We start from the raw sequence: 53959 nt of genomic DNA on the forward strand, positions 1-53959 counted from the left end.
ACGCGAGGGGCCACGGCCGCCAAAGCCGCCGCCGCGCGCGCCGCCATCCTTGCCGCCGCCACGGCCGCCTGCGCCGCCGCCCTTGCGCGGACCACGGCTTTTCTGGTTGTTGTCGTCGCTCATGATCGCTCCGAAGCATGGTCCGTGAAAGTGGGGCACACTTTCGCTGGGGGCCGATGCTCACATAATTGGTGTCGCGCGCGTGCCCCGTCGGCGCATGAGCCGAGGGAACGCGGACTTATAGCCGGCGCTTGTAGCAGAGCGCCTTGCCGCTCGCGAGCGGTAAAGCAGGGTTTTAATGGTGCGCATGCAAGGCAATGCTGTGAATGCAATGGCGCTGGCGCTCGACGAGGCCCGCGCGGCGGCCGAGCGCGGCGAGGTTCCGGTCGGCGCGGTGGTGATGCGCGACGGCGTGGTGCTGGCCCGCGCCGGCAATCGCACTCTCGAACTCAAGGACCCGACCGCCCATGCCGAGATGCTGGCGCTGCGCCTCGCCTGCGAGGAGATCGGAAGCGAGCGGCTGATCGGCTGCGATCTCTATGTGACGCTCGAACCCTGCCCGATGTGCGCGGGCGCGATATCCTTCGCCCGCATCCGCCGCCTCTATTTCGGGGCGGGCGATCCCAAGGGGGGCGCGGTCGAGAACGGGGTGCGGCTTTATGGCAGTCCGACCTGTCATCACGCGCCGGAAATTTATGGCGGGCTGGGCGAGAGCGACGCGGCGACGATGTTGCGCGAGTTCTTCAAAGCGAAGAGATAACCTCGGAAAAGCTTGGTCCAGCGTAAAGCGCTAAAATAAATTACATGTATTCGGCATAGCGATAGACTTGATACAGATTCGAAGAGTTTCTTGAAAGGCATTCTCTGCTGCCGCGTGAGATCAGCGCAGCGAGGTGCTGCCACATTTTCGCCTCTGCATCGATTTATTCGGACGGAGAACTGCTCAACCAGACCATGAGATGGTGGTTAGAGCCTTCCATCCTCCCAAGTTGTGTCAGGTAGTAATGCGTAATATTGTGTTGGCCGTTAGTCTTGCGGCTTGTCTGCCCGTTGTCGCGAATGCCACCGTCCCACTCGAAAAGATTTCCTTCCAGCCACAGGTCAAAGGTCTTGGCTGCCTCAGGCCCGAAGCCGTCGCCATGATCAAGGAACTGATCGCCAAGATCGGCCCCATCCAGATCACCTCGACCTGTGGCGGCCGTCACGCTCGCCGCTCCCAGCATTACCATGGCAATGCGATCGACTTCCGGCCGCTCTCGACCTCGGCCCGCCGGGCGGTCGCAGCTGCAAAGACCCTCGACAATCGTGGCGGGGTCGGCTCCTACCCAAACGGCATCGTGCATGTCGATGTCGGAGCCCGCGAGGCCAGCTGGTACGGACACAAGCGCTCCACGCGCCGCTACGCCCGCGTCGCGCACAACAACTGATCCCCGGCGCTGCGGCGATCGTCAGATGGTCCGCAACACCAGATAGCCGCCGAGCAACAGGAGCCCGGCGAAGAAGCTAAGCTTGAATGTTGTGGCCGATATGCGCTGCCGGATCATGGTTCCGGCAGCCATGCCCGCGAGCGCGGGCGCCAGCGCCAGCAGTGAATGCCCGGCGACGGTCGCATCGAGCGCGCCGGCGCCGACCAGGCCAACCGACAGCGCCAGCGTCGAGACGATGAAGGATATGCCGAGTGCTTGGACGAGTTCATCCTTGTCGAGCCCGAGCGCCTGGAGATAGGGCACCGCCGGCAGCACGAAGACGCCGGTAGCAGCGGTCGCGATTCCCGTCGCGATCCCGATGGCCGGCCCGAGCCAGCGCTCGGCGTGGGGCGGTACGCGCAAGGTCGCGGCCTTGAGCCCGACGACTGCATAGGCGACCAGCGCAATGCCGAGCCAGAGCGTCGCCGAGCCGTCCTTCTGCTGCTGCAGCAGGCCTGCCCCAGCCCAGGTGCCCATGCAGATCCCGGCTAGCAGTGGCCAGAGCCGAGCGAGCGCGACCTTGATGCCGGGTCCGGTCGCGATCTGCCAGCCATTGGTGATCAGGTTCGGCACGACCAGCAGCGCTGCGGCCTGGGCCGGCGCCATCACGACGCCAAGGATCCCGACCGCGATGGTCGGCAGCCCCAGCCCGATGACGCCCTTGACGAAGCCGGCCAGCACGAATGTCCCGGCGATGAAGAGAATGAGCGAGGGCGTGTCCATGCCATGTTGTGACATCGGACCCGGCGGCTGTCGCGGGCCGATGCTACGGTCGGCGCCGTAGTGTTCATGCTTGCGTGGTCGGAGGATCGCGGTTGAGGATGTCGAACGCAGTCGCGGGCACTCACCCCGAGGAGCCGGGCGGAATAAATCCCGGATCTCCGCTTCGCTTCGTCCGGGATGACGACGCGAGGAGATGGGACGCTGTGAACGGCGATTACGGCAGGAGAACGATGTCATGAGCGCAAACGGCCCCTACCTCGCCGGGATCGCCAATCTGATGGGAGATCCCGCGCGCGCCAACATGCTGCATGCCCTGATGGACGGGCGCGCGCTCACCGCCAAGGAACTGGCCTACCTCGCCGGCGTCGCGCCGCAGACCGCCAGCGGCCACCTCGCCAAGCTCATGCAGGGCGGGCTGCTCGCCGTCGCAGTCCAGGGTCGCCATCGCTATTTTCGGCTCGCAGGACCGGAGGTCGCGGCAGCACTGGAAGGCTTGATGGTGCTCGCCGGGATCGAGCCGTCGCGGCGCCGGCTGCCGTCGCGCGTCGGTGCGGAACTCAGCGCGGCCCGCACCTGCTACGATCATTTCGCCGGGCGCCTGGGCATCGGCATCCATGACGCACTGGTCTCGGGTGGGCATCTCGCCGTGGCTGAGGGCGGCTATGGCCTGACCGATTCGGGCGAGGCGATCTTCGCGGCGCTGGGTATCGCGAAGGGCCAGGCCGGCAGGAGCAGACGCGCGAGCCTGCGTCCCTGTCTCGACTGGAGCGAACGCAAGCCGCATCTGGCAGGCTCGCTAGCCGCGGCGCTGGCGTGCCGCTGCTTCGAGACCGGCTGGGTCGAGCGCAGGAAGGACAGCCGTGCCGTGCGGCTGACCGAACAGGGCAGGGCGGCATTGCTGGGGGCGATGCCGGGCTTCCGCTGTGACGAGCCCGAGCCGGTCAGTCCCGCCCTTCGAGTGCCTGAGAAAGCCTTCGCTTGACCTCGTCCTTGACGCCTTCCGACGCGTCGAGGATCGCCTGGGCCTTGAAGAAATCGAGCCCGCCAATGCCGTCGATCCCGGCGCGGATCAGGATGTCGGGCGGCTGGCGTTCGATCATGCGCTGCACCAGCGTGCGCGTCAGGATCTGGCTGACGCCGACCATCGCTTCCAGGGGCTCGGGGATGCGGGTGTCGCTGACGGTCGCGGGCGCGCTGGTATCGACGGCCATGACGATGCTGCCGGGTGCCAGGAAGCGCTCATAGGGCAGGGGATTGATCGCGCCGCCGTCGATCAGCACGCGCCCGTCGATGACGACCGGTCGCACGAGCCCGGGTATCGCGAGCGAGGCTGCGACCGCCGGCGTCACCGGGCCGTGCGTCAGCAGCGCCTCGGCGTGCTGATGGTAGTCGGTCGCCAGTGCGGCGAACGGGATCTTCAGCTCCTCGAAACGATCGGGCACCGCGTCGGGCCAGAACAGGTCGAGCATGCGCTCGCCATCGATCAGGACCGGGTTGCCGAGGCCGCGCATCAGATCGGTGAACTTGCCGACGCGGGCGTCGAGCAATCGCGCGATCACCCGCGCCCGGTCCTTGAAGGTCTTGGCGACATGCTCGCGCAGATCCGCGCCCGAGAGACCGGCCGCATAGGCAGCACCGACGATCGCGCCCATCGAGCAGCCGACGATGCGCACCGGCCGGACGCCCAGCTCGTCGAGCGCCTCCAGCACGGGGATATGGCTGAGGCCGCGCGCCCCGCCCGCGCCGAGGACGAGAACGAGCCCCGGCTGCGCCTGTCCGGTTTGACGGGGCGCCATCGCGCGGCCTTGCTGCATGCTGTCAGGCATGGTCGTCTCGTCTCCGGCATCGGCCGAGGGACAGCCTCGGTCAGCCGCCGCTGGCTTCCTTTTCGACGGCAGCGGCCATCTCGCCCAGGCTATTGAAGCGGAAATCATAATGCGGCATCTCGCCGGGGTTCATCGTCGCGCCGAACCCCTCGTCGCCATGACGCCGATAGATCCAGCACGAGGCTAGCCCGACCGTGTTCGCCGGCTTGTGGTCGTGGAACATGCTTTCGGCGGTGTGCAGGATGTCGCCCTTGCCGATGCCGAGATCGGCGAGCGCCTCGAGCATGTAGTCGAAATTGCCGATCGCGGGCTTGTAGCTGCCGATGTCATGGGCGGTGTAGATGGCGTCGAAGTCGATATCGAGCCGGCGGTTGCTGTGGGCGAACGAGACGTTGTCGACATTGGACAGGATGACGAGCTTGTAGTGCTTCTTCAGCACCTTGAGCGCCGCGACAGTGTCGGGGAAGGCTGGCCAGTCGCCCACCGAGCGGCCATAGGCTTCGCATTCCTCCCAGCTCACGGGCACGGCCCATTCTTCCGCGAGGCGCCTGTAGACCACGGCCAGAACCTCGCTGTAGCGCTTGCCGGGGGTGTAGCGCTGCTGGCGCGATTCCTGCCGGGCATGAGCTTCCAGAACCTGATTGCGGCTCAGCGGGCGACCGACCTTTGCGACGAGCGGCGAGAGTGCGGCGACCATGCCGCTCTCCCAGTCGATCAGCGTGCCGTAGCAGTCGAAGGTCAGCGCCTTGAAGTCGGTCAGTTTCATCGAAAGCTCCGGCTCGTCATGAAGTGAATGGCAGATTGGTCGGTTCGAGGCGTGGTCAGGCGGGTGCCTTGAGGAAGGGAAGCAACGCGGCCAGCGTCGCCGCCGGATTTTCTTCAGGCAGGAAATGGCCGCTGTCTATGGCCATGCCCTCGGCCTGCGGTGCGAAGGTTTCGCGCCAGATCTCGAGCGGGCTTGCGCCCTTGGCCGGAATACCCGCCTCGCCCCACAGGACGAGCACCGGGCACAGGATCGTCTTGCCGGCGGCGCGGTCCGCCCTGTCGTGTTCGAGGTCGGTCGTTGCGCCGGCGCGATAATCCTCGCAGGCCGCGTGGATGCGCGCGGGATCGTTGAAGGACTCGCCATAGGACTTCATCGCGAGCGGATCGAACAGATCGAGGTTTTTTGCGCGGCTCCAACTCGCGATGGTGTGGTCGAGCCATCCGAGCGGATTGGCCTTGATCAGGTTTTCCGACACGGGTTCCGGCTGTGCCAGGAAGGTCCAGTGGTAGACCTGCATCGCCCGGGCGGCGTCCATGCCTTCCCACATCGACAGCGTCGGCATGATGTCGAGCAGGGCGAGCCGTTCGACGCGACCGGGATGGTCCAGTGCCAGGCGATAGGCGACGCGCGCCCCGCGATCATGCCCGATCACGGCAAAGCGCAGATGCCCCAGCGCCTGCATCACGGCGACGATGTCCTCGCCCATGCCGCGCTTGCTGTAGGTCTCGGCGCCACCGTCGCCATGGGGCGCGGCAGACCAGCCATAGCCCCGCAGATCCGGGCAGACGACCGTATGCGTCTTCGCCAGTTCGCCTGCGATCTTGTGCCATTCCGCATGCGTCTGCGGAAAGCCGTGGATCAGCACGACCGGCGGACCCTCGCCACCGACCCGGGCAAAGATCTTGCCGACGGGCCCATCGACCCAATGTGCCTGGAAACCGGGGAACAATGGGTCGAGATTTGCCATGTCAGCCTTCCAGTTCGCGCTTGACCGCCTGCCAGCCGATGTCGCGGCGGCAGAATCCGCCCGGCCAGTCGACGACATCGACCGCCGCATAGGCGCGCGCCTGCGCCTCGCTCACGGTCTTGCCCAAGCCCACCATGTTGAGCACGCGACCGCCATCGGCGACAAGCGCGTCGGCGCCGGACAGCCTTGTGCCGGCATGGAAGACGAGCACGTCGTCGAGCGCCTCGGCTTTGGCGATATCCCTGATCTCGCTGCCTTTCTCGGGGGCGGCGGGATAACCCTTCGCGGCGAGGACGACGGTGAGGGCGGCCTTGTCCGACCAGCGCAGATCGACCTGGTCGAGTACGCCGTCGCAGGCCGCCAGCAGAGCCGGCACGAGATCGCTCTTCAGGCGCGGCATCAGCACTTCGCATTCGGGATCGCCGAAGCGGACATTGTATTCGATCAGTTTTGGCCCCTGCGCGGTGATCATCAGACCGGCGAAGAGCACGCCCTTGAACGGGGTGCCGCGCTTGGCCATGCCGGCGAGCGTCGGGCGGATGATCTCGGCCATCACCTGCTCTTCGAGGGCCCGCGTCATCACCGGAGCCGGCGAATAGGCGCCCATGCCGCCGGTATTGGGGCCGGTGTCGCCATCGCCGACGCGCTTGTGGTCCTGCGCCGAGGCGAGCGCCAGCGCATGCGTGCCGTCGCAGAGCGCAAAGAAGCTCGCCTCCTCGCCGATCATCCACTCCTCGATCACGACCTCGGCGCCGGCAGCACCGAGCCCGCCGGAGAACATCATGTCGATGGCTTCATTCGCCTCCGCCAGCGTCTCGGCCATGATCACGCCCTTGCCGGCGGCAAGCCCGTCGGCCTTGATCACGATCGGCGCGCCCTGGGCCGCGACATAGGCCTTGGCCTCGGCAGCGTTGTCGAAGCGCCCGAAGCCTGCCGTGGGGATGTCGAACTCGGCGCAGAGCTCCTTCGTGAATGCCTTCGAGCCCTCGAGCTGTGCGGCTGCCTTGGAGGGCCCGAACACCTTGATGCCGGCTGCGGCCAGGCTGTCGGCGATGCCGTCGACGAGGGGACCCTCGGGGCCGACGACCACGAGGTCGATGCCGTGCAGCTTGCAGAAGGTCGCGACGGCGTCGTGGTTGGCGATGTCGAGCACGACATTCTCGCCGCACTGGGCGGTGCCGGGATTGCCCGGTGAGATATAGAGCCGGTCGCACAGCGCGGAGGCCGATATCGTCCATGCGAGGGCATGCTCGCGTCCGCCCGAGCCGATCAGTAGGAACTTCATCGTCGTCTCCTTACCTGCGACATCCGTCTACCGTGGTCATCCCGGGCGACCAGAGGGAGACCAGGGGGCCAGCCCGGGACGGTTCCGGCATGGCTCCCGGATCTGCGCTTCGCTTCGTCCGGGATGACCCGTACAGGTTCCTGCGCTGAAATCAGAAGGCGGCAATAGCCTTCGACAGTGCGTTGGGCAACGCTTCAGCTCTGCCGTTCCCACCGCTATGGTCCCGCCATGGACAGCGAATCGCCAGAAGCCCCGGTCTCCAACGCTCCCGAATGGTCGGTCTCCGACCTGTCGGGCGCGCTCAAGCGCACGCTGGAGGACAGCTTCGGCTTCGTGCGGGTGCGCGGCGAGATCTCAGGCTATCGCGGGCCGGTCGCGTCGGGGCACGTCTATTTCTCGTTGAAGGACCAGAACGCCAAGATCGACGCGGTGATCTGGAAGGGCGTGTTCGGTCGCCTGAAGACCCGGCCGCAGGACGGGCTGGAGGTCATCGCCACCGGCAAGATCACCACCTTCGCCGGCAAGTCGAGCTACCAGATCATCATCGATTCGCTGGAGCCGGCGGGCATCGGCGCGCTGATGGCGCTGCTGGAGGAACGTCGCAAGAAGCTCGCGGCGGAAGGCCTGTTCGCCGAGGAACGCAAGCAGCTCATCCCCTATCTGCCCAAGGTGATCGGCGTCGTGACCTCGCCGACCGGCGCCGTCATCCGCGATATCCTGCACCGGCTGGAGGATCGCTTCCCACGCCATGTCCTGGTCTGGCCGGTGCGCGTGCAGGGCGAAACCAGCGCAGCCGAGGTCGCCGCCGCCATCAACGGCTTCAATGCCTTGGCGGCAGGCGGCCGGATCCCGCGCCCCGACGTCATCATCGTGGCGCGCGGCGGCGGCTCGCTGGAAGATCTGATGGGCTTCAACGAGGAGGTCGTGGTCCGCGCCGCGGCGTCGTCGCTGATCCCGCTGGTCTCGGCGGTGGGCCATGAAACCGACTGGACCCTGATCGACCACGCCGCCGATCTGCGTGCGCCGACGCCAACGGGCGCCGCAGAAAAGGTCGTGCCCGTGCGCGCCGAACTGATGGCCTTCGTCGCGGACCTCTCGCGCAGGCAGGCCGGCGCGATGCGTCGCCTGTCGGATCGCCGCCGCAGCGATTTCCGGGCACTGAGCCGGGCCCTGCCGGCGCCCGAGGCGTTGCTCTCGGGCCCGCGCCAGCGGCTCGACCTCGCGGCGACGCGCCTCGCTCCGGCGCTAGCCCGAAATGCGCGGGTCCATGAGATGCAGCTTCAGGCGCTGGCCCAGCGCCTCGCCCGCCATTCCCCCTCGGCCCGGCTCGCTGGCTACAGCGCGCGGTTGGACGGGCTCTCCAGCCGCCTCCGGGCGGGACGAGATGCGCTGCTGCGGGCCGAAAAGCTGCGGGTCTCGCGCGCTGCCGAGCGCGTAGGCGATCTTGCATTGCGCGCCGACCGCGCATTTGCGCAGGGGCTTTCCCGGCGTCGCGATGGTCTCGCCTCGATCTGGGCCCTCATGCGTTCGCTCGGCCCACAGTCCGTGCTGGCGCGCGGCTATGCGCTCATTCGAGACGAGGCCGGCGCGCTGGTTCGAAGCACTGCACATGTCAGTGCCGGTCAGAGCCTGAACGTCCAGCTCGCCGACGGGCGCTTCGGCGTGGTCGTGTCGGGCGGAAGCGAGACATCGGCGCGGCCGTCGCGGCCGGCGCGCAAGGAGCCGCCGAAGTCGAGCCAGGGCGACCTGTTCTGAACCTCGCCTGGCGAGGTCAAAAACCCTTCAGGAAGGCCTTCACCCGCTTGATCGCATCGTCGCGCGCGGCCGGGTTGGTGCCGACCATGGCCTTGCCGGTGCCGGTCGCGGAATAGGCGATATCGGAGCGTTCCTTGATCTCGAGCCGTGGGTGGTCGAAATCGTGAAGGGCGCCGGGGTAGAGCACGAGTTCGACACTTTCGCCGCGCATGCGTGCCGCCCGCGCCAGGTAGTCGCAAGGCGCCGGCGGCGTCCAGTCGTCGGCATCCCCCATCAGGATCAGCGCCGGAAGCCGCGCCGAGAAGCTGCTGGATTCCGATTGCAGCCGGCAGCTCGGATAGAACGCGACGGCCCGCGTGAAGTCGGGGAGGCCATCTGCGGGGCGGCGGTCTCGCCTGATCGCGGCCAGAACGGCGGATCCGCCGCCGGACCAACCCATCACGGCGATCATGTCCTTGCGGACGTCGCCCTGCGTCTGGAGCCAGCGGCGCGCGGCTGCTGCATCAGCGACACGCTCGCGGCTCGGGCGGACGGCTGCCTCCTTGACGCCGCATTGCGAGCCCAGCTTGCGGGAGCCGTAGCTGTCGGGCATCAGCACGATCAGGCCGGCCTGCGCCAACTGCTCGCCCCAGTCCGAATGGCGCAGGGAGAGCTTGCCGTCGCTGCGCCAGAGGCCGTTGCAGCCATGCAGGGCGACCACGGCGCCGAATGGGCCGGGGCCGGTGGGACGGTACAGCACGGCGTCGAGTTGCCCGTCGTCGAAGGGAATGCGCACGCGTTCGTAGCCGTCAGCCCGAGCGGTCGAGGACAGGAGAAGCGCAACTCCCATCAGGGCTGCGACAAGGCGCATGAGGCTGGACATCATCGGCGGGCACGCTATCACAGGGCGCGGACTATTTCGATAATCCGTTTTCCGATCAACGGTTTCGATGCTGTGGTGATGAATATCAGCGAGCGCCCCCCGATCCCTGGACCCGAAGCTGCGGTCGACTACGGCCATGGCGAGTTCCGCGTCGTGCGGCCGGGTGCCTTTGTGCGCTGTGCGGTGACAGGCGCGCCGATCCGGCTCGACGATCTCCGCTATTGGTCGGTCGAGTTCCAGGAAGCCTATATCTCGCCGGAAGCCGTGCAATTGCGCCTGCGGCGGGCAGGGCGGGCCTGATTCAGCGCTCGCCGAGGGCGCGGTCCAGCAGCGCCCGCATTGCGCCGACTTCCGCGAACTGCAACGCGACCGGTACCACGACCAGCCGCCACAGCTCTGCCTCGGGCCAGAGCGGGCCGAGCTTGGTCATGTCCTTTTCCGTCGTCGCGATCAGGCAGTCTCGTTCCGTCGCCTGCGCGATGAGCTCCGAGACGTCCGTTGCCGTGTAGGCGTGGTGGTCTGCGAAGGGACGCTCCGCCACGATGCGCGCTTTCGCCGCGCTCAGGGTCGCCGTGAATTTTTCGGGCCTGCCGATGCCGGACACCGCGATCACATACTGGCCGGCCAGCTGCGCGGTGACGCCCGGCGCAGGCGACAGCCGCGCGCCCAGCACGGACAGCCCCCGTTCGGCGGCCTGGGTCGCGACTGCCGCGCCGGCCTCGCCATCGCCGATCACGACCACCGCATCCGCTGCCGACAACTGGCCGCTTAGCGGCGCGCGCAGCGGTCCGGCCGGGAGGCACAGGCCGTTGCCGACGCCGGTAGCGCCATCGACGACGGCCAGCCTCAGCTGTTTTGCCAGCGACGGGTTCTGCAACCCGTCATCCATGACGATGACGCTGGCGCCCAGCGATGTCGCCAGGGCAGCGCCTGCCGGGCGGTCCTGCGCCATGACGGTGCGCGCCTGGCGGGCTAGGAGCAGAGCCTCGTCGCCGACCTCGCTGGCGAGGTGACGCGCGGGATCGACCTCGACGGGGCCCTCCAGCGCCCCGCCATAGCCGCGCGTGAGCATGAAGGGCGTCTCGCCGCGCTGGCGCAGCAGGGCCGCGAGCGCGATGCTGGTGGGCGTCTTGCCGGCGCCGCCGGCGACGAAATTGCCGACGCAGATGATCGGGATGCCGGCTGACGCACCCGGCCGGCGCATGCGCCGCAGCGTGACCGCGCCGTAGAGCCAGCCCAAGGGTTGTAGCAATCGCGCCAGCGCTCCGGGGCGTGGCCGCCACCAGAAAGCCGGCGCGCGCATCAGGAGGCGGACTCGCGCTGGCCGATTGCGACCCGCATCAGCAGGGGCTCGATCGCCTGCATGGTCCGGTTCAGCGCTCCGCCGAGCTGCGCGCTGGTCTGCGCGGCTTTCCTGGCCGCCTGGCGCGCCGCGGCTGGGTCGCTCAGCCAGCGATGGGCGGCGCCGGCGAGAGCCTGGACGTCCGACACCTCGCGCGAGCCGCCATCCTGGTCGAATGCCGCGAAGACGTCGGCGAAATTTCGGATGTGAGGTCCATGGAGCAGGGCGCAGCCGAGCTTGGCGGGCTCGATCGGATTATGCCCACCGGTCGGAACCAGCGAGCCGCCGAGGAACGCGACCTGCGAGAGCCGGAAGAACAGGCCGAGTTCGCCAACGGTATCGGCGATGTAGAGTTCGTCCGCGCGTTCCGGCGCATGGCCGGCGGAGCGCCGCGACACCGCGACCGCGTTGGCCTGCGCGAGCGCTTCGATCTCGACGCCGCGATGCGGGTGGCGTGGGGCGATGATCGTCAGCAGCTTGGGCAGGTGCGCCTTGATGCCGAGATGGGCGGAGATGATCATCTCCTCTTCGCCGGGATGTGTGCTGGCTGCGATCCAGACTGGGCGACCGGTGGTCAGTCCATCGAGGATCGCCAGCGTATTGGCGTCGGCCGGCGGGGCAGGGACGTCGAATTTCAGGTTTCCGGCGATGCTGACGCGCGGGGCGCCCAGCTGCGCCAGCCGCTCGCCGTCGCCCTGCGACTGCGCCAGGCAGGATTCGAAGCAGGAGAGCAGGAAGTGCGAGGTCTTCGGCAGCTTGTACCAGCGCTTGAACGAGCGCTCCGACATGCGTGCATTGACCAGAGCGAGCGGAATGTCGCGCCGGCGCGCCTCGATCACGAGGTTGGGCCAGATCTCCGATTCGCAGATCAGTCCGATCTCGGGGTGCCAGTGGTCCAGGAAGCGGCGAACGTAGCGCGGCACGTCGAGCGGCAAATACTGGTGGATCACGCCTGCCGGCAGGCGCGCCGCGAGCAGTTTCGCCGAGGTCACGGTGCCCGACGTGACCAGCACGGCAAGCCCGCGCCGCTTCAGCATGTCGACCAGCGGCAGCAGCGTCACGGTTTCGCCGACGCTGGCGCCATGCAGCCAGACCAGCGTCTTGTCGGGGCGTCGCACGCTCGGATGTCCGCGCCGCTCGCTGACGCGCTCGGGATCCTCCTTGCCGCGCCGGCGCCGCCACAGCAGCAGTCCGGCGGCTGCCGGCTCCAACGCTGAGGTGAGCAGGCGATAGGCGTGCAGGATTGCGCCCTTGCCGCTCATGCCGCTTCTCCTGCGGCCGGGGCGGCAGGTATCTTTGCGACGCGCAGTCCTTCGCCGGGGTCGCGGGCACCGACCAGTGCATAGGCACGGGCATGGACGTCATCGAGCCCCGCCTCGAGCGCCAGCCGCGCGGCCTCCTGCGTCGCCTCGTCGGCATCGCGGGCGACCCGGATCGCGTCGCCGACGACGATTGCGCCACGGCCGAAGGGCAGACCGATCGAGGCGCGGTCCCAGCTCTTGAAATCGATGCGCCGGCTGGTGACGACGGCGATCGGATGGATCGGCCGGCCGGACGCGCGCGCCAGCGCGATGATGCCCGGCCCCGCGACGCGGGCGCGCTTGGGGATGTCGGCGGTCAGAACCATCGTGTCGCCGGCCGCCAGCCGCCTGACCATGGCGAGGAACGCGCTTGCGCCGCCCTTTTCGCGGATCTTCTTGCCCAGTGCGCCGGAGCCGCGGATCGCGCCGATGCCGAGTTCGCGCAGCGCCACGGCATTGAAGCCGCCATCGCCATGGCGCGAGACCAGCGAGCAGGCCGGCATCCACTCGGGCCGCGAGAACGGGATCATGATGTGCTGGCCGTGCCACATCGCGATGATCAGAGGCAGTTCGGGCCGGACCTTGTCATAGATGTCGGCGGGCTCGATCACGAAGCGGTTGGTGCGCTGGACGAGCTTGAGATAGCCGGCGAGCAGCCGGCCCAGCGTCTCCTGCGCCGCGCGCGTCTTGAGAATGGAGAAGCCCATCGCTGCTGGTCGACCAATCTATGGAATGTGACGTCCTGGTCGGCGCGCGCTATGCGTCTGCATCCGACCAGGGCTGGGGCATGGTGCCGAAATCCGGGAGCCGGTGCGGGCCTTCGCCGGCCGCGCCCGGTCCCGGCTTGCTGTTACGCGCCGGGCTCGAGCAGGCGGTGCAGGTGCACCACGAAATAGCGGGTCTGGGCCTGATCGACGGTCGCCTGCGCCTTGGCCTTCCAGGCGGCATGGGCGGTGGCGTAGTTCGGGTAGACGCCGACGATGTCGAGCTTGGACAGGTCCTTGAAGGTCACGCCGTCGAGCGAGCTCAACTCGCCGCCGATCACGAGATGCAGCAACTGCTTCTGTTCGGATTCCACGTCGATTCTCCGGCTGGGCCTGTCGTCTCAATTCGGGAGGCATGGCGCCGCCGGGAGGGCCCTGCGCCTGCCCGTTCGACATCATGCGGTTCATCAGTCACGGCACCAGATAAGCCATCCGGGCCTGCTGTGCGAGTGTTTTACGGCACGGATTTCGCGATTCCGCGCCCGCAATGGCGCGGCACTCAGACGCGCTGCCCCTGCCCGTCGCGCATCCGCTGCAGGCTCTGCTGCAATGGCAGGGCAAGACCATCTCCACTGGCGACCAGCATGCCGTGGATCGGCGTCTCGCGATTGTAGCTCGCGGCCTGGCCATCGGCTCCGTTCAGTTGCCCGCCTGCTTCCCTGAGGATCAGGTCGGCCGCCGCCAGGTCCCAGTCGCGGGCGTCGGGCGAGATCAGTCCGGCGTCGATGGTCGCATCGGCGATCCGCGCCAGCCTGAGTGCGAGGGAAGGGATCTTCTCGACCTGCTGGAAATCCTCCAGCCGCGCCAGTGCGTCGAGCATCGGCTTGGGGCCGGCGATGCGGGCATCGGTGATCCCCGTCAGCTTCGATGTCGCAATGGCTGCGTCGTTCCGGAACGCGCCCCTGCCGAGGGTGGCCGTATAGGTCGCCTTGCAGGCCGGCGCGTGCACCACGCCCAAGACCGGTACACCCTGGTCGAGCAGCGCGACGCAGACTGCCCAGTCCGGCGAGCCCCCCATATAGGCGCGCGTGCCGTCGATGGGGTCGACGACCCAGACGAAGCGCCGCGACAGCCGCAGCGCGTCGTCGACGGTCTCCTCCGAAAGCCAGGCGGCCTCGGGCATCAAGACCGAAAGCCTGATCCTCAGGAAGGTGTCGACGCCGATATCGGCTTCCGTGACAGGTGAGCCGCCGCTCTTGGACCAGGTCTTGGCCGCCGTCTGGGCGCCAGGCCGGAACAGGTCCAGCGCGATCTCGCCGGCCTCGACGCAGCTCTCGCGGATCGCCGGCAGGAAGTCCGGAACGATTGGCAGCGGTGGCGTGCTCATGATGTGTCCGTATCGGATGGGGTGTTGTGGGTACAAGCGAAAATGCCCGCTCGCCCTGAAAGACTCCGTCAAGCATCAAGCATGAAACAGGCCATTCTGGGACCGCCAAGGCCGGAAACACAGTCCTTTAACCCAACCGCTTAAGCGCTCGGATAGGGCTTGGACGCAAATCTCGGCCTGCAAGCACGAGAGCCCCGGACATCACAGAGGGCTCAGTCGCAGCAGGGTTTACAGAGAGGCGTTATACCGATGGCCAGCGTCACGCCGGCTGCCGGAGAGGTCGACTTCGCGTCAGATCTCTCCGGCCGCTCGACACACACGACCACCGTCCCCAAGAACCCGATGCCGGCGCAACTCGAAGCGCCGCGTATCGAGCGCATCGGGTCCGTCAGGATCTTGCGCGGCGCGCCAGGCTGGCGCGGCATCGCGATGCGCCTGGCCTGCTCGGGCCAGGATGAGGAGCGCCTGGAACTGGCGTTGACCGCCGGCGACGGCCGTTCGATCACGATTGCGGTTGTCCACCAGGACGACGCGGTGGCGCTGTGGCGCGACTGCGGACGCACCAGCGGCCTGCCGCTGCTGCTGGAGACCAGCGATGGTACGGTCTCAGAACCTTTTCCCCAGATCGGCCGCCTGGCGCTCGGGCCGATCAGGATCAGGCGGCGTCATTCCTTCCTCAACGGTCGCCGGCCGCGCTTCCTGGTGCGCCGCAAGACCGGCCGCCTGGCGGAGCGCCCGACGGTGATCGCGGGTGAGCGCCTGACGGACTGAAGAGCGGTCCGGCAGGTCACGACATTCATGCGTCCGGGCTGCCCAGAGGGCGTCCCGGAATGCTGCCGCGTTGGTGGAGCGGAAAGTTACAGGCCGAAGCGGACAAGCGCGTCGAGCGCAAAACCTGCCGCCAGCAGCAGGCCTGCGTCGCGGTTCGACCTGAACAGCTTCAGTGCCAGCGCCGGTTTTACGCCCTTGATCTGGGCGACCTGCCAGCCGAGATGGCCGGCGAAGGCCGCAACCCCGAGCCAGGCGAAGGCTCCGCCACCGACCTGCCTGGTCGCGGCGGCGGTCAGGAGCACGGCTAGACCGAAGCAGCCGCCGATAGCCTCGCGGTTGAGTTCCCCGAAATAGCGCGCGCTCGACTTGATGCCGGCGAGGATGTCGTCCTCGATGTCCTGCAGCGCGTAGATCGTGTCGTAGCCGATCGTCCAGACGACGGCGGCCGCATAGACGAGGTAGGCCGGCGCATCGAGGCGTCCGAACACAGCGCTCCATGCCATCAGGGCGCCCCAGGAGAAGGCCAGCCCGAGGACGAATTGCGGCATCTGGGTGATGCGCTTCATGAAGGGATAAACTGCGACGATCGCCAGCGAACCGATCCCGAGCAGGACGGTGAAGCGATTGAACTGCAGCAGGATCACGAGCCCGATCAGGGACAGCGCGACCATGAAGATCGCAGCCGCCTTGGCCGTGACCTGGCCGGAGGGCAACGGACGCCCGCGCGTTCGCGCCACCTGCGCATCCAGCTTGCGATCGACGATGTCGTTGAATGTCGAGCCCGCGGCACGCATCACCACGGCGCCGATCAGGAACAGCAGGCAGTGCCAGATATCGGGAAAGGCGAACTGCTTCTCGATCGCGGCCAGCCCGGCGCCCCACCAGCACGGCAGCAACAGCAACCACCAGCCGATCGGCCTCTCGATCCGAGCCAGCTTCAGATAGGGCCTGGTCGCAAGCGGCGCGCGCGTATCCACCCAATGGCCTGAGAGCGCATCGGGCAGCGGCGTGTCGTTGGCGGGTGTCGGGACGGCTCGGGCGGTCTCGGGCAGGCGGGCCACGATGGGCTCAGAGTGCGCCCGGAGGAACGCGCATGCCGCCGCCGGTCAGCGCATCGCCGCCGCCGAACGGGTTGCCGCCCTGCTGTTGCTGCTGCGCCCGCTGGGCACGCTGCATCATCTGGGCCTGCTGCTTCACGGCGTTGCAGGCCTGGTTGCGGATGCCGGAGGCCTTTTCGTTGTCGGCCTTCATGTTGCCGATGAACGCGTCGGGAATCTGGCACCAGTCCTTGTTCGCCGCAGCGAACTTCAGAGCCGAATTGCCGTTGCCCACGAGGCGGCCGAGCGTGCTGCAGGCCTGCGCAGGGGTCAGCTTGCGCTTTGTCTTCGAGGCGGAGTTCAGGCTGGCGACGATCGACTGCCGCTCTTGAAGCAGCTTCTGCATCTGCTCGCAGCCGGACGCCTGTGCGTTGGCCGGAGCGGAATCGAGGAGGGACACGATCGCGAGCCCAAAGGTCGCAATCACTCCTGAAGCCATCCTGCGCCGCATCTCGTCCCTCTCCATGATCGCCCTGCTGCGGGTCTTGCCGCGCAACAATGTTAATAGCAGTCCCGACGTGTTAGCGCCAAGCGCCACCGCGAGTCTATCTGCTCCATCGCCCGGGCCGGGCGAATGGTGCCGTTAGTCCATGATTGTGGCGGTTTTCGTGCCTGCTGGCATTTCTCGCGCCGGCCCTGAGATGGAAGCTTTGCGGATGTCCGTTCCCGATTTTGCCCGCTACCGGCTCTGGGTTGCAGCCGATCTGACTGTCGGCACCCGGCTGCCGCTCGAACGCGAGCAGGCCAACTACCTGCTCAACGTGCTGCGCCTGAAAACCGACGATACCGTCATGGTCTTCAACGGCCGAGACGGGGAGTGGCTCGCCGCGATCACGTCCGAGGGGCGCAAATCCGCCAGCCTCGGCCTCCTGCGCCAGGCACGCCCGCAGACGGCGGCGCCCGACATGCACTATCTGTTCGCGCCGTTGAAGCATGCGCGTCTCGACTACATCTCGCAGAAGGCGGTCGAGATGGGGGCCGGCGTGTTGCAGCCCGTACTGACCCGCCGCACCCAGGTCTCGCGGCTCAATCTCGACCGGCTTCAGGCCAATGCGGTCGAGGCTGCCGAACAATGCGGCATCCTCAGCCTCCCCGAGATCCGGCCGGAGTGCGCACTCGACGTGGCGCTCGACGCAATGGAACCAGAGCGGCTGCTGATCTTCTGCGACGAGGCGATGGCGCAGGAAAGCCCGATCACGACCTTGAGCAGGGCCAAGCCAGGTCCCTGCGCGGTGCTGATCGGGCCGGAGGGCGGCTTCGACGAAGCCGAGCGCGCTCGCATCATGGCGCGGCCCAACACGCTGCGGATTTCGTTGGGGCCGCGAATCCTGCGTGCCGATACCGCCGCAGTCGCGGCGCTGACCCTGGTGCAGGCAGTTCTCGGAGACTGGCCGCGCGGCTGAGCGCCGGCTCACATCGCGCCGCTTGCGACATCGCGTCCTGGAACGACTACCGCTTTGCGGCGTTTCCGGCGCTGTGCAGGGGGAAGCCGTATTCTCGACTCATTGGCCATCAGGCTGTGACGCGGGCCCGACAGGGTGTCGCGTCGCGTGCGGACGCCCTCTGCCGGCCTGCCTGAACTAGCCCGATGAGGAACACGCCATGAGCGAAGCCTGTCGCTTCGGTATCGAAGAAGAATATTTCCTGTCCGACGCCGAAAGTCGCGGCGTTGTGCGCAGGGTCCAGCCCAAATTCATCGCGGCGGTTCAGGAGCGTTTCCCTGACGAGGTGCAGCGCGAAATGCTGCAATCGCAGATCGAGGTTGCGACGCCTGTCTGCGAATCAATGGAGGAGGCGAGGGCGTCGCTGTCGGGCCTGCGCCGCAAGCTCGCCGGTCTTGCACTCGAATACGATATGCTCCTGCTGGCTTGCGGCACGCATCCCAGCGCCGTCTGGACGCGCCAGCGCGCCACCGACGCCTCGCGCTATGACCGCCTGATGCGCGATCTCCAGATGCTCGGCAGCCGCAATCAGCTCTGCGGGCTGCATGTCCATGTCGAGGTGCCAGACGAGGATGAGCGCATCAGCCTGATGGTGCGCATCCTGCCTTACCTGCCCGTGCTGCTGGCGCTCTCGACTTCCTCGCCGTTTTGGCAGGGCCAGCGCACCGGCCTGATGGGCTACCGGCTCTCGGCCTATGCCGAACTCCCGCGGACGGGACTGCCGGAGCTCTTCCTCGATCCCGCGGATTATCGCGCCTATGTCGAGACCATGACCGCGGCCGGCGCGATCAAGGACACCAGCTATATCTGGTGGGCGATTCGCCCCTCCGACAAGCATCCGACGCTGGAACTGCGGATCGCCGACAGCTGCACGCGGCTCGACGACACTCTGGCGATCGCGGCGCTGTATCGCTGCATCGTCCGCCATCTCCAGCGCAATCCGGCCGTCAATACCGACCTCACCGCGGCATCGCGGGCTATCGCGGCCGAAAACGTGTGGCGGGCCCAGCGCTATGGCAGCCATGGCGGTCTCATCTGCGCGAAAAGCCGCACGATGCGCACGGTGCCGAGCCTCGTCGATGAACTCGTCGACCAGTTGGCGGGGGACGCCGCAGCGCTGGGTTGCGCCCGCGACCTCGCCCATTGCCGGACCATCGCCACAGGCGGCAGCAGCGCCGACATGCAGCTCGCGGTCTTCGAGGAGGCGCGTGCACGGGCCGGTGGGCAGGCGGCCGGCCTCGCGGCCGTGGTCGACTGGCTGGCCTCGGAAACCCGCCTGGACGGCGCGGCTTTGGCCACGCCGGATGCCAGGCAGGACTGGCGCGGCGCGGCCTGAGCGGTGATTCGCGGCGGGCGACGCAGGGCCGGTCTGCGCTGCCGCAAGAAGTTCGTCCGAAAAACGCGGGTCGGAGGTCGTTGTCGAGCGATCCCGCCTCGCCTATGTCTGGCGCTCCCGGAAGCCTGATCCGTCGCTGCAGCCCGCAGGATGGAAGCCTGGCCTCGATTACTTGCGCCGGAGCGCCCATGGCTCGCGATGTGTCCGATTCGACCCCGGTCGGTTCCAAGGACGAACTGATTTCCTGGATCGCCGTTGGCGAAAAACCGGCCTCCGACTTCAGGATCGGCACGGAACACGAGAAGTTCCCGTTCTATCGCGAGGACAATGCGGCGGTCCCCTATGACGGGCGCGGCGACAAGGGCGGCATCCGCCATTTGCTCGAAGGCATGCAGGCCAAGCTCGGCTGGGAGCCTATCGTGGATGATGGCCACATCATCGGGCTGGCCGGTCCCGACGGCGGCGGCGCGATTTCGCTCGAGCCCGGCGGCCAGTTCGAACTGTCCGGCGCCCCGGTCGAGACGCTGCACGACACGGCCGAGGAACTCGCCGGGCATCTCGCCGACGTCAAGGCGGTGGCCGAGCCGCACGGCATCGGCTTCGTCTCGCTGGGCCATTCGCCGCTTTGGACACGCGAGCAGACGCCCGTGATGCCCAAGGGGCGCTACAAGATCATGGCGAACTACATGCCGAAGGTCGGCACACGCGGTCTCGACATGATGTTCCGCACCTGCACCGTGCAGGTGAACCTCGATTTTGCGACTGAAGCGGACATGGTCAGGAAACTCCGGGTCTCGCTGGCCCTGCAGCCGCTCGCGACCGCGCTGTTCGCGTCCTCGCCCTTTACCGAAGGCAAGCTGAACGGCTTCCAGTCCGTGCGCTCCGAGATCTGGCGCGACACCGACAAGGCCCGCTCGGGCATGATCCCCTTCGCCTTCGACGAGGCCATGTCCTACGAGGCCTATGTCGACTGGGCCCTCGACGTGCCGATGTATTTCGTCAAGCGCGGGGCGGTCTATCACGACGTCGCCGGCGCTTCCTTCCGCGACCTGCTGGCCGGAAAGCTCGCACAACTGCCGGGCGAGCGCGCGACCATCTCGGATTGGGCCAACCACCTCTCGACGCTGTTCCCGGAAGTCAGGCTGAAGCGCTTCCTCGAGATGCGCGGCGCCGATGCCGGCCCCGAAGAACTCCTGAACGCGCTGCCTGCCTTCTGGGTCGGACTGCTCTACGACCAGACCGCGCTCGACGGCGCGTGGGAGCTCGTCAAGGGCTGGAGCGACGACGAACGTCAGGCTCTGCGTGACGCGGTGCCGAAGCAGGGCCTCGACGCCGTGATCGCGGGGCGCAAGCTCCAGGATATCGCTGGCGAGGTGCTGGCGCTGTCGCGGGCGGGCCTGGCGCGCCGGGCGCGCAAGAACGCGGCCGGTCAGGACGAGACCGTCTTCCTCGATCCGCTGAACGAAATCGTCGCGAGCGGCCGGACACTGTCCCAGACGCTGAGCACGACCTTCGGGAGCAAGTGGAAGGGGCAGATCGCGCCAGTCTTCGACGAGTGCGCGATCTGAAGGCGGCGGATTCGCCTGAAAAGCGACAAATGGCCGGGATTGAAGTCTTGCGATTAACTGTTTGTCCGAGACTTTGCCGCTAGCTTAGCGGCATGAACAGGTTCGTACGCCATCTCCAGCGCTTCGCCGCAGACCAGCGCGGCGCGACGGCGATCGAGTACTGTTTCATCGCAGGTCTGATCTCGATCGTCATTGTCGCCAGCGCGACGCAGATCGGGCAGTCACTCATCCGCATGGTCGCCGGCGTCAACAGCGGCCTCCCGTAAGTCACGAGGCGACGGGGGCCCTATTCGGCCGCCGTCTTGAAGCTCTGCAGGTTGTCCAGGCTCTGGATGATGTGCTCCGCCAGCGCGTTCGAGAGCACGGACGGATCGAACCGCGTCCGCAGCAGGCCGATCTTGCAGGATGGCAGCGTCGAATAGCCATCCGTCGGGCCAAGGATGCGCATGCCGGGCCGGACAGCACTTTCGGGCAGCACCGAGACGGCAAGTCCCGCCACGACGGCCGCGCCCACAGCCGTCGAATTCCAGCTCGCATAGAGCACGCGGAACCGGCGGCCCTTGGTCTCAAGTGCCTCGACGGCCGCCTGCCGCCAGTTGCAGGTCGGCCGGCCCAGCGCCAGCGGCAGCGGGTCCTCCTCATGCACGCCGTGGCGCGCGGAGGTTACCCAGAGCAGCGGTTCGATGCGGATGATCTCGCCCTGGCCGCGGCTCTCGACATGGGTGATGATCGCGAGGTCGATGTCGCCGGTGGCGATCCTGTCCGCCAGCATCGGCGTCGGCTCGCAAACCACGGTGACTTCGGCGCGCGGGTTGGAGCGGGCGAAGCGCGCCAGGATCTCGGGCAGATAGCGGTCGGCATAGTCGTCGGGCACGCCGAGGCGGATGCGCCCCTTCAGGTCTGCGTCGGTGAAGCTCGCGACGCATTCCAGGTTGAGCCGGACGATGCGGCGGGCGTAGTCGAGCAGCCGCTCGCCATCCTCGGTCAGCTTGGCATGGCGCCCGTCACGACCAAACAGCGGCCGGCCGACGCGCTCCTCGAGCCGTTTCATCTGCATGGACACGGCCGATTGCGTTTTGAAGACCACCTCCGCGGCCCGCGTGAACGAGCCCGTATCGGCTATCGCGACAAAGGTTTTGAGCTGGTCTGCATCGAGCACATGCGCCATGGCGGTTCTCCGGGACGCTCATCAATATCCGTGTTGTCAAGCATCATAAGCATTCGTTTGGCTGATGGCTAGTCCGTAGCTATCCTTTGGTCAGTCTCGAAGCTTTGCCAGCGGCGCGTCCGGGCAAAGCAGGGGATGTCCCGTAGCTCAGGAGGCCGTCATGCTTATCATGACATTTGCCACGAAGTCGTTCGCATCGGTTTCGGCCGGCGTCACGCGTGTTGCTGCCCAAGGGATTGCCGGTGTCATCTCGTTCGCGAAAGCTGTCGTCAATCGCCGGGAAATCCTGCTCCTGACCGAGCTCGACGACCGAAGCCTCAAGGATATCGGGCTCATGCGCGCCGATGTCGAGGGTGCGCTGGCGTCGTCCTGGCTGAAGGATCCCTCAAGCGTACTCGCCTCCCGCTCCACCGCGTCCGCGCGTGCGGCAACGGCGCGGCGCGAGGCAGCCTCGGGAGACGCAAAGGTCCAGCTGAAGGTTGCCCCCGTCCAGGGGCGCACTCCGGCCCCGGCCAACGATCATGAGGTTGCGTGCTGCACCTGACCCCTTGGGGTGGCACGTTCCTGTGGGCGGGAGCTTAGCGCTTCCGCCCTTTTTCTTGAGCGGACCTCAGCGGCGCTTCTGGCCGCCGAACATGCCCTCGAATATCGACCTCAGCGCATCCTGATGGCTGTCCTGGACCTGCCGGCCGTGCTCGAACATCTGGTTCAGCGCATCGAGGCCGATCGAGCCCGGCCCGGTCTGGCCGGAAGCGGGAGCCTCGTCGGGCTCGTCCTGCGGTTCGGCCTGTCGCGGCGCGCGTGGCTGCTCCGCGCTGCGGGGCTCGGCCGGCTGCGCACCGCCCAGCATCCCGGTCAGGATCTGTCCGAGCAAGCCGCCGCCCATCTGGTCGGAGCCCATCTGTCCGCCGGGCATCTGGCCTCCGCCGAAGGGGCCGCCACCCTGCGTCTGCCCGGGCCCTGCGGTCTGGCCGCTGCCGAACAGCCCGCCGAGGATGGCTTCGAGCGGGTTGGCAGGGTTCGCCGAGGGCTGCGGCGCAGCCTGCCCCGGATTCTGGCCCGGCATCTGGCCGCGCATCATCTCGCCGATCTGGCCGAACATTCCGCTCATGCCCTGGCTGTTGGCGGATTTGAACAGCCCGCCCATCACCATGGAGGCGATCACCGGCAGCATCTGCTTGAGGATCGCCTGGCCCACGCCCGATGTCGCGGCGGCCTGGGCGGCGACCGCGTTGCTCACGTCCTTCGAGCCGAAAAGCTGGCTGAGCACGTCGTTGCCCATCGTCTTCGCATTATCGGGGATGCCGTCGCCATTGGCGTCGAACATTTTTGCAAAGGGGCTGGCAGTCATCATCTGCGCCAGATTTCCGAAGGCGTAAGGGTCCTGCGTCTGACGCTGGAGCCCCATCGAGAACGCAGGCAGCAGGGCTTCGACAGCGGCCTGCGTCTGCTGCTGGCTGAGCCCGTATTGCCGGGCGATGTTCTGCATAGCCTGCCCGTTCTGGGCCGCTTGCATCATCTCGAACAGGTTCATCATGGCTCAGCCTCCGGCTGGTTCGCGGTCTGCGGCCGCCTGAGCGGGAACGATAGCAGTGTCGGGATGCGAGGCAAGCGCGTCGCGCGCGGCAGCCCGTGCCGCCTTGCGCTCCAGTTTGTCGATGCCGCGATAGGCGAAGATCAACGCGATGACGCCAAAGGCCACCGCGCCCAGCGCCGAGCCCACCATGGCGCCTTTGGGTCCCGCGTAGTGGGCGCCGAGGAAGGCCAGCGGCATCGTGCCGAGCGTGGCCCTTCCCCAGCTGAACACGGTCGAGAAGATCGGCATGCCGAGATTGTTGAAGGCGGCGTTGGCCACGAACAGCAGGCCGACGAAAACCCACATCGGTCCGGCGATCAGGCAGAAGAACTGCACCAGCTCGGCCGTCATGCCGGTAGCCGAGAACGCCGTGACGATCGGGCCGCGCAGCACCAGCAGCAGCGCCCAGGAGAAGAGCACGCTCGCCACCGCGAATATGGCGGCGTCGCTGAGCCCCCGCCGCATCCGGTCGAACCGGCCCGCACCCCAGTTCTGGCCCAGGATCGGGCCGATAGAGCCCGAAAGCGCGAAGAGCACGCCGAACGCCACGGGTACCAGCCGGTCGACGATTGCGATCGCCGCGATCGCTCCATCGCCGAAGCGCGCGATCACGCTGGCAAAGACGGCGTTCGCGATCGGGTTCGATATGTTGGTGAGGATCGCCGGCCCGGCGATGGCAAAGACGCGCCCGGTATCCTGTCGCAGCCCTGCGAGAGAGGGCCGCGCCACCATGTCGTGGATCCCCACGGTGCTGTAGAAGCCGATGCCGATCATCAGGACGCGAGAGACCACCATGGCGAGCGCCGCGCCGTCGGGGCCAAGCTTGAGCCCGAAGATGAAGAGCGGGTCGATGATCGCCGTCGCCAGCCCGCCGCCGAGCGTCACGAACATCGCGCGGCGCGCATCGCCGACTGCGCGAAGAACGCCCGACAGCCCCATGCCGATCGCCATCAACGCGTTCGACGGCAGCACGATCCACAGGAACGAGCTTGCGACCTGATAGGCTTCGCCGCGCGCGCCGAGCGCGTTCAGCAGCCATGGCAGGATCGCCAGGGCGATCAGCGACAGGACCAGGCCGGCCATCCCCATCAGCGCCAGGCATGAGCCGGCAATGCGGCGTGCCGCCATGCGCTCGCCCGCGCCCAGGCTGCGCGCGGTCAGGGCGCCGATCGCGATCATCAGCCCGACATTGATCGAGATCATCAGATACAGGACGATCGTCGCGAACCCGACGCCCGCCGTCGCCTCCGGCCGACCGAGCCAGGACACGTAGAGCAGCGAGAGCAGGTCGACGACAAAGACCGCCATCAGCCCGACTGAGCCGGTCGCAGTCATCACCGCGACATGGCGCATCGTCGAGCCCGTGACGAAGACGGCCTGCGGCCGGGCGGGCGCGGCGCTCATCGATGTGGTCCGGTCAGCCCGGCTGCGGCAGGCGATCTAAACGTGGGCGAGACGAAATCTGTCATGATGGTCCCGTTCTGGAGAAGATGCTTCTACTGCGAGCTACTGCGGCCGCAAGGTCGTTCTCGGGATGGCGGTCCTGCATGGCCGGGCCTTCCAAGGGCCGAGCCGAGCGGCGATATGCCCCCCTGTGGCCCGGTGCGAGCTTCCTTGACATCGCCCGCCCCACGCCGAAAGAAGGCGGGGCATTTCCCCAGGAGCGTATTCCCGCGTGACCAAGCCGCCGCTCGACATCCTGCTCTGTGCGCCGCGTGGCTTCTGCGCGGGCGTCGTGCGCGCCATCGATGCCGTCGAGAAGGCGCTCGCCCTGCATGGCGCGCCGGTCTATGTCCGGCACGAGATCGTACACAACAAATACGTCGTCGAATCGCTGAAACGGAAGGGCGCCGTCTTCGTCTCGGAGCTGTCGCAGGTTCCCGATGCGACCCGTCCGGTGATCTTCTCGGCCCATGGCGTCGCCAAGTCCGTGCCGGCCGAGGCCGACCAGCGCGGCCTGTTCGCCATCGACGCCACCTGTCCGCTGGTCACCAAGGTGCATCGCGAGGCCGAGGTGCATCACAAGCGCGGCCGCCACATCCTGCTGGTGGGCCATGCCGGCCATCCCGAAGTGATCGGCACCATGGGCCAGCTGCCTCTCGGCGCGATCACGCTGATCGAAACGCTGGACGACGTCGCCTCGCTGACGCCGCCGACCGACCAGCCGCTCGCCTACGTCACCCAGACGACGCTCTCCGTCGACGACACCCGCGAGATCGTGCTGGCGCTGCAGGCGCGCTTCCCGGACCTGATCGCGCCGCACAAGGAAGACATCTGCTACGCCACGACCAACCGCCAGGAGGCGGTCAAGCGCGTCGCGCCTTTGGTCGAGGGGCTGATTGTGGTCGGCTCGCCCAATTCGTCGAACTCGCAGCGCCTGCGCGAGGTCGCCGAGCGTGCCGGTTGCCCGGTGGCGCGGCTGGTCCTGCGCACCGACGAGATCGACTGGTCGGTCTTCGGCTCCATCCGCAGCCTCGGAATCACCGCCGGCGCGAGCGCGCCGGAGGTTCTGGTCGAGGAAATCATCGACGCCTTCGCTGCCCGCTACGACGTTCGCGTCGAGACGGTCTCGACGGCCGACGAGAACGTATTCTTCCCGCTTCCGCGCGAATTGCGGGCTGAAGCCTCGCCCAACGCGGCCGAGTAAGCGCGAGCAAGAGAGAGCGAGCCTTGGCCGTTTATACCGAAGTACCCGACGACGAGATGGCCGCCTTCGTGGCGCGTTACGGCATTGGCGACCTGCTGGCCGTGAAGGGCATTGCCGAGGGCGTCTCCAACTCGAACTTTCTGCTGCACACCTCGCAGGGCTTCTACATCCTGACCCTCTATGAGGAGCGCACCGAGACGCGCGATCTGCCCTTCTTCATCGGGCTGATGGAGCATCTGGCGAAGCAGGGCCTCAACTGCCCGCAGCCTGTGAAGACCCTTGCCGGAGAAGCTGTTGGGCATCTCGCCGGCCGGCCGGCCGCGATCGTGACCTTCCTGGACGGCATTTCCGTGCGGCGGCCCAACGCCATGCATTGCGCCGAAGTCGGCCGGGGCCTGGCCTTGCTGCATCAGGCCGGCGCCGATTTTGCCATGGAGCGGGTCAACTCTCTGTCGGTTCCGTCCTGGCGGCCCTTCGCCGAGCAGGCCGGCGCTGCCGCCGATACGGTGTCGCCCGGGCTTCAGCAGCGGGTCATGGCCGAGGTCGAGGTGCATGAGCGCAGCTGGCCGCGCGATCTGCCGCGCGGCGTGATCCATGCGGACCTCTTCCCCAACAACGTCTTCTTCATCAAGAACAAGCTCTCGGGCCTGATCGACTTCTATTTCGCCTGCACGGATGCCTTTGCCTTCGACATCGCGACCTGCCTGAACGCCTGGTGCTTCGAGGCCGACTCCTCCTTCAACCTGACCAAGGGCCAGGCGCTGCTGGCGGGTTATGAGAGCGTGCGTCGGCTCGAGCCTGCCGAGGTCGAGGCGTTGCCGCAGCTATGTCGCGGCGCGGCCCTGCGCTTCCTGCTGACGCGCCTCGTCGACTGGCTGAACGTGCCGCCCGGCGCGCTGGTCAAGCCGCACGACCCGCTCGAATACGACCGCAAGCTTGTGTTTCACCAGCGCGCCACAGATGCGCGCGACTACGGATTGCGGCGATGAACGAGACTGTGAACGAGGCCGTCGAGGTCTGGACCGACGGCGCCTGCTCCGGAAATCCCGGTCCCGGAGGCTGGGGTGCGATCCTGTCCTTCAAGGGCAAGGAACGCGAGCTCTCCGGCGGGGAGGAGATGACCACCAACAACCGCATGGAGCTGATGGGGGCGATCTCGGCGCTTGAGACGCTGACGCGGCCCTGCACCGTCGCGCTCCACACCGACAGCCAGTACCTGCGCCAGGGCATCACCAGCTGGATTCATGGCTGGAAGCGCAATGGCTGGAAGACCGCGGACAAGAAGCCCGTCAAGAACGAGGAGCTCTGGAAGCGCCTCGATGCCGCGCTCGGCCGCCACAAGATCGAGTGGAAATGGGTCAAGGGCCACGCCGGCGACGTCATGAACGAGCGTGCCGACGTGCTTGCCCGCGCCGGCATGGCGCCGTTCAAGCGCGGGCGCTGACGCCGCTCAGCCCAGCGCCTGCCGGTAGACGATGAAGCCCGACTTGTCGGCGACCTTGTCGTAGAGCGCCTGGCCCTGCAGGTTCGTCTCATGCGTCTGCCAGTAGACGCGGAAGGCGCCCTTGTCCTGCGCCATCTGCCGCACGGCCTCGATCAGCTTGCGCCCGACGCCGCTGCCGCGCGCCGCCTCGACGGTGAAGAGGTCCTGCAGGTAGCAGATGTCTTTCGGGCTCCAGGTGGTGCGGTGCAGAACCCAGTTGACGATGCCCAGCGCCTCGCCGTCGCGCTCGGCGATGAAGCCTCCCATCGGCTCGGCCCCGCCGGTCAGGCGCGCGAAGGTGACATCGGTCGTCTCGGCCGGAAGGCTCGCCTTGTAGAAGGTCAGATAGCCCTGCCAGAGCGGCTCCCAGGCCGCACGGTCGGAGGCCTTGAGCGGGCGGATCGTAATCTCTGACATGGACGGGTTGCCTTCTGCGACGATAGGTCAAGCTAGCCGGGCGCCAGTCTGCTGTCTCATCACAAGCGGGCATCGCATCGATTAGAGTCGCTGAATGCAGGCAGCCGCTCCGGAATGGATTCCGGATCTTCGCTTTGCTACGTCCGGGATGACCGCGCGCCATCTGGCCATGTCCGATCCCTGGGGCCAGGGCGTCCAGATCCAGGCCCAGCCGTCAAAAAGCCCGCGCAGCGGGGCTGCGCGGGCTCGTCACTTGCGAAAGATCTCAGAGCTGGCCGAGCAGGGCGTCCGCGCCGGAGACGTCGGCCTTGCCGGGAGCGTCCTCGACGTTCAGGGCGATCACGGTGCCGTCCTCGACGACCATCGAATAGCGCTGCGAGCGCGTGCCCATCCCGAAGCCCGAGCCGTCCATCGAGAGCCCGATCTCCTTGGCGAAGTCGGCATTGCCGTCGGCGAGGAACTCGATCACGCCGGCGCCACCGGTAGCCTTGGACCACGCGTCCAGGACGAAGACGTCGTTGGCGCTCGTGACCATGATGGCGTCGATGCCCTTGGCCTTGATCTCGCTGGCCTTGCTCAGGAAGCCCGGCAGGTGGTTCTTGTGGCAGGTCGGCGTGAAGGCGCCGGGAACAGCGAAGAGCACGACCTTCTTGCCGCTGAACAGCTCGTCCGTGGTCTTGGCCGCCGGGCCTTCCGAGGTCATGACCCGGAACGTAGCCTGCGGAAGCTTGTCACCCACCTTGATCGTCATCGCGCCTGTTCTCCGTAAAACTCGCGGCTGCGCGCCGCGTGTCAGGACTTAGGGCTTGGCGGCGGGGATGTCGAGTTCGAGCCGGGTCTCAGACGGGCCAGGGAGACCGCGCAGCGTGACGATGAACGGCGTCGGCCCCGCGGCTCCCTTGGGCCGGTCGCGGACCTTGATCCGTGCCAGCGTCGTGCCGTCCGGCTGCAGCGTCATCATCGGCTTGCCGAAGGACCACATGCCCGGCCCCTCGACGAAGACGTCCTCGACCTTGCCGTCGCTTGGCACGCGGATCGCGAAGCTGAGTTCCGGGCGCGGACCGGCATCGTCGACCTGCGCCTCGGCGAGCGACAATTGCTGCTTCTGCTGGCCAAGCTTGGCCGGGACCGGCACTCGCGCCTCGAACTGTTCGAGCCGCGCCGAGGTCACGCTGGTGACGCCCGGCTCGAGCCAGAGGCGCGACTCGGCACTGACGGGTGTGCAGATCTTTTCACAGATCGCATAATCGAGCTTGAGCGTGAGCATGACCGGTTGTGCGGGATCCAGCGGCTGGACCGAGATCGGGATCACGACCTCGCCGACATAACCGATCGAGAATCCGGCATTGTCGACAAAGCGCTCGGGCACGGGCCAACGCACGTCCAGGCCCGCGACATTGGTCGATCCGGTCCAGTCGAACACCGGGGGAATGCCGAAATCGCCGGGATTGCGCCAATAGGTCTTGTACCCCGGCGCCAGCACGATCTCGACGCCGACGCGCTGCTTGCCCGACGGGGCGGTGGGGCCGGCGATCAGGCGCAACGAGGATTTCCCCGCTTGCGACCAAGCCGACATGGCGCCCTCCTGCGCGAAGGCGGGAGAACTGAACGCCATGACGGCGAGGCCGATGAGTGTACCAGCGATCTTCACAGAGTTCACATATGGGCTTGCGACGGAAATAGCGAACGAACCTCGTATCAGATCACCAAGACGTGCGCGGAAAGGCCGCCCAATGATGGTGGGCGATGAATGGGGCGCAATCGCGATGCTCGATTCCGACGCCCAAACCTGTTTCCAGCAAAGCGCGAGTGATCTAGCATGGCCTCATGAAGATCGGCTCCAATCAACGCGTGAGCGGCCGCAGCTACCTCGACGGGCAGTGCCTGATCGCAATGCCTGGCATGAGCGATACACGCTTCAGCCGCAGCGTCGTCTATGTCTGCGCGCATTCGGAAGATGGCGCGATGGGCATCATCGTCAATAAGCCGGCTGGCGACACCAAGTTCCCCGATCTCCTGGTCCAGCTTGACGTCATTCCCTCCGAGGAACTGATCCGCCTGCCCAGCCAGGCCGAGAGGATGCAGGTTCTGCGCGGCGGCCCGGTCGAGACCAAGCGCGGCTTCGTGCTGCATACCGCCGACTTCTTCCTGGAATCGGCGACCCTGCCGATCGACGACGGCATCTGCCTGACTGCGACGCTCGACATCCTGCGCGCCATCGCCATCGGCAGCGGCCCCGAGAGCGCGATCCTGGCCCTGGGCTATGCCGGTTGGGGCGCGGGGCAGCTCGAATCCGAGATCCAGTCGAATGGCTGGCTGCATTGCGCCGCCGATGCCCAACTGCTCTTCGATGATGGCATCGACACGAAATACAGCCGTGCGCTCGGCAAGATCGGCATCGATCCGGCCTTCCTGTCGCGCGAAGCCGGGCACGCCTGAGCGCTAGCCGCTATCCCACTCGGGGCGGGGTCTGCCAGGCGGACGCCGTGTCGTAGAAGAAGCGCTCCTCGACGATGCGATCGCCGACCCAGCGCTGCAGTGCGAGCTCTTCCAGCCGCCGCACCGATCCGTCATGGCCGACGGCGTCGAAAACCCAGTTAACCACGACATTGTCGCCGTCGACCAGGACGACGCGAGGCGGATGCGTATCCATGCGCGCGAGCCGCGCCAGCGCCTGCCGTTCATGCTCCATCAGGATGTCGCGGCCGTGGCGCGGTGCCTTGCCGGGCTCCTGCATGGAGGCGTCCTCATGGTAGAACTCGGCGATGGCGCCGACATGGTCGCCGCTGACGACGGCGGCGATGAAGGCCTCGACACGCTCGCGGCTGGGCATTGTCCCGACCTCCGTGGTGAGGGGCCTCAGGCCGCCTCGCTCGAACTCGCAGCCGCTGCGCCGACGAGCCGACGGGCTTCGGCCGCGCTCATAGGCTGGCCGAAAATGTAGCCCTGCGCGTATTGGCAGCCGAGTTGGTAAAGCTCGATCGCATCGGATTCGCTCTCGGCGCCTTCGGCCACGACATCCATGCGCAGGTCGGCGGCGAGCTGGACGATCGAGCGCAGGATAACCGGCGGCTTGCCGTTGCCCATCTGGCGCACGAAGCTCTGGTCGACCTTGATCGTGTCGAAGGGGAAGCGCTGCAAGTATGACAGCGAGGAATAGCCCGTGCCGAAATCGTCGAGCGAGAGTCCGGCACCGAGATCGCGGATGCGGTTCAGCATCTGCGCGGCATATTCCGGGTTCTCCATCACCAGGCTCTCGGTGATTTCGAGCTTGAGCGTGCCGGGCAGGACGCGCCGGCGGCCGAGCACGGTCTTCACGTCGTGCAGCAGGTCGTGGCGCAGGAGCTGTCGGCTCGAGACATTGACGCTGGCGAAGATCGGCGGATCGACTTCGAGCGCCGCCTGCCAGGCCTCGAGCTCGCGCGCGGTGCGATCCATGACGTACACGCCGAGATCGACGATCAGTCCGGTTTCCTCGGCAATATCCAGGAAATCCTGGGGCATCAACCGGCCTTCGCGCGGATGATCCCAGCGCACCAGCGCCTCGAAACCAGCGATGGTGCGGTCTTCCAGCCGCACGATCGGCTGGTACATCACCTGGATCTCGCCACGCTCGATGGCGCGGCGCAGGTCGCTTTCGAGCGCCAGCCGGTCGTTGCGGTCGGTCCGCATCGCCGGCACGAAAACCTCGATCTTGTTGCCGCCCTGGCGCTTGGCATGGGCCATGGCGAGTTCGGCGTTCTTCAGCGCGTCGTCCTTGCGGGCGGCGGGCGCGGGGTCGAACAGCGCGAGGCCGATCGACGGCGTCAGGAAGATCTCGCGCTCCGCGAAGGTAACCGGGGTCGAGACGGCGCGGCGGACCAGTTCTGCCAGCGCCAGGATGCGCTCGGGGTCGCGCTCGGACACCAGGATCATGGCGAAGGTGTCGCCGCCGATGCGGGCGAGCGTGTCCTGTGCGCGCAACAGGCGACCAAGGCGGCGCGCCAGCGTCAGCAGGATCGAATCGCCGGCCGAGAAACCGACGGATTCGTTGACCTGCTTGAAGCGGTCGATGTCGATCACGAGCACTGTCGGGCGGATGTTGTCATCGGCTCGGGTGAAGCCGAACACCGCGCCCAGCCGGTCCTGGAACAGCTTGCGATTGGGCAGGCCGGTCAGATTGTCGTGGACGGCATCGTGCAGCAGGCGCTCTTGCGCCGTGCGCTGCTCGGTGACGTCCGAGAGCGTGCCGATGACGCGGACGACCTCGCCATCGGAGCCGATGACCGGGCGCGATTTCAGGTTGCACCAGTGGTACGCGCCGCTCGCCGAACGCAGGCGAAAATCAAGGTTCAGCTTGCCGCGGCGCTGCTCCAGCACGGCATCGAGCGTTACTCGGTAACGGTCGCGATCGGCGACATGCATGAATTCGAGCCAGCGCGAGGCCGAGCCTTCGAGCGCGCCACGCGGCAGGCCCAGGATCGTTTCCATCTGCGGGGACACGAAGATCTTGTCTGCGGTGACGTCCCAGTCGAAGACGAGATCGCCCGAGCCCGAAAGGGCGAGCGCGCGGCGCTCGGTCTCGGAGACGAGCCCCTGCGAAACGGCGCCGCCGGCGAAGGCATGCTGGATCACCGTGAAGCCGATCAGGAGCACGATCAGCACGAGGCCGCCGAGCAGGGCAGGGGCGACGAGATCACGCTGGAACTGGCCGGTGACGGTGAAGCCGGCTGCCGTCACCCACACTGCAAGCAGGAACCAGGTCGGGATCAGCATCACGGCACGCTCGTAGCCATGCGTCGCCAGATGCAGGATCAGCACGAAGCCCACCGCCGCCACGGCGGCAATCGAGATGCGCGCGATGCCGGATGCCATCGGCGCATCGAAGACCGCAAGTCCGACCAGGCCCGCAAGACCCAGGATCCAGACGGCTGTGACGTGGCTGTAGCGCACATGCCAGCGTCCGAGATTGAGGTAGGCGAAGAGGAAGACGAGCAGCGTTGCCGCCAGCACGACCTCGGCGCCGGCGCGGTAGATGCGCTCTATCGCCGGCGTCAGCGGGAAAATGCGCTGGAAGAAGCCGAAATCGAGGCCGGCATAGGCGAGAACCGCCCAGGCCAGCGCCGCGGCTGCCGGAAAGATCACCGCGCCCTTGACGACGAAGATGATCGTCAGGAACAGCGCCAGCAGGCCGGCGATGCCGATAATGATGCCCTTGTAGAGCGTCAGCCCGTTGGTTTTCTGGCGATAGGCCTCCTGCTCGAACAGATACAGCTGCGGCAGGTTGGGCGATTTCAGCTCGGCGACGAAGGTCACGGTGGTGCCGGGGTCGAGCGTGATCAGGAAGACATCGGCGTCGGGGCTGATCTCTCGGTCGGGGCTCAGGCCCTGGCTCGCCGTCACGGCCTCGATGCGCCGGTCACCGAGATCGGGCCAGATCACGCCCGAGCCGATGAGCCTGTGGAAAGGCGCGACCAACAGGCGGTCGATCTGCTCGTCTGAATCATTGGTGAGCGCGAACACGATCCAGTCCGGCCGCGCGCCCGATTCGCGCGCCCGCACGGCAATGCGCCGGACGATGCCGTCGGGGCCCGGAGCGGTCGAAATCTGGATGACATCGCCATCGGATTTGTTGCGCTCGACGACAGTGGTCAGGTCGATCACGGGAGCGTCGACCGGTACCCGGACGGCCTCGACAGCAAGGGCTGGCGCCATCGAGCCGGCAAGCCAGAGCGCAAGGCCGGCAACGGCCAGGCCAATCCGGAACAGTCTATCGGGGATGGACAAACGCGGCTCGGTTCTAATGCGGGAAACGATCAAGGGTGATCAGGCGATCAGTCGTACCGACGCCTCATGGCAAGGGCAAGGCATAGGCCGGTTTGTCGTCGAATTGTGGACGGGATGGAGGAGGGGCGGCGCCGGCTCAGCCGCCGTCGGGGAGGCGATCGCTGGAGAGGGCGGCATAGAGAAGATGGTCGCACCAGGCGCCGTTAATCCTGAGATAGGCGCGCGCCATGCCTTCGCGTTGGAACCCGACGCGTTCCAACAGCCGGCGCGACGGCTCGTTATTGGTAAGGCACGCAGCCTCGACCCTGTGCAGGGCGAGGTCGGAGAACGCAAAGCGCAGGGCGCCGCGCACGGCCTCGGTCATGTGACCCTGGCCGGAATGGCGCTGGCCCATCCAGTAGCCGAGCGTACAGGCCTGGGCGACGCCCCGGCGCACGAGCCCCAGCGTGAGCCCGCCAATCAGGGTGTCGGTGCGGGTGTCGAAAATGAACAGTGCATAGGCTTCGTCGCTGGCGATCTCGCGGGCGGCTCGCTTTACCCTGAGACGGAACGAGGCGCGGGTCAGGTCGTCCTCGTTCCAGACTGGTTCCCAGGGCGTGAGGAACTCGCGGCTCTCGATCCTCAGGACCGCCCAGGCGGGATAGTCGCTCGCGACGGGAGGACGCAGATGCAGGTTCTGCGTCCGGATCAGCGGGCGTGTCGGCGGCTCGCTCGAGAAGCGGAACAGCGCCATCGTCGTTCAGTCCGCTGCCCGGGCGGCGTGAAGCAGCCGCTTGGCCGCAGGCAGGCCCTGCAGCGGGCCCACGGCCGCGACACTGGGCTGGTGGCCCAGCAGCGAGCGTCCCGCAGCACGGACATCTTCGAGCGTCACCGCATCGAGTCGCGCCGCCAGTTCCTCCCGCGGGATCGCCCGGCCGAAGAGCAGGACCTGGCGGGCCATTTGTTCGAGCTTGCCGCCGGGGCTTTCGAGCGACGCCAGCAGCCCGACCTTCATCTGCGCGCGGGCACGGGCGACTTCGGCCTCGGTGACATCCTCGGCGGCCTGGCGCAGGCAGGCCAGGGCGACATCGATGAGTTCTGCGACGTCGGCGGGCGCCGTACCTGCGCTGATGCCGAAAACGCCGCAATCCGAGAAGGGCCAGTGGAAGGCGTCTACCGCATAAGCCAGGCCGCGCTGCTCGCGCACCTGCTGGAACAGCCGCGACGACAATCCGCCGCCGAGCACCGATGAAAAGACCTGGAGGGCGTAGTGCGCGCCATTGGCGAAGGGCAGGCCCGGGAAGCCGAGAACGAGATGGACCTGCTCCTCGTCGCTCGGGATGCGCGCCTCGCCGCCGACATACTTGCCGGCCTGGCGTTCGGGCAACTGGGCAGGCTTCGGCGGCAGCGACGCAAGGTGCTGCTCGGCGAGCGCCACGAGTTCGTCGTGATCGACGGCGCCCGACGCCGCCAGCACCATGTTGCCGGCGTGGTAATGTCGGGCGAGGTAGGCGCGGATCGCATCCGGGGTGAAGCTCTTGACCGTCTTGGCGGTGCCCAGGATCGGGCGGCCGAGGGGCTGGTTGGGGAAGGCGGCCTCGAGGAAGCGGTCATACACGAGGTCGTCGGGCGTATCCTGGACGGCGCTGATTTCCTGGAGAATGACGCCCTTCTCGCGCTTGAGCTCGTCCTCGGTCAAAGCCGATGCGGTCAGGATATCGGCGAGGATATCGACGGCCAGCGGCAGATCGGAGCCGAGCACGCGCGCGGTGTAGCAGGTGTATTCCACGGAGGTCGCGGCATTGAGGTCGCCGCCGACGCTTTCGATCTCCTCGGCGATGTCGAGCGCGCTGCGTCGCGCGGTCCCCTTGAAGGCCATGTGCTCGAGGAGATGGGCCAGCCCATGTTCATGGGGCAGTTCGTCGCGCGAGCCGGCGCCGATCCAGATGCCCAGCGATACGGTGGCGGCATGCTCCATGTGCTGGGAGACGATGCGCAGGCCGGAGGGCAGTGTGGTCAGCCCGACATCCGGGTCGTGACGGCCCGCTCCATTGGCTGCGGGGGCAGCGATCTCGGCGGCCTCGATCGGCGGGGTCGCGCTCATGCTGCCGCTCCCCTGACGGCGCGGGCATGCTTGCGCACGAACTGCTCGACGGCGCTCTGGTCGTTGGGCAGCAGGGTAAAGCGCTCGGTGCGCTCCATCAGGTCGCCGAGATGGGCCGGCAACTGCGGCGTGATCCCGCTTGCGGCCGAGACGGCGGAGGGGAACTTCGCCGGATGGGCGGTGCCAAGCACGATCATCGGCGTCGCGGGATCCTGCGCGAGCCCGCGCCGGGCGGCGCCGACGCCCACCGCGGTGTGCGGGTCGAGCAGGTAGCCGGCCTCGTCCATCACGCGCTTGATCTCGGCGGCGGTGGCGGCCTCGTCGACCGCGACGGCGTCGAATTCGCTGCGGATGGCGGCAAGCGGCTCAGGCGCGATCTCGAAGCGTCCTGACTGGGCCAGCGACTGCATCAGGCGGCGCACGGCAGCGCCGTCGCGACCATGGACCTCGAACAGTAACCGTTCGAAGTTCGAGGAGATCTGGATGTCCATCGAGGGCGAGGTCGTGGCCGAAACGCCGCGCATCTCATAAGCGCCGCTTTCGAGCGCACGTGCCAGGATGTCGTTGCTGTTCGTGCCAATCAGCAGGCGCTCGATCGGCAGGCCCATGCGCTTGGCGACGAAGCCGGCGAGAACATCGCCGAAATTGCCCGTCGGGACCGCAAACGAGACCTTGCGCGCCGGGGCGCCCAGCGAGACCGCCGATGTGAAGTAGTAGACCACCTGTGCCGCGATGCGCGCCCAGTTGATCGAGTTCACGCCCGACAGGCCGATCTCGTCGCGGAAGGCGTGATGGTTGAACATCGCCTTCAGCAGGTTCTGGCAATCGTCGAACGTGCCTTCCAGCGCGATCGCGTGGACGTTGTCGGCATCGACCGTGGTCATCTGGCGCCGCTGGACGTCGGAGACGCGGCCATGCGGATACAGGATGAAGACGTCGACATTCTTCAGGCCTTTGAAAGCGTCGATAGCCGCGCCGCCCGTATCGCCCGAGGTGGCGCCGATGATCGTGGCGCGCTCGCCGCGCAGCGTCAGAACATGGTCCATCAGCCGTCCGAGCAGCTGCATCGCCACGTCCTTGAAGGCGAGCGTCGGTCCATGGAAGAGTTCGAGCACGAAGAGATTATCGCCGATCTGCGTCAGCGGGCAGACGGCCGGATGCCGGAAGGTCGCATAGGCCTCGGCGATCATCTCCGACAGCGCCTTGCCCTCGATGTCGCCATCCGTCAGTGCGCCGAGCACGCGCTTGGCGACCGCGGCATAGGGCTTGCCCGAGAAGCCGGCGATCTCCGCCGGCGTGATCTGGGGCCAGCTCTGGGGCACGTAAAGTCCGCCATCGCGGGCAAGCCCGGCCAGGAGAGCGTCGGAGAAGGGCAGGGCGGGCGCTTCGCCCCGGGTAGAAATATGCAGCACGGCATTGGTCTCGGTGACTGAGGTCTTTGCTATAGGCCGCCGGGGAGCGAAGGGCAAAGGCACGTTGCAGGGCACGACTTGCCGGCGCTCTCCGGCTTAAGCGGCTTCGCGTGGCCGACGGGACTGCCAGGCAAAGGCGATGAACACGCCGACAAGCGTCAGCGCCAGGCCAAACCAGGTCAAGGCGTAGGACAGATGGTTGTCGGGAATGCGCTCGATCAATTCCTTGGGCGATACGCCGGCGGGCGGAGTCAGCCCGTCGCCCTGCCGCTCAGCTTCCAGATAGAACGGCGCGGCCGGGCCGAGCCCCAGCGAAGCCGCGATCGCAGCAGGGTCGCGCGTGTAGAATTCGCGCTGGGCGGGAAGGTCATTTGGCGTGAACGAGCCGCGTGCCTCCGCCGAGCGCAGGAAGCCCGTGACGGTCGCAGAACCCGAGGCCGCCTTGATCGTGCCCAGGCGGCCTTCCGGCACGAAGCCGCGATTCACGAGGATGACGCCGCCGTCGGCCAATCGAAAGCCCTGGAATATCCACCGGCCGAAGCCGGAGAGCTGGCGCGTTCCCGGTCCGCCTGCGGCGATCGTGGTGCGGACGCCGGCAAAGGTCTCGCCGATGAATTCGCCTTGAGCCGAGACCCGCGTCAGGTCGAGGGCGGCGGGGTCGAGCCCGGCCCAACTGGGCGAAGGCGGCATGGCGGCGGGAACGCCAGCTGCCTGCGCTTCGAGGCGCTCGATGAAGGCCCGCTTCTCGCTCATGCGCGAGAGCTGCCAGCCACCGAGAACGCACAGCACCAGCGCGCCGGCGAAAGTCAGGATTGTGGGCCAGAGCAGGCCCGGACGCATCGCGATCGTAGGGGAAGAGGTCACGAGTCGCGCCTGCCCTCGGCTGCGCTGTGGACATATTGCAGCGAGACCGCGAGCCCTTTCATCGGCCGCAGCAGCCCGAGGCAGACGATAACCGCCAGCGGCAGCCACATCGTCAGGTGCAGCCAGATCGGCGGCTCATAGGCGATCTCGACATAGAGCGCCGCGCCCAGCACGGCGAACCCGGCAATCAGCATGATGAAGACCGCCGGCCCGTCGGCGGAATCCGCGAAGGCGAAGTCGAGGCCGCAGGCGGCGCAGCGCGGCCGGACCTTGAGGTAGCCGTCGAACAGCTTGCCCTCGCCGCAGCGCGGGCAGCGGCCGGCGAGCCCGGTCGAATAGGGCGAAGGCAGCGTGCGCGCGGGCTCGGTCATGATGGCTCCAGAAACTGGAAAGGCGGCCCTGCGGCCGCCTTTCGCAAAACAGGTCGGGCGACCGCGTCAGTGCGCCGCGGCGGCAACAGTGCCGGCGCCCCAGACATAGATCGAGGCGAACAGGAACAGCCAGACCACGTCGACGAAATGCCAGTACCAGGCGGCGAACTCGAAGCCGAGATGCTGCTTCGGCGTGAAGTGGCCGAGATAGGCGCGATACAGGCAGATGGCGAGGAAGATCGTACCGATGACAACGTGGAAGCCGTGGAAACCGGTCGCCATGAAGAAAGTCGAGCCATAGATGTGCCCGCTGAAGCCGAAGCTCGCATGGGAGTATTCGTAGACCTGGCAGATCGTGAACAGCACGCCGAGGACGACGGTTAGCCACAGGCCCTGCTTCAGGCCCTTGCGGTCGCCATGGATCAGCGCATGGTGCGCCCAGGTCACGGTCGTGCCGGAGGTCAGCAGGATCAGGGTGTTCAGCAGCGGCAGGTGCCAGGGATCGAAGGTGGCGATGCCGGTCGGGGGCCAGACGCCGCCGGTGAATTCCTTGCGGGTGTAGTTGATCGCCTCGCCAGCATAGATGCTGGCGTCGAAATAGGCCCAGAACCAGGCGACGAAGAACATCACCTCGGAGGCGATGAACATCAGCATGCCGTAGCGATGATGGATCTGCACGACGCGGGTGTGATGGCCCTCATGCTCGGCTTCGCGGACGACGTCCATCCACCAGGCCAGCATCGTGTAGAGCACGCCTAGCGTGCCGATGCCGAAGACCAGCGGGCCGAGCTTCATGCCGCCCAGCATCATGGCCTTCATCCACATCACCGCGCCGATCGCCATGATCGTGGCGCTGGCGGCACCGACGATCGGCCACGGGCTCGGATCGACGAGATGGTAATCGTGGTGTTTGGTATGGGCCCCGGCCATCGTATCAGTCTCCGCGTCCAACTTTTCGTGCGCAGCGCTAAGCTGCGCCCGTCTTACAGCTTCGTGTTGGCCAAGTCACTTTTAAGCAAGTCACTTTTGGCCGGGTTCGTCTTGGTCTCGCCCACGGTGACGGGTTGTCCCGCCTTCGAGGGGAAATAGGTGTAGGACAGCGTCAACGTCTTGAGCGCGTTGAGGTCCCGGTTTCCGGCGATCTCCGGGTCGATGTAGAACACGACCGGCGCCTCGAGGGTCTCGCCCGGCTGCAGCGTATGCTCCGTGAAGCAGAAGCACTGGATCTTGACGAAATAGGCCGCGCCGTTTTCGGGTGCGATATTGTAGGTTGCGATCCCGGTCGAGGCCCGGTTGGAGCGGTTGGTGATCTTGTAGAACACCGTCTTGGTCTCGCCGACGCGCAGGCTGACCTCCGGGCTCTCCGGCTCGAAGGCCCATCCGAGACCAGGCGCGACATTGGCGTCGAATCGCACAGCCATGCTGCGGTCGAGGATCTGGCCCGCGCCGGCGGTGCCGACCCTGGGCGTGCCGCCGAAGCCCGTCGCCTTGCAGAACATGTCGTAGAGCGGCACGGCCGCGAAGGAGAGGCCGGTCATGCCCATGACGACGCCGGCACAGATCAGCGCGGTGCGCCGCATCCGGTCAGGCTGCTTCGCTAGGGGCTGCTTCTCCATCACAGCGGCCGGTTCATGATCGCCGGACCGGTCTTCACCAGCGTGACGACGAAGAAGAACACCACCAGCCCGAACAGGACGAGCGCCAGCGCCACGGAGCGGCGCCTGCGGCGGGCCATGTCCTCGGGCGAGAACGCGACCGGCACATCGGTCTGCTTGCTGGGCTCGTTCATCCTATCACCTTGGGCAGGGCCCACATCAGCCCGAGGCTGTTCTCGGCGAGAAGGACGACGAAGAGCAGGAACAGGTACAAGATCGAGAAGCCGAACATGGTGTAGCAGGCCTTGTTGCCGGCTTCGCCCTCGGGGGTGACGAGCACGCGCACGGCAAGGCCGATCATGGCCAGTCCGGTCGAGACCGAGACGACGAGATAGAGCAGCCCGCCGAAGCCCATCAGCGCGGGCAGCACGGCGACGGGCGCCATCACCAGTGCATAGGCCAGGATCTGGCGCTTGGTCGAGGCGGCACCGGCGACATTGGGCATCATCGGGATGCCGGCGCGCGCGTAGTCGGCCGACTTCACCACCGCGAGCGACCAGAAATGCGGGGGAGTCCAAAGGAAGATGATCGCGAACAGGACGATCGAGTGCCAGCCGAGATCGCCGGTGACGACGGCTTCGCCGATCATAGGCGGGAAGGCGCCGGCGGCACCGCCGATGACGATGTTCTGCGCCGTCGAGCGCTTCAGCCACATCGAGTAGATCACGGCGTAGAAGAAGATCGTGAAGGCGAGCAGCCCGGCTGCGAGCACATTGGTGATCAGGCCGAGCACGAGCACCGAGCCGACCGAGAGGGTCAGGCCGAAGGCGAGCGCCTCCGAACGCGCGATGCGTCCATCCGGGATCGGGCGCTTCGCGGTGCGCTTCATCAACGCGTCGATATCCGCGTCGTACCACATGTTGAGGCAGCCCGACGCGCCGGCGCCGACGGCAATGGCGAGCAGGGCCGCAAAGCCGAGCACCGGATGCACCGAGCCCGGAGCGGTTGCCATGCCGGTCAGCGCCGTGAGCACGACGAGCGACATCAACCGCGGCTTCAGCAGCGCGAAGAAATCGCGCGCCTCTCCGGGGGAGACGGTCAGGCCGTCAGTGCGGGTTTCGAACGCAGCGGACATGTGTCGGGTTGTCTTCGTACTCGTGAAACAGCGCCCTTGGGCGCGCGGGTCTTCGCGGTCGGGGTTTTGCCGCCCGTCTCCGGAACGCCTCTGCCGGGGCGCTCGGGGGAAGGGCGGCGGCGGGCCGTGGGCCCGCCGCCGGAGAACTCAGTGATCCGAGCCGACGATGCGCGGCAGGGTCTCGAACTGGTGGAACGGAGGCGGCGAGGGCAGCGTCCATTCCAGCGTGGTGGCGCCTTCGCCCCACGGATTGTCGCCTGCAAGCTGCTTCTTCGAGAAGGCGGTCCAGATGCCGAAGAAGAAGATCAGCAGGCCGAAGGCGAAGATGTACGAGCCGATCGACGAGACGAAATGCCACCCGGCGAATGCCTCGGGATAGTCGACATAGTGACGCGGCATGCCGGCGAGGCCGAGGAAGTGCTGCGGGAAGAACAGCACGTTGGCGCCGATGAACGCGACCCAGAAGTGGAGGTGGCCGATCCAGTCCGGGATCACATAGCCGCTCATCTTCGGGAACCAGTAGTAGAAGCCCGCGAAGATGCCGAACACGGCGCCCAGCGACAGCACGTAGTGGAAGTGCGCCACCACGTAGTAGGTCGCATGCAGCGAGCGGTCGACACCGGCATTGGCCAGCACGACGCCGGTGACGCCGCCGACGGTGAACAGGAAGATGAAGCCGATCGCCCAGATCATCGGTGCGGTGAAGCGGATCGAGCCTCCCCACATCGTCGCGATCCAGGAGAAGATCTTGATGCCCGTCGGCACCGCGATGACCATCGTCGCGAACACGAAGTAGCGCTGCGTGTTGAGCGAGAGGCCTGCGGTGTACATGTGGTGAGCCCACACGATGAAGCCGACGACGCCGATCGCGACCATGGCGTAGGCCATGCCGAGATAGCCGAAGATGGGCTTCTTCGAGAAGGTCGAGATGATGTGGCTGATGATGCCGAAGGCCGGCAGGATCATGATGTACACTTCGGGGTGACCGAAGAACCAGAACAGGTGCTGGTACAGGATCGGGTCGCCGCCGCCGGCCGGGTCATAGAAGGTCGTGCCGAAGTTGCGGTCGGTCAGCAGCATGGTGATCGCGCCGGCCAGCACCGGCAGCGCCAGCAGCAGCAGGAACGCGGTCACCAGAACGCCCCAGGCGAACAGCGGCATCTTGTGCATGGTCATGCCAGGCGCGCGCATGTTCAGGATGGTGGTGATGAAGTTGATCGCGCCCAGGATCGAGGCAGCGCCCGCAAGATGAAGCGAGAAGATGCCGAAATCGACCGACGGGCCCGGGTGGCCGCTGGAGGAGAACGGCGGATAGATTGTCCAGCCGGTGCCGACGCCGTGAGCGCCCGGAGCGCCTTCGACGAACATCGAGATGATCATCAGGATGAAGGCGGCGACCGTCAGCCAGAACGAGATATTGTTCATGCGCGGGAAGGCCATGTCCGGCGCGCCGATCATCAGCGGCACGAACCAGTTGCCGAAGCCGCCGATGACGGCGGGCATGACCATGAAGAAGATCATGATCAGGCCGTGGCCGGTCACGAAGACGTTGTAGCTCTGGCCATTGGCGAAGATCTGGAGGCCGGGCTCCTGGAGCTCGATGCGCATCATGATCGACAGGAAGCCGCCGACGAGGCCCGCCATGATCGAGAAGCACAGATAGAGCGTCCCGATGTCCTTGTGGTTGGTCGACAAGAGCCAGCGGCGCCAACCGGTCGGGTTGGCGTGGTGGGCCGCGTCATGTCCGTGGCCGTGGGCGTCGTGTGCCGCTGTTGCCATGGGGGTTAGTCTCCTTTTGCGAAAACGTCTTCGCACAGTCGGTCGATCAGGGGCGGCGCGGCCAAAAACGACCCGCGCCGGAGGAAAGATTCAGTCGCTTACTCGGTCGCAGCCGCGACCTTGCCGGCCGCGTCGCCCGCATTGGCGAACTTCTTCTTCGAATCGGCGAGCCAGGCAGCATATTTCTCGGCGCTGACGACGCGGAACGCGATCGGCATATAGGCGTGGTTCTGGCCGCAGATGAACGAGCACTGGCCATAATAGATGCCTTCGCGATCGGCCTTGAACCATGTCTCGTTCAGGCGGCCGGGGATCGCGTCGATCTTAACGCCAAAAGACGGCACGGTGAACTTGTGGATCACGTCGGCGCCGGTGACCTGCACGCGGACGATCTTGCCGACGGGCACCACGGCCTCGTTATCGACGGCCAGCAGCTTGGGGGCCTCGGCAGCGGGGATCCTGTTGCTGCTGATGGCTTCGGCGCGTTGCTTCTCGTCGAGCATCACCGAATCGAAGCCGAAGGCGCCGCCGTCCTGCGGGTACTCATAGGACCAGTACCACTGCTTGCCGGTCACCTTCACGGTGAGGTCGGCCTGCGGGATCTCGAGCTGCAGCTTGAGCAGGCGGAAGGAGGGGATCGCGACGACCACCAGGATGAGGACCGGGATGACCGTCCAGGCGACTTCGAGCAGCGCGTTATGCGTCGTCTTCGAGGGCACCGGGTTGCGCTTCTCGCTGAAGCGCCAGCCGACATAGATCAGCAGGGCCAGCACGAAGAGCGTGATCACGAAGATGATGACGTTCAGCCAGTCATGGAACCAATGAATATAGGCCGCGACCTCGGTTGCTGCGCCCTGCAGGTCCATCTGCCACGGGCTGGGCATTCCGAACCCGGCAAGCGCGGAGGTCGGCATGAGCGCCGTCGCGCCGGCGGCGAGTGCCGCGGCTGCCATGATTGCAAGCGTCCTGCTCAGAAATCGCATCGGTCCGACCTAGCTCCTCATTATGCCCGCTTCGGATCGCCCTGATCGAAAAAGGGACCCGCGCGCGACAGGGCGCCGCCCTGCGGCTTGGCCCTGCTCTTCGGCATTGCGATAAATCAAAGATCACGCTTGCGCCAGAGGGGCAATGCGGGCCTTGAACGCATGCCATGCGGCATAATCACGCTAGGACGGATGTCAGCGAAGCGCGGAATCGGGCTGTCGCCTTGACAGGAGAGGGCCTGCATGGTCCCAACGCAGGCGTGATTTAGGCGCCTATGGCGCGCATTGTGGCGCAGGTCGGCAATTTGCCCGATTTGACGCCCTTAGTCGTCAGGCCCGATGGCGGGCGCCGGTTTGGAGGTTAGGCAAGGATGGGCAGGATCATGGGATTCGCCGTCGCGACAGCGTTGGCAGCCTGGGGTCTCGTCGGCACGGCACTGGCCCAGGGGGCGGTGAAGTCGACGCATGGTGACTGGCAGATGCGCTGTGAAGTGCCGCCGGGAGCCAAGACCGAACAATGCGCACTCGTGCAGAATGTCGCGGCCGAGGACCGGCCGAACCTGACGCTGCTCGTGATCGCGCTCAAGACGGCCGACCAGAAGAGCCGGCTGCTGCGCGTCGTCGCGCCGCTCGGCGTTCTCCTGCCTTCTGGCCTGGGCCTCAAGATCGACGACAAGGACATCGGCCGCGCCGGCTTCGTGCGCTGCCTGACGACCGGCTGCGTCGCCGAGGTCGTGATGGATGACGCGCTGCTCGGACAGCTCAAGGCCGGCAAGAGCGCTACCTTCATCGTGTTCCAGACTCCTGAAGAGGGGGTGGGTATTCCGGTTTCGCTGGATGGCTTTGGCCCGGGCGTGGAGACTTTGCCGTGATCGCTACGACTTTCCTTTCTCCGAGGCTTCTGGCCCTGCCGGTTCTCGCGCTTGCCCTGTCGGGCTGCGGCTCCTCGGGCTCGTCCCAGGGCGGCGGCGCCCTCCAGACGCTGGGCAATGTCGTGATGTTCCAGTCGACCACGCCGCCGGAGCCGATGGCGCTTCCGACGCAGGGCGAGGGCGAACTGACCTGCCCGCAGGTCGTGATCGCCGATGGCGGCGCGGCGATCCGCGCCCAGACCGGGCCTGACAGCGGCAGCCTGCGTCACCAGATCTCGATCCTCCAGGTGGCTCGTGAATGCACGCCCACCAGCGGTGGCGGCTTCACGCTCAAGGTGGGCGTCGAGGGGCGCGTCCTGCTCGGACCGGCCGGCAGCCCCGGCAGCTATTACGCCACGCTCGGCACGCAGGTCCTGCGCGGCACCAATGTCGTCGCGCGCCGCAGTTCGCGCGTCGGCGGTACCGTGCCGTCGGGCCAGGGCGGCAGCGATTTCAGCTTCGTCGAGGAGGGCATCGTCGTCCCGCCCGGCCGCGGCGAGGTCGAGGTCATCGTCAACCTGACCCCGGGCGGCGCAGCCCCGGCACAGCGTCGCCGTAGATAAGAGCGGCATTGCAGCAAAAGAGGGCTGCGGCGCGATTGACTCGGGCGCGCCCTCTTGTATCTCTCACCTCAGCCGCACATCCCCGCGGGAGAGACCGGGCTCGGACGACCATTCAGGTCCGATCCCGGCGCCGAAGGCGCAACCGCCCCGGAAACGCTCAGGCACACGGACCGCGTGGGATTTGGCACTCTGGAAAGCGGCGGAAGCGATTCCGCCCACCGACGGGTGTAACCTGCCTTGGCTCGACTGAGCCGTGGCGGGGAAATCTCTCAGGTCCCAAGACAGAGGGGGCATGTTCCGGACAAATCCGTCCGGGGCTTGCGCTCGACTCTGGAAGGGGCCGTCCATGGCTGCCGAATACGATAACGCGAGCGCTGCTGCGCCGCCCGATGCCCCCATACTCAAGACGCCGCTTCACGTGCGCCATGTCGCGCTCGGCGCCCGTATGGTCCCCTTTGCCGGCTACGACATGCCGGTCCAGTATCCGACCGGCATCCTGACCGAGCATAACTGGACCCGCGAGCAGGCGGGTCTCTTCGATGTCTCCCATATGGGCCAGGCCTTCCTGATCGGTCCCGATCACGAGACGACGGCGCGTGCGCTCGAGGCGCTGATCCCCGCCGACATCCTCAATCTCGCCCCCGGCAAGCAGCGCTACTCGCAGTTGCTGAACGAGGAGGGCGGCATCCTCGACGACCTGATGGTGACGCGCTCGATCGATCCCGACGAGGACGGCGCGCTCTATCTGGTGGTCAACGCCGCCTGCAAGAACGAGGACTACCCTCATATCGAGGCGCGGCTGCCCGCCAACGTTAAGCTGGTGCGTGCCGAGCATCGCGGCTTGATCGCGCTGCAGGGGCCCGCAGCGTCTGCGGCTCTCGCCGCGCTGGCGCCCGAGGCCGCCGACATGGCCTTTATGTCGTCGCGCACGATGAAGGTCGCGGGCATCAAGGCGAATGTCAGCCGCTCCGGATATACCGGCGAGGATGGCTATGAGATTTCCGCCGCTGCCAGCAAGATCGGCGAGATCTGGGATACGCTGCTGCTCGACGCCCGGGTCAAGCCGATCGGGCTCGGCGCGCGCGATTCGCTGCGTCTCGAAGCGGGCTTGTGCCTCTACGGGCACGATATCGACACCACGACGTCGCCGGTCGAGGGCGCGCTTACCTGGTCGATCCAGAAGCGCCGTCGCGAGGAAGGTGGCTTCCCCGGAGCCGCGCGCATCCAGCGGGAGTTCGCGGAGGGCACGTCGCGTGTCCGCGTCGGCCTGCTGCCGGAGGGGCGTGCACCGGCCCGCGAGGGCGCCGATATCGCCACGGCCGACGGCACCGTCATCGGCAAGGTCACCTCGGGCGGCTTCGGGCCGACCCTGAACGCGCCCTGCGCCATGGGCTATGTCGACAAGGCCCACAGCGAGCCTGGTACGCGGCTCGACCTGCTCGTGCGCGGTAAGGCGCTGCCGGCTGTCGTGGCGAAAATGCCCTTCGTGCCCAACGGCTACAAGCGCTGATTTTTCCTGATTTTCTCGATTTCTACGGAGACACCACCATGGCCGAGACCCGCTACACCAAGGACCACGAATATATCCGCATCGAAGGCGACACCGGCACCGTCGGCATCTCCGACTATGCCCAGTCGCAGCTTGGCGACGTCGTCTTCGTCGAGCTTCCCGCCATCGGCAAGTCGGTTTCGAAGGGCGGCGAAGCCGCCGTCGTCGAGAGCGTTAAGGCAGCGTCGGAAGTCTATGCGCCGGTCTCCGGCGAGGTCGTGGCCGTCAACAGCGATCTCGAGGCGGCGCCCGGCGCGGTCAACGAGGATCCCGCCGGCAAGGGCTGGTTCGTCAAGCTCAAGCTCACCAATGCGGCAGAGCTGGAGGGCCTGATGAGCGAGGCCGAGTACCAGGATTACGTGAAGTCGCTCTGAGGGGCCGCATCATCCCGCACGCGTCGCAGCGCACAACGCTGCTGCGCGGGTGCGGGACTGCACTCTCGACACGGCGCCTTCTCGTCGCACGGTCCCGTGCCTGCGCTGTGGCATTGCATGCCGCGGCGCGCACGGGATGACACTCAGCACACACGGACTCAAACCCCATGCGCTATCTCCCCCTGACCGATACCGACCGCGAGGACATGCTCGCGCGGATCGGTGTTCCCGATGTCGACGCGCTGTTCAGCGACGTGCCGTCCGGCCATCTGCTGAAGGCTCCGCTCGATCTGCCGCGCGCCAAGGGCGAGCTCGAAGTCGAGCGCATTCTGGGCCGCATGGCGGGGCGCAACGTCTCGGCGTCGTCGGTCCCGTTCTTTGTCGGCGCGGGGGCGTACAAGCACCATGTCCCGGCGACCGTTGACCACCTGATCCAGCGCTCGGAATTCCTGACGAGCTACACGCCCTACCAGCCCGAGATCGCGCAGGGCACGCTGCAATACCTCTTCGAGTTCCAGACGCAGATCGCGGCCCTGACCGGCATGGAGGTTGCCAACGCCTCGATGTATGACGGCTCGACCGGCACCGCCGAGGCCGTGCTGATGGCCCACCGCGTCACCAGGCGTCGCAAGGCCGTGCTCTCTGGGGGCCTGCACCCCCATTACGGCGATGTCGTTCGCACGATCTCGGAGATGGCGAGCGACGACATCGTCACCATGCCGCCGGACGTTTCGGCCAACGAGGACATCCTCTCCCGGATCGACGACGAGACCTCCTGCGTCGTCGTCCAGAACCCCGACGTCTTCGGCAACCTGCGCGATCTCACCCCGATCGCCGAGAAGGCGCACGCCCATGGCGCGCTGCTGATCGCGGTGTTCACCGAGGTCGTCTCGCTTGGCGCCATCGTGCCGCCTGGCGCCATGGGCGCCGACATCGTCGTCGGCGAAGGCCAGTCGATCGGCAATGCCCTTAACTTCGGCGGGCCCTATGTCGGCCTCTTCGCCGCCAAGTCGAAATATCTGCGCCAGATGCCGGGCCGGCTCTGCGGCGAGACCGTCGATTCGACGGGCCAGCGCGGCTTCGTGCTGACGCTCTCGACCCGCGAGCAGCATATCCGCCGCGACAAGGCGACCTCCAACATCTGCACCAATTCCGGCCTCTGCGTGCTGGCCTTCACCATCCACATGACGCTGCTCGGCCAGGCCGGCCTTGCGCGGCTGGCCGAGGTCAACCACGCCAACGCGGTCAAGCTCGCCGATCATCTGGCGGGTGTGAAGGGCGTCGAGTTCCTCAACGAGAGCTTCTTCAACGAATTCACGCTGAAACTCTCCAAGCCTGCGGCCGAAGTCGTCGAGGCGCTGGCCGAACGCGGCATCCTCGCCGGCGTGCCGGTCTCGCGTCTGCTGCCGGATGCCGGGCTCGACGATCTCCTGATCGTGGCCAATACCGAAATCAATACGGATGACGATCGGGCGGCCTTCGTGGCAGCGCTCGCGGAGGTGCTGTGATGCTGAACCGTCAGGGACGTCCCACCCAGGCCGGTGAGGCCTTACATGAGCAGCACCCGACCTTCACCGGTAACAAGGCCCTCCAGCAGATCGAGCCCCTGATCTTCGAGATCGGCCATCACGAGACCACGGGCGTGGACATCGATGCGCCCAAGCCATTCAAGTCGCGGCTCGGTCCGCATGCGCGCAAGGGCGAGATCGGGCTGCCCGGCCTGTCCGAGCCCGAGACGATGCGCCACTATGTGCGCCTGAGCCAGAAGAACTACGGCATCGATACCGGGCTGTTCCCGCTCGGCTCCTGCACAATGAAGCACAATGCCCGCCTCAACGAGAAGATGGCGCGTCTGCCGGGCTTCTCCGACGTGCATCCGCTCCAGGCGGTCTCGACCGTGCCGGGCGCGCTCGAGCTCATGCTCGATCTCTCGCGCTACCTCATGACCCTGACCGGCATGCCGGCCGTGGCGCTCTCCCCGAAGGCCGGTGCCCATGGCGAGGCCTGCGGCATGATGGCGATCAAGGCCGCCATCGCCGCCAAGGGCGAGTCCGCCACCCGCAACGTCGTGCTGGTGCCGGAATCGGCGCATGGCACCAACCCGGCCACTGCCGCCCTGATCGGCTTCAGCGTGAAGTCGGTGCCGGCGCGCGCGGATGGCACGGTCGCGGTCGAGGACGTCAAGGCGCTGCTCGGGCCCGACATCGCCGCGATCATGCTGACCAATCCCAACACCTGCGGCATCTTCGAGCCGCAGATCGTCGAGATTGCCGCCGCCATGCATGAGGCCGGCGCCTATTTCTACTGCGACGGCGCCAACTTCAACGCGATCGTCGGCAAGGCGAAGCCGGGCGATCTCGGCGTCGACGCCATGCACATCAACCTGCACAAGACCTTCTCGACGCCCCACGGCGGCGGCGGTCCCGGTGCCGGTCCGGTGGTCCTGTCGGCCCGTCTGGCGCCCTATGCGCCCGTCCCGTTCATCCATCTCGATGGCAGCGCGCCGCGCCTGGTCGAGAACAAGGCGGACGCGCCGGAGGGCAACGCACCCTTCGGTCGCATCACCGCCTTCCACGGTCAGATGGGCATGTATGTCCGCGCTCTTGCCTACATGCTCAGCCACGGCTCGGACGGCATGAAGCAGGCCTCCGAGGATGCGGTCCTCAACGCCAACTACATCCGCGCCGGCCTGGCCGACCTGATGTCGATGCCGTTCCCGGACCACCCCTCGATGCATGAGGCGCTGTTCGACGACGACTGGCTGAAGGGCACCGGCGTCTCGACGCTCGACTTCGCCAAGGCGATGATCGACGAGGGCTACCACCCGATGACGGTCTATTTCCCGCTGGTCGTCCATGGCGCGATGCTGATCGAACCGACCGAGTCGGAATCGAAGGCGTCTCTCGACCTGTTCATCGCAACGCTGCGGGATCTCGCCATGGCGGCCAAGGGCAATGACAAGGCGCGCTTTACCGCCGCGCCGCATCATGCCCCGATCCGTCGCCTCGACGAGACCCGCGCCGCGCGCCAGCCGGTGCTGAAATGGGTCAAGCCGCAGCCGGTCGCCGAGGCGGCGGAGTAATCCGCCGCTCGGTAGAAACGTAGCGACGACGCAATTCGGGTTGGTTCTGCGAGAGCCCTCCCGGATTGCCCCTCTCCGCTTACAGTGACGATCTGGCGAGCGCGGGCTTCGGGTAAGGAAATCCGCGCTGCCTTAAGGCTTCCTTGACCATGTGCGAGGGAAGCTTCCGTCATGCGCTCATGCGCATTGTGGGATCTTCCGATGTATCTGCGTTCCGCCAGAGCAACTGTCGCCGTTCTCGCCCTTCTGCTGGGCGGTGCCGGCGCGCGCGCCAATGAGCCGAGCTACGGCCCCAACACCTATGACCGCACGCTCGAGGCCCTGATCGCCCATGAGGACATCGCCGGGCGCGGTGGCTGGGGACAGGTACCGGGCTCGGTCACGGCCCTGAAGGCAGGTGCACAGGGTGCAGACGTCGTCACGCTGAAGCAACGCCTGCTGCAAAGCGGCGATCTCGCGCCCGAGGCGCTGCAGGGCGATGTCTATGACGAGGCTGTCATCACCGCGGTCAAGCGCTTCCAGATCAGGCACGGATTGTCGGATCTCGGCACGGTCGGACGTCTCACGCTCAAGGCCATGAATGTCCCCGTCGAGGTCAGGCTGAACCAACTCACCGCGACGCTGGAGCGGCTCAAGGGCAATGGCTTCCCCTTCGCGACGCGCTATGTCGTGGTCAATATTCCCGGCGCCAGCGTCGAGGCTGTCGAAAACGGTGTCGTCCAGCGCAAACATCTGGCCGTCGTCGGCAAGCCGGCACGGCCGTCTCCCGTGCTGCAGGCCAACATCACCTCGGTCAATCTCAACCCGTACTGGACGGTGCCGACCTCGATCGTGAAGGCGGACATCATTCCGCACATGCGCAAGGACCCGAGCTTCATCGCCAAATCGCACATGAAGTTGCTCGGCGCCGAGAATCGCGAGATCGATCCCGCCAGCGTCAATTGGGCGACGATCACCAACCCGTATTTCTACGTGCGGCAGGAGCCCGGCCCGACGAATTCGCTCGGCCAGCTCAAGATCGACATGCCCAATACCGAGGCTGTCTACATGCACGACACGCCGAGCAAGACGCTGTTCCGAAACGATGTGCGCTTCAATTCCTCCGGCTGCGCCCGCATCGAGGGTGTGCGCGATCTCGCCGCCTGGCTGCTCGAAGGCACAGAATGGACACAGCCGGCGATCGAGGCCGAGATCGCCAAGGGCGAGCGCAAGAATATCGCCTTGAAGAAGTCGGTGCCGGTCGCCTGGGTCTATCTGACAGGCTGGCAAGGCGCCGACGGCATGGTGCAGTTCCGCGAGGACATCTACGGGCTCGATACGCCCCAGGGCATCGTCACCTCGACGATCCAGGCGCGCAAGCCCAAGCCGAAGTCGGCCCCGGTGAAGCTCGAGGCCAAGCGGGCTCCTGCTCCCGTCGCGCGGCCGGTGGCGACAACTGCCCTCCCGGTTAAGACGCTGACCGTCGCGAACTAAGGCCTGGGCCCCTGAAGGGTTGGCCGCTGGCGGTGTCCCTGCAGCCTGGCGCTTTTGCCGTCGCCAGGTTGTCAGCCTGGACTGGTGTGCAACTGACCCCTCGTAGTCTCGGCTAGCGAGTGGCAAGCCCCGCGAGCGCAGGATGTTCTATGCTGTGACGGAAGGCCGACGGCCCCGCCGTGAGGCACGCGCGGCCATAGGAGTGCGGTTCCAACCGAGCCTGCATCGCCTCCAGGATCGCCATCGTCGCGGCAATTGCTTGGGCCCGGGCTTCGGGGTTGCTGGCGATAGTGACCAGCCCGTCGGCGCGCTCCGAGAAAGCCGCCTTGCGCTCTCGCAGGGGCAGGTCGGGGTGATCGAAATTATGATAGGCACCGGGATAGCCCACGAAATCGGCGCCGCCGGTCTTCGCGAGCCGTTGGCATGGGCCTGCAGGGGTCCAGTCGTCTGCCAGCCCGTGCAGGATCGTCGTCTGCACCGCTGCCGTCCAGTTGCGCTTCAGCAGGGCTCTGCAGCCCGGGTAGAACGCGATCAACGCGCGAAAGCCTTCAGGTCCGGCCGCCGCGCTCAATCCGGCAACCTCCAGCGCGGTTGAACCGCCATTGGACCAGCCGATGAGCGCTATCCGGCCGGGTGCGATAAAGCCCTGCCGTGCAAGCCAGTCGCGTGCGCCCAGCGCGTCCTGCGCGCGGCCGGCGGGCGTCAGCGTTTGGTCCCGATCATTGCACAAGGTCGAGATCCCGCGCGGGCGAAAGCTGTCGGCAAACAGCACGACGTAACCCGCCGCCACGAGACGCGCGCTCCAGTCCTTCTCGCGCGCACTGAGCCTGCCGGATGCTGTCCACAGGCCCGCGCAGCCATGCAGCGCGACGAGGGCAGGGTAGGGGCCCGGGCCGTCCGGCCTGGCGAGCAGTCCCGACAGCATTGTCCCGTCACGGGAGGGAAATTGCACAGGGGCCTGAGCCTGCGCGGAGGCGGCAAGGCAGAGAGCCAGGAGGGCTGTGATGAGAATGCTGAGGCGTGGCATGTCGGGCGTGACAATAGCCGCACAGCCCCGGATACGACAACGCCGCGGTCCCGGGGGGCCGCGGCGTTGTCATGTAGTCAGTCAGGCTAACCTCAGTTCAGCTTGGCCTTGACCTCTTGCAGCCCGGAAGCGAAGGCGGCGTCGCCGGCCTTGCCACCCATCTGGCTGCGCAGGATCGTCTCGGCGGCGCGTGTGGCGGCTTCGGCCGCTGCGGCGCGAACGTCGGCCTCCGCCTGCACTTCGGCCTGCGCGATCTTGTCTTCCGCCGACTTGGTGCGGCGAGTGACGAATTCGGCAAGCTTGGCTTCAGCCTCGGCGGCGAGGCGGGTGGCCTCTTCCTTGGCGGACGCGATGATGCCGGCGGCTTCGCTTTCGGCTGCCTTACGCTTGGCCTCGTATTCGGCCAGCAGCTTCTCGGCGTCCTGACGCAGGCGACGCGCTTCAGCGAGTTCCTGCGCGACCTTTTCGCCACGGGCGTCGAGGGCGGAGATGATCGCCTTGGGCACGCCGAACTTGACGAGCAGAGCGAGGAAGATGACGAGGGCTACGGCGACCCAGAAGGTATCCATCTGATTTCTCCTCAGCCGTTCGCCAGAGCGTGGTCGACAGCATCCGTAGCCTCGGAGCTGGTCGGAGCCTGGCCCGTCAGCTTGGTCACGATCGCGATGGCGACATCGCTGCCGAGCCCGCGGACATTGCTCATCGCAGCGGTCTTGGTGCTGGCGATGCTGGCTTCGGCCTTGTCGAGCTTGGCGGCAAGTTCGGCCTCGACCGTGTGACGGCGGGCATCGGAGGCCTTGGCGCCTTCGTCGCGAGCCGCCTGGGCGATGCCCTGTGCGTTCTTGCGAGCTTCTGCCAGGGCCTTCTCATAGGCCTGCGCGGTGTCTTCGGCCTTGGCCTGCATCGCTGCCGCCTGGTCGAGATCGCGCGAGATCGTGTTGGCACGGTCGGCCAGGATGGCGCCGACGCGCGGCAGCGCGACCTTCGACATCAGCCAGTAGAGAACGCCGAACGTGATCGCGAGCCAGAATAGCTGGCCGACGAAGGTGCGGACATCGAAAGGCGGGAACGAGGCCTTCTCGCCGCTCAGGGACGGCGTCGCG

Annotated in this window: 57 protein-coding genes and 1 riboswitch (1 of these 58 cut by a window edge); of the genes, 22 read left to right on the forward strand and 35 right to left on the reverse strand. The window is 66.8% G+C overall.

Annotated elements, in window-relative coordinates:
• Positions 1–331: 331 nt before the first annotated feature.
• Together AC1D2L_RS15525 and AC1D2L_RS15530 are read left to right on the forward strand one after the other, a co-directional pair.
• Positions 332–760 (forward strand): nucleoside deaminase, encoded by a 429-nt coding sequence (locus AC1D2L_RS15525; protein WP_476846789.1) that lies wholly within the window; start codon positions 332–334, stop codon positions 758–760.
• A 379-nt stretch (positions 761–1139) separates the two neighbouring features.
• Positions 1140–1427, forward strand: coding sequence for a peptidoglycan L,D-endopeptidase MepK (locus AC1D2L_RS15530; protein ID WP_476846790.1), 288 nt, complete (start codon positions 1140–1142; stop codon positions 1425–1427).
• A gap of 21 nt (positions 1428–1448) precedes the next feature.
• Here the strand turns inward: AC1D2L_RS15530 and AC1D2L_RS15535 are convergent, their stop codons facing one another.
• Positions 1449–2189, reverse strand: coding sequence for a sulfite exporter TauE/SafE family protein (locus AC1D2L_RS15535; RefSeq protein WP_476846791.1), 741 nt, complete (start codon positions 2187–2189; stop codon positions 1449–1451).
• Between the two features lie 235 nt (positions 2190–2424).
• Between AC1D2L_RS15535 and AC1D2L_RS15540 the strand changes: the two genes are divergently transcribed.
• Positions 2425–3171, forward strand: a complete 747-nt coding sequence (locus AC1D2L_RS15540) for an ArsR/SmtB family transcription factor (RefSeq protein ID WP_476846792.1) — start codon at positions 2425–2427, stop codon at positions 3169–3171.
• Here the strand turns inward: AC1D2L_RS15540 and AC1D2L_RS15545 are convergent.
• From AC1D2L_RS15545 to purD, 4 genes are read right to left on the reverse strand one after another with little or no spacing between them, the layout of a single operon-like run.
• Entirely contained in the window at positions 3131–4015 is an 885-nt protein-coding gene (locus AC1D2L_RS15545) for a patatin-like phospholipase family protein (protein ID WP_476846793.1), read from the reverse strand. The genes AC1D2L_RS15540 and AC1D2L_RS15545 overlap by 41 nt on opposite strands.
• A gap of 40 nt (positions 4016–4055) precedes the next feature.
• Positions 4056–4781 (reverse strand): haloacid dehalogenase type II, encoded by a 726-nt coding sequence (locus AC1D2L_RS15550; RefSeq protein ID WP_476846794.1) that lies wholly within the window; start codon positions 4779–4781, stop codon positions 4056–4058.
• A 55-nt stretch (positions 4782–4836) separates the two neighbouring features.
• Positions 4837–5748: an alpha/beta fold hydrolase gene (locus AC1D2L_RS15555; protein ID WP_476846795.1), complete on the reverse strand. Its 912-nt coding sequence runs from the start codon at positions 5746–5748 to the stop codon at positions 4837–4839.
• A 1-nt stretch (position 5749) separates the two neighbouring features.
• Complete coding sequence (gene purD, locus AC1D2L_RS15560) at positions 5750–7033, reverse strand: phosphoribosylamine--glycine ligase (RefSeq protein ID WP_476846796.1); 1284 nt, start codon at positions 7031–7033, stop codon at positions 5750–5752.
• A 228-nt stretch (positions 7034–7261) separates the two neighbouring features.
• On the opposite strand from purD, the gene xseA reads away from it, so the two are divergent.
• The gene (gene xseA, locus AC1D2L_RS15565; protein ID WP_476846797.1) at positions 7262–8788 is read left to right on the forward strand and encodes an exodeoxyribonuclease VII large subunit; all 1527 of its coding nucleotides are present in this window, start codon (positions 7262–7264) and stop codon (positions 8786–8788) included.
• Positions 8789–8804: 16 nt separating this feature from the next.
• Here the strand turns inward: xseA and AC1D2L_RS15570 are convergent, their stop codons facing one another.
• Positions 8805–9638: a dienelactone hydrolase family protein gene (locus tag AC1D2L_RS15570; RefSeq protein ID WP_476846798.1), complete on the reverse strand. Its 834-nt coding sequence runs from the start codon at positions 9636–9638 to the stop codon at positions 8805–8807.
• 90 nt (positions 9639–9728) lie between these two features.
• Between AC1D2L_RS15570 and AC1D2L_RS15575 the strand changes: the two genes are divergently transcribed.
• On the forward strand, positions 9729–9950 hold the full coding sequence (locus tag AC1D2L_RS15575; RefSeq protein WP_476846799.1) for a DUF2093 domain-containing protein: 222 nt from the start codon (positions 9729–9731) through the stop codon (positions 9948–9950).
• 1 nt (position 9951) lies between these two features.
• Here the strand turns inward: AC1D2L_RS15575 and lpxK are convergent, their stop codons facing one another.
• The 5 genes from lpxK to AC1D2L_RS15600 all read right to left on the reverse strand — a co-directional run bounded on the left by lpxK (position 9952) and on the right by AC1D2L_RS15600 (position 14384).
• Positions 9952–10953 carry a tetraacyldisaccharide 4'-kinase gene (lpxK, locus tag AC1D2L_RS15580; RefSeq protein ID WP_476846800.1) on the reverse strand — a complete coding sequence of 334 codons (1002 nt, stop codon included), beginning with the start codon at positions 10951–10953 and terminating at the stop codon, positions 9952–9954.
• A complete protein-coding gene (locus AC1D2L_RS15585; protein ID WP_476846801.1) occupies positions 10953–12254 on the reverse strand; it encodes a 3-deoxy-D-manno-octulosonic acid transferase in 1302 nt (433 codons plus the stop codon). Before AC1D2L_RS15585 ends, lpxK begins: the two co-directional genes overlap by 1 nt.
• Entirely contained in the window at positions 12251–13000 is a 750-nt protein-coding gene (locus tag AC1D2L_RS15590) for a lysophospholipid acyltransferase family protein (RefSeq protein ID WP_476846802.1), read from the reverse strand. Before AC1D2L_RS15590 ends, AC1D2L_RS15585 begins: the two co-directional genes overlap by 4 nt.
• 143 nt (positions 13001–13143) lie before the next feature.
• Positions 13144–13371 (reverse strand): DUF4170 domain-containing protein, encoded by a 228-nt coding sequence (locus AC1D2L_RS15595; RefSeq protein ID WP_476846803.1) that lies wholly within the window; start codon positions 13369–13371, stop codon positions 13144–13146.
• Positions 13372–13556: 185 nt separating this feature from the next.
• Positions 13557–14384, reverse strand: a complete 828-nt coding sequence (locus AC1D2L_RS15600; RefSeq protein ID WP_476846804.1) for a 3'(2'),5'-bisphosphate nucleotidase CysQ — start codon at positions 14382–14384, stop codon at positions 13557–13559.
• 249 nt (positions 14385–14633) lie between these two features.
• Here AC1D2L_RS15600 and AC1D2L_RS15605 point away from each other — a divergent pair, with 249 nt between their 5' ends.
• Positions 14634–15155 carry a DUF6101 family protein gene (locus tag AC1D2L_RS15605; RefSeq protein ID WP_476846805.1) on the forward strand — a complete coding sequence of 174 codons (522 nt, stop codon included), beginning with the start codon at positions 14634–14636 and terminating at the stop codon, positions 15153–15155.
• An 86-nt stretch (positions 15156–15241) separates the two neighbouring features.
• Here AC1D2L_RS15605 and ubiA read toward each other — a convergent pair whose 3' ends face one another.
• Together ubiA and AC1D2L_RS15615 are read right to left on the reverse strand one after the other, a co-directional pair.
• Positions 15242–16207: a 4-hydroxybenzoate octaprenyltransferase gene (ubiA, locus tag AC1D2L_RS15610; RefSeq protein ID WP_476846997.1), complete on the reverse strand. Its 966-nt coding sequence runs from the start codon at positions 16205–16207 to the stop codon at positions 15242–15244.
• 16 nt (positions 16208–16223) lie between these two features.
• Complete coding sequence (locus tag AC1D2L_RS15615) at positions 16224–16679, reverse strand: hypothetical protein (protein WP_476846806.1); 456 nt, start codon at positions 16677–16679, stop codon at positions 16224–16226.
• Positions 16680–16908: 229 nt separating this feature from the next.
• Between AC1D2L_RS15615 and AC1D2L_RS15620 the strand changes: the two genes are divergently transcribed.
• The 4 genes from AC1D2L_RS15620 to AC1D2L_RS15635 all read left to right on the forward strand — a co-directional run bounded on the left by AC1D2L_RS15620 (position 16909) and on the right by AC1D2L_RS15635 (position 20864).
• Positions 16909–17655, forward strand: a complete 747-nt coding sequence (locus tag AC1D2L_RS15620) for a 16S rRNA (uracil(1498)-N(3))-methyltransferase (RefSeq protein ID WP_476846807.1) — start codon at positions 16909–16911, stop codon at positions 17653–17655.
• A 199-nt stretch (positions 17656–17854) separates the two neighbouring features.
• Entirely contained in the window at positions 17855–19030 is a 1176-nt protein-coding gene (locus AC1D2L_RS15625; protein ID WP_476846808.1) for a carboxylate-amine ligase, read from the forward strand.
• 188 nt (positions 19031–19218) lie between these two features.
• A complete protein-coding gene (locus AC1D2L_RS15630; protein WP_476846809.1) occupies positions 19219–20598 on the forward strand; it encodes a glutamate--cysteine ligase in 1380 nt (459 codons plus the stop codon).
• Between the two features lie 92 nt (positions 20599–20690).
• Positions 20691–20864, forward strand: coding sequence for a Flp family type IVb pilin (locus AC1D2L_RS15635; RefSeq protein WP_476846810.1), 174 nt, complete (start codon positions 20691–20693; stop codon positions 20862–20864).
• A gap of 20 nt (positions 20865–20884) precedes the next feature.
• Here the strand turns inward: AC1D2L_RS15635 and AC1D2L_RS15640 are convergent, their stop codons facing one another.
• The gene (locus tag AC1D2L_RS15640) at positions 20885–21766 is read right to left on the reverse strand and encodes a LysR substrate-binding domain-containing protein (RefSeq protein WP_476846811.1); all 882 of its coding nucleotides are present in this window, start codon (positions 21764–21766) and stop codon (positions 20885–20887) included.
• A 160-nt stretch (positions 21767–21926) separates the two neighbouring features.
• Here AC1D2L_RS15640 and AC1D2L_RS15645 point away from each other — a divergent pair, with 160 nt between their 5' ends.
• On the forward strand, positions 21927–22310 hold the full coding sequence (locus tag AC1D2L_RS15645) for a DUF1127 domain-containing protein (protein ID WP_476846812.1): 384 nt from the start codon (positions 21927–21929) through the stop codon (positions 22308–22310).
• Positions 22311–22376: 66 nt separating this feature from the next.
• Here AC1D2L_RS15645 and AC1D2L_RS15650 read toward each other — a convergent pair whose 3' ends face one another.
• Entirely contained in the window at positions 22377–23303 is a 927-nt protein-coding gene (locus AC1D2L_RS15650; protein ID WP_476846813.1) for a DUF937 domain-containing protein, read from the reverse strand.
• Between the two features lie 3 nt (positions 23304–23306).
• On the reverse strand, positions 23307–24746 hold the full coding sequence (locus AC1D2L_RS15655; protein WP_476846814.1) for an MATE family efflux transporter: 1440 nt from the start codon (positions 24744–24746) through the stop codon (positions 23307–23309).
• Positions 24747–25017: 271 nt separating this feature from the next.
• Between AC1D2L_RS15655 and ispH the strand changes: the two genes are divergently transcribed.
• Genes ispH through rnhA form a run of 3 tightly spaced genes read left to right on the forward strand, consistent with a single transcriptional unit; the run spans position 25018 to position 27433 of the window.
• The gene (gene ispH, locus AC1D2L_RS15660; RefSeq protein WP_476846815.1) at positions 25018–25989 is read left to right on the forward strand and encodes a 4-hydroxy-3-methylbut-2-enyl diphosphate reductase; all 972 of its coding nucleotides are present in this window, start codon (positions 25018–25020) and stop codon (positions 25987–25989) included.
• Between the two features lie 23 nt (positions 25990–26012).
• A complete protein-coding gene (locus AC1D2L_RS15665) occupies positions 26013–26978 on the forward strand; it encodes a homoserine kinase (protein ID WP_476846816.1) in 966 nt (321 codons plus the stop codon).
• Entirely contained in the window at positions 26975–27433 is a 459-nt protein-coding gene (gene rnhA, locus AC1D2L_RS15670) for a ribonuclease HI (RefSeq protein ID WP_476846817.1), read from the forward strand. The genes AC1D2L_RS15665 and rnhA overlap by 4 nt, the downstream gene beginning before the upstream one ends.
• A gap of 6 nt (positions 27434–27439) precedes the next feature.
• Here rnhA and AC1D2L_RS15675 read toward each other — a convergent pair whose 3' ends face one another.
• The 3 genes from AC1D2L_RS15675 to AC1D2L_RS15685 form a co-directional block, all read right to left on the reverse strand.
• On the reverse strand, positions 27440–27889 hold the full coding sequence (locus tag AC1D2L_RS15675; protein WP_476846818.1) for an N-acetyltransferase family protein: 450 nt from the start codon (positions 27887–27889) through the stop codon (positions 27440–27442).
• A gap of 265 nt (positions 27890–28154) precedes the next feature.
• The gene (locus AC1D2L_RS15680) at positions 28155–28640 is read right to left on the reverse strand and encodes a redoxin family protein (protein WP_476846819.1); all 486 of its coding nucleotides are present in this window, start codon (positions 28638–28640) and stop codon (positions 28155–28157) included.
• Positions 28641–28688: 48 nt separating this feature from the next.
• The gene (locus tag AC1D2L_RS15685; RefSeq protein ID WP_476846820.1) at positions 28689–29540 is read right to left on the reverse strand and encodes a protein-disulfide reductase DsbD domain-containing protein; all 852 of its coding nucleotides are present in this window, start codon (positions 29538–29540) and stop codon (positions 28689–28691) included.
• A 176-nt stretch (positions 29541–29716) separates the two neighbouring features.
• On the opposite strand from AC1D2L_RS15685, the gene AC1D2L_RS15690 reads away from it, so the two are divergent.
• Positions 29717–30328, forward strand: coding sequence for a YqgE/AlgH family protein (locus AC1D2L_RS15690; RefSeq protein ID WP_476846821.1), 612 nt, complete (start codon positions 29717–29719; stop codon positions 30326–30328).
• Positions 30329–30338: 10 nt separating this feature from the next.
• Here the strand turns inward: AC1D2L_RS15690 and AC1D2L_RS15695 are convergent, their stop codons facing one another.
• From AC1D2L_RS15695 to coxB, 13 genes are all read right to left on the reverse strand, one after another.
• Positions 30339–30722, reverse strand: coding sequence for a nuclear transport factor 2 family protein (locus tag AC1D2L_RS15695; RefSeq protein WP_476846822.1), 384 nt, complete (start codon positions 30720–30722; stop codon positions 30339–30341).
• A gap of 26 nt (positions 30723–30748) precedes the next feature.
• Complete coding sequence (locus tag AC1D2L_RS15700) at positions 30749–33583, reverse strand: EAL domain-containing protein (protein ID WP_476846998.1); 2835 nt, start codon at positions 33581–33583, stop codon at positions 30749–30751.
• A 208-nt stretch (positions 33584–33791) separates the two neighbouring features.
• On the reverse strand, positions 33792–34388 hold the full coding sequence (locus AC1D2L_RS15705; RefSeq protein ID WP_476846823.1) for a GNAT family N-acetyltransferase: 597 nt from the start codon (positions 34386–34388) through the stop codon (positions 33792–33794).
• 6 nt (positions 34389–34394) lie between these two features.
• Positions 34395–35738 carry a M16 family metallopeptidase gene (locus AC1D2L_RS15710; protein ID WP_476846824.1) on the reverse strand — a complete coding sequence of 448 codons (1344 nt, stop codon included), beginning with the start codon at positions 35736–35738 and terminating at the stop codon, positions 34395–34397.
• Complete coding sequence (gene thrC, locus AC1D2L_RS15715) at positions 35735–37150, reverse strand: threonine synthase (RefSeq protein WP_476846825.1); 1416 nt, start codon at positions 37148–37150, stop codon at positions 35735–35737. Before thrC ends, AC1D2L_RS15710 begins: the two co-directional genes overlap by 4 nt.
• A gap of 96 nt (positions 37151–37246) precedes the next feature.
• On the reverse strand, positions 37247–38014 hold the full coding sequence (locus tag AC1D2L_RS15720; protein WP_476846826.1) for an SURF1 family protein: 768 nt from the start codon (positions 38012–38014) through the stop codon (positions 37247–37249).
• Positions 38011–38385, reverse strand: a complete 375-nt coding sequence (locus AC1D2L_RS15725; RefSeq protein ID WP_476846827.1) for a DUF983 domain-containing protein — start codon at positions 38383–38385, stop codon at positions 38011–38013. The genes AC1D2L_RS15720 and AC1D2L_RS15725 overlap by 4 nt, the downstream gene beginning before the upstream one ends.
• A 66-nt stretch (positions 38386–38451) precedes the next feature.
• The gene (locus tag AC1D2L_RS15730; RefSeq protein WP_476846828.1) at positions 38452–39315 is read right to left on the reverse strand and encodes a cytochrome c oxidase subunit 3; all 864 of its coding nucleotides are present in this window, start codon (positions 39313–39315) and stop codon (positions 38452–38454) included.
• A gap of 53 nt (positions 39316–39368) precedes the next feature.
• Entirely contained in the window at positions 39369–40001 is a 633-nt protein-coding gene (locus AC1D2L_RS15735; protein ID WP_476846829.1) for a cytochrome c oxidase assembly protein, read from the reverse strand.
• Positions 40001–40174, reverse strand: coding sequence for a hypothetical protein (locus AC1D2L_RS15740; protein WP_476846830.1), 174 nt, complete (start codon positions 40172–40174; stop codon positions 40001–40003). Before AC1D2L_RS15740 ends, AC1D2L_RS15735 begins: the two co-directional genes overlap by 1 nt.
• Positions 40171–41115, reverse strand: coding sequence for a heme o synthase (locus AC1D2L_RS15745; RefSeq protein WP_476846831.1), 945 nt, complete (start codon positions 41113–41115; stop codon positions 40171–40173). Before AC1D2L_RS15745 ends, AC1D2L_RS15740 begins: the two co-directional genes overlap by 4 nt.
• 147 nt (positions 41116–41262) lie before the next feature.
• Positions 41263–42894, reverse strand: a complete 1632-nt coding sequence (gene ctaD, locus AC1D2L_RS15750; RefSeq protein ID WP_476846832.1) for a cytochrome c oxidase subunit I — start codon at positions 42892–42894, stop codon at positions 41263–41265.
• 98 nt (positions 42895–42992) lie between these two features.
• Positions 42993–43847 carry a cytochrome c oxidase subunit II gene (gene coxB / locus AC1D2L_RS15755; RefSeq protein WP_476846833.1) on the reverse strand — a complete coding sequence of 285 codons (855 nt, stop codon included), beginning with the start codon at positions 43845–43847 and terminating at the stop codon, positions 42993–42995.
• A 413-nt stretch (positions 43848–44260) separates the two neighbouring features.
• Between coxB and AC1D2L_RS15760 the strand changes: the two genes are divergently transcribed.
• The 7 genes from AC1D2L_RS15760 to AC1D2L_RS15790 all read left to right on the forward strand — a co-directional run bounded on the left by AC1D2L_RS15760 (position 44261) and on the right by AC1D2L_RS15790 (position 51829).
• The gene (locus tag AC1D2L_RS15760; protein ID WP_476846834.1) at positions 44261–44749 is read left to right on the forward strand and encodes an invasion associated locus B family protein; all 489 of its coding nucleotides are present in this window, start codon (positions 44261–44263) and stop codon (positions 44747–44749) included.
• Positions 44746–45351, forward strand: a complete 606-nt coding sequence (locus tag AC1D2L_RS15765; protein WP_476846835.1) for a hypothetical protein — start codon at positions 44746–44748, stop codon at positions 45349–45351. Before AC1D2L_RS15760 ends, AC1D2L_RS15765 begins: the two co-directional genes overlap by 4 nt.
• Positions 45352–45426: 75 nt before the next feature.
• Positions 45427–45534, forward strand: a riboswitch (glycine riboswitch).
• 163 nt (positions 45535–45697) lie between these two features.
• Positions 45698–46861, forward strand: a complete 1164-nt coding sequence (gcvT, locus tag AC1D2L_RS15770; protein WP_476846836.1) for a glycine cleavage system aminomethyltransferase GcvT — start codon at positions 45698–45700, stop codon at positions 46859–46861.
• A 38-nt stretch (positions 46862–46899) separates the two neighbouring features.
• Entirely contained in the window at positions 46900–47274 is a 375-nt protein-coding gene (gene gcvH / locus AC1D2L_RS15775; RefSeq protein ID WP_476846837.1) for a glycine cleavage system protein GcvH, read from the forward strand.
• Positions 47275–47441: 167 nt separating this feature from the next.
• Complete coding sequence (gene gcvPA, locus AC1D2L_RS15780; protein WP_476846838.1) at positions 47442–48782, forward strand: aminomethyl-transferring glycine dehydrogenase subunit GcvPA; 1341 nt, start codon at positions 47442–47444, stop codon at positions 48780–48782.
• Entirely contained in the window at positions 48782–50356 is a 1575-nt protein-coding gene (gcvPB, locus tag AC1D2L_RS15785; protein ID WP_476846839.1) for an aminomethyl-transferring glycine dehydrogenase subunit GcvPB, read from the forward strand. The genes gcvPA and gcvPB overlap by 1 nt, the downstream gene beginning before the upstream one ends.
• Positions 50357–50557: 201 nt before the next feature.
• Positions 50558–51829, forward strand: coding sequence for a L,D-transpeptidase family protein (locus AC1D2L_RS15790; RefSeq protein ID WP_476846840.1), 1272 nt, complete (start codon positions 50558–50560; stop codon positions 51827–51829).
• 112 nt (positions 51830–51941) lie between these two features.
• Here AC1D2L_RS15790 and AC1D2L_RS15795 read toward each other — a convergent pair whose 3' ends face one another.
• From AC1D2L_RS15795 to AC1D2L_RS15805, 3 genes are all read right to left on the reverse strand, one after another.
• Entirely contained in the window at positions 51942–52856 is a 915-nt protein-coding gene (locus AC1D2L_RS15795) for a dienelactone hydrolase family protein (protein ID WP_476846841.1), read from the reverse strand.
• A gap of 92 nt (positions 52857–52948) precedes the next feature.
• Positions 52949–53425 (reverse strand): F0F1 ATP synthase subunit B family protein, encoded by a 477-nt coding sequence (locus tag AC1D2L_RS15800; protein WP_476846842.1) that lies wholly within the window; start codon positions 53423–53425, stop codon positions 52949–52951.
• Between the two features lie 11 nt (positions 53426–53436).
• Positions 53437–53959: the 3' portion of a F0F1 ATP synthase subunit B family protein gene (locus AC1D2L_RS15805; protein ID WP_476846843.1), read on the reverse strand. 47 nt of this gene lie beyond the right edge of the window; the window shows 523 of its 570 coding nt (coding positions 48–570); its start codon lies off the right edge, out of view — the gene reads right to left on this strand; its stop codon occupies positions 53437–53439.

It is taken from the genome of Allobosea sp. P1_B10 (assembly GCF_056406735.1).

Excerpts from the sequence above, each read along its gene's own strand:
- AC1D2L_RS15535 (WP_476846791.1), bottom strand. The coding sequence starts at position 2,189 with ATGGACACGCCCTCGCTCATTCTCTTCATCGCCGGGACATTCGTGCTG.
- AC1D2L_RS15645 (WP_476846812.1), top strand. The coding sequence starts at position 21,927 with ATGCTTATCATGACATTTGCCACGAAGTCGTTCGCATCGGTTTCGGCC.
- gcvPB (WP_476846839.1), top strand. The coding sequence starts at position 48,782 with ATGCTGAACCGTCAGGGACGTCCCACCCAGGCCGGTGAGGCCTTACAT.
- AC1D2L_RS15570 (WP_476846798.1), bottom strand. The coding sequence starts at position 9,638 with ATGCGCCTTGTCGCAGCCCTGATGGGAGTTGCGCTTCTCCTGTCCTCG.
- AC1D2L_RS15695 (WP_476846822.1), bottom strand. The coding sequence starts at position 30,722 with ATGCCCAGCCGCGAGCGTGTCGAGGCCTTCATCGCCGCCGTCGTCAGC.
- AC1D2L_RS15635 (WP_476846810.1), top strand. The coding sequence starts at position 20,691 with ATGAACAGGTTCGTACGCCATCTCCAGCGCTTCGCCGCAGACCAGCGC.
- AC1D2L_RS15725 (WP_476846827.1), bottom strand. The coding sequence starts at position 38,385 with ATGACCGAGCCCGCGCGCACGCTGCCTTCGCCCTATTCGACCGGGCTC.
- AC1D2L_RS15650 (WP_476846813.1), bottom strand. The coding sequence starts at position 23,303 with ATGATGAACCTGTTCGAGATGATGCAAGCGGCCCAGAACGGGCAGGCT.
- AC1D2L_RS15630 (WP_476846809.1), top strand. The coding sequence starts at position 19,219 with ATGGCTCGCGATGTGTCCGATTCGACCCCGGTCGGTTCCAAGGACGAA.
- AC1D2L_RS15555 (WP_476846795.1), bottom strand. The coding sequence starts at position 5,748 with ATGGCAAATCTCGACCCATTGTTCCCCGGTTTCCAGGCACATTGGGTC.
- AC1D2L_RS15585 (WP_476846801.1), bottom strand. The coding sequence starts at position 12,254 with ATGAGCGGCAAGGGCGCAATCCTGCACGCCTATCGCCTGCTCACCTCA.
- AC1D2L_RS15745 (WP_476846831.1), bottom strand. The coding sequence starts at position 41,115 with ATGTCCGCTGCGTTCGAAACCCGCACTGACGGCCTGACCGTCTCCCCC.
- gcvH (WP_476846837.1), top strand. The coding sequence starts at position 46,900 with ATGGCCGAGACCCGCTACACCAAGGACCACGAATATATCCGCATCGAA.
- lpxK (WP_476846800.1), bottom strand. The coding sequence starts at position 10,953 with ATGCGCGCGCCGGCTTTCTGGTGGCGGCCACGCCCCGGAGCGCTGGCG.
- AC1D2L_RS15760 (WP_476846834.1), top strand. The coding sequence starts at position 44,261 with ATGGGATTCGCCGTCGCGACAGCGTTGGCAGCCTGGGGTCTCGTCGGC.
- AC1D2L_RS15605 (WP_476846805.1), top strand. The coding sequence starts at position 14,634 with ATGGCCAGCGTCACGCCGGCTGCCGGAGAGGTCGACTTCGCGTCAGAT.
- AC1D2L_RS15790 (WP_476846840.1), top strand. The coding sequence starts at position 50,558 with ATGTATCTGCGTTCCGCCAGAGCAACTGTCGCCGTTCTCGCCCTTCTG.
- AC1D2L_RS15625 (WP_476846808.1), top strand. The coding sequence starts at position 17,855 with ATGAGCGAAGCCTGTCGCTTCGGTATCGAAGAAGAATATTTCCTGTCC.
- purD (WP_476846796.1), bottom strand. The coding sequence starts at position 7,033 with ATGAAGTTCCTACTGATCGGCTCGGGCGGACGCGAGCATGCCCTCGCA.
- coxB (WP_476846833.1), bottom strand. The coding sequence starts at position 43,847 with ATGGCAGCCGCGGCACTCGCCGCCGGCGCGACGGCGCTCATGCCGACC.
- gcvPA (WP_476846838.1), top strand. The coding sequence starts at position 47,442 with ATGCGCTATCTCCCCCTGACCGATACCGACCGCGAGGACATGCTCGCG.
- xseA (WP_476846797.1), top strand. The coding sequence starts at position 7,262 with ATGGACAGCGAATCGCCAGAAGCCCCGGTCTCCAACGCTCCCGAATGG.
- gcvT (WP_476846836.1), top strand. The coding sequence starts at position 45,698 with ATGGCTGCCGAATACGATAACGCGAGCGCTGCTGCGCCGCCCGATGCC.
- AC1D2L_RS15550 (WP_476846794.1), bottom strand. The coding sequence starts at position 4,781 with ATGAAACTGACCGACTTCAAGGCGCTGACCTTCGACTGCTACGGCACG.
- AC1D2L_RS15590 (WP_476846802.1), bottom strand. The coding sequence starts at position 13,000 with ATGGGCTTCTCCATTCTCAAGACGCGCGCGGCGCAGGAGACGCTGGGC.
- rnhA (WP_476846817.1), top strand. The coding sequence starts at position 26,975 with ATGAACGAGACTGTGAACGAGGCCGTCGAGGTCTGGACCGACGGCGCC.
- AC1D2L_RS15800 (WP_476846842.1), bottom strand. The coding sequence starts at position 53,425 with ATGGATACCTTCTGGGTCGCCGTAGCCCTCGTCATCTTCCTCGCTCTG.
- AC1D2L_RS15575 (WP_476846799.1), top strand. The coding sequence starts at position 9,729 with ATGAATATCAGCGAGCGCCCCCCGATCCCTGGACCCGAAGCTGCGGTC.
- AC1D2L_RS15730 (WP_476846828.1), bottom strand. The coding sequence starts at position 39,315 with ATGGCCGGGGCCCATACCAAACACCACGATTACCATCTCGTCGATCCG.
- AC1D2L_RS15740 (WP_476846830.1), bottom strand. The coding sequence starts at position 40,174 with ATGAACGAGCCCAGCAAGCAGACCGATGTGCCGGTCGCGTTCTCGCCC.
- AC1D2L_RS15680 (WP_476846819.1), bottom strand. The coding sequence starts at position 28,640 with ATGACGATCAAGGTGGGTGACAAGCTTCCGCAGGCTACGTTCCGGGTC.
- AC1D2L_RS15655 (WP_476846814.1), bottom strand. The coding sequence starts at position 24,746 with ATGAGCGCCGCGCCCGCCCGGCCGCAGGCCGTCTTCGTCACGGGCTCG.
- AC1D2L_RS15705 (WP_476846823.1), bottom strand. The coding sequence starts at position 34,388 with ATGGCGCTGTTCCGCTTCTCGAGCGAGCCGCCGACACGCCCGCTGATC.
- AC1D2L_RS15525 (WP_476846789.1), top strand. The coding sequence starts at position 332 with ATGGCGCTGGCGCTCGACGAGGCCCGCGCGGCGGCCGAGCGCGGCGAG.
- AC1D2L_RS15540 (WP_476846792.1), top strand. The coding sequence starts at position 2,425 with ATGAGCGCAAACGGCCCCTACCTCGCCGGGATCGCCAATCTGATGGGA.
- AC1D2L_RS15690 (WP_476846821.1), top strand. The coding sequence starts at position 29,717 with ATGAAGATCGGCTCCAATCAACGCGTGAGCGGCCGCAGCTACCTCGAC.
- ctaD (WP_476846832.1), bottom strand. The coding sequence starts at position 42,894 with ATGGCAACAGCGGCACACGACGCCCACGGCCACGGACATGACGCGGCC.
- AC1D2L_RS15675 (WP_476846818.1), bottom strand. The coding sequence starts at position 27,889 with ATGTCAGAGATTACGATCCGCCCGCTCAAGGCCTCCGACCGTGCGGCC.
- AC1D2L_RS15795 (WP_476846841.1), bottom strand. The coding sequence starts at position 52,856 with ATGCCACGCCTCAGCATTCTCATCACAGCCCTCCTGGCTCTCTGCCTT.
- AC1D2L_RS15545 (WP_476846793.1), bottom strand. The coding sequence starts at position 4,015 with ATGCCTGACAGCATGCAGCAAGGCCGCGCGATGGCGCCCCGTCAAACC.
- AC1D2L_RS15600 (WP_476846804.1), bottom strand. The coding sequence starts at position 14,384 with ATGAGCACGCCACCGCTGCCAATCGTTCCGGACTTCCTGCCGGCGATC.
- AC1D2L_RS15710 (WP_476846824.1), bottom strand. The coding sequence starts at position 35,738 with ATGAGCGCGACCCCGCCGATCGAGGCCGCCGAGATCGCTGCCCCCGCA.
- AC1D2L_RS15735 (WP_476846829.1), bottom strand. The coding sequence starts at position 40,001 with ATGGAGAAGCAGCCCCTAGCGAAGCAGCCTGACCGGATGCGGCGCACC.
- AC1D2L_RS15640 (WP_476846811.1), bottom strand. The coding sequence starts at position 21,766 with ATGGCGCATGTGCTCGATGCAGACCAGCTCAAAACCTTTGTCGCGATA.
- AC1D2L_RS15700 (WP_476846998.1), bottom strand. The coding sequence starts at position 33,583 with ATGGCGCCAGCCCTTGCTGTCGAGGCCGTCCGGGTACCGGTCGACGCT.
- AC1D2L_RS15530 (WP_476846790.1), top strand. The coding sequence starts at position 1,140 with ATGATCAAGGAACTGATCGCCAAGATCGGCCCCATCCAGATCACCTCG.
- AC1D2L_RS15620 (WP_476846807.1), top strand. The coding sequence starts at position 16,909 with ATGTCCGTTCCCGATTTTGCCCGCTACCGGCTCTGGGTTGCAGCCGAT.